This window comes from Marinobacter sp. CA1, assembly GCF_020546665.1.
In the GTDB taxonomy this organism is placed as follows: domain Bacteria; phylum Pseudomonadota; class Gammaproteobacteria; order Pseudomonadales; family Oleiphilaceae; genus Marinobacter; species Marinobacter xestospongiae.
Map to the genome: position 1 here is coordinate 907,451 of NZ_CP071785.1, position 57,671 is coordinate 965,121.

General features: G+C 58.8%; 51 protein-coding genes and 3 pseudogenes (2 of these 54 running past the window's edge). 44 read left to right on the forward strand and 10 right to left on the reverse strand.

What is annotated here, in order from left to right:
* Positions 1-152, forward strand: the final stretch of a protein-coding gene (ubiU, locus tag J2887_RS04195) for a ubiquinone anaerobic biosynthesis protein UbiU (protein ID WP_227174311.1). Its footprint begins 844 nt before the window's first position; 152 of the gene's 996 nt are visible here — the last part of the coding sequence; its start codon lies beyond the left edge, outside the window; it ends in the stop codon at positions 150-152.
* A 9-nt stretch (positions 153-161) separates the two neighbouring features.
* Positions 162-1,049: a U32 family peptidase gene (locus J2887_RS04200; RefSeq protein WP_227174313.1), complete on the forward strand. Its 888-nt coding sequence runs from the start codon at positions 162-164 to the stop codon at positions 1,047-1,049.
* A 60-nt stretch (positions 1,050-1,109) separates the two neighbouring features.
* On the opposite strand, the gene ubiT is transcribed toward J2887_RS04200, so the two are convergent.
* The 3 genes from ubiT to J2887_RS04215 form a co-directional block, all read right to left on the reverse strand.
* Complete coding sequence (gene ubiT, locus J2887_RS04205; protein WP_227174315.1) at positions 1,110-1,661, reverse strand: ubiquinone anaerobic biosynthesis accessory factor UbiT; 552 nt, start codon at positions 1,659-1,661, stop codon at positions 1,110-1,112.
* A gap of 122 nt (positions 1,662-1,783) precedes the next feature.
* Positions 1,784-2,443 (reverse strand): two-component system response regulator NarL, encoded by a 660-nt coding sequence (narL, locus tag J2887_RS04210; RefSeq protein ID WP_227174317.1) that lies wholly within the window; start codon positions 2,441-2,443, stop codon positions 1,784-1,786.
* A 16-nt stretch (positions 2,444-2,459) separates the two neighbouring features.
* Positions 2,460-4,319: an ATP-binding protein gene (locus tag J2887_RS04215; RefSeq protein ID WP_227174318.1), complete on the reverse strand. Its 1,860-nt coding sequence runs from the start codon at positions 4,317-4,319 to the stop codon at positions 2,460-2,462.
* Between the two features lie 274 nt (positions 4,320-4,593).
* Between J2887_RS04215 and J2887_RS04220 the strand changes: the two genes are divergently transcribed.
* The 7 genes from J2887_RS04220 to J2887_RS04250 all read left to right on the forward strand — a co-directional run bounded on the left by J2887_RS04220 (position 4,594) and on the right by J2887_RS04250 (position 14,520).
* Positions 4,594-5,862 carry an MFS transporter gene (locus J2887_RS04220; RefSeq protein ID WP_227174320.1) on the forward strand — a complete coding sequence of 423 codons (1,269 nt, stop codon included), beginning with the start codon at positions 4,594-4,596 and terminating at the stop codon, positions 5,860-5,862.
* 133 nt (positions 5,863-5,995) lie between these two features.
* Complete coding sequence (locus J2887_RS04225; RefSeq protein ID WP_227174322.1) at positions 5,996-9,745, forward strand: nitrate reductase subunit alpha; 3,750 nt, start codon at positions 5,996-5,998, stop codon at positions 9,743-9,745.
* A complete protein-coding gene (gene narH, locus J2887_RS04230; RefSeq protein ID WP_227174324.1) occupies positions 9,742-11,319 on the forward strand; it encodes a nitrate reductase subunit beta in 1,578 nt (525 codons plus the stop codon). Before J2887_RS04225 ends, narH begins: the two co-directional genes overlap by 4 nt.
* Before the next feature lie 11 nt (positions 11,320-11,330).
* On the forward strand, positions 11,331-12,071 hold the full coding sequence (gene narJ / locus J2887_RS04235) for a nitrate reductase molybdenum cofactor assembly chaperone (RefSeq protein ID WP_227174326.1): 741 nt from the start codon (positions 11,331-11,333) through the stop codon (positions 12,069-12,071).
* Positions 12,072-12,091: 20 nt separating this feature from the next.
* The gene (gene narI, locus J2887_RS04240) at positions 12,092-12,769 is read left to right on the forward strand and encodes a respiratory nitrate reductase subunit gamma (protein WP_227174328.1); all 678 of its coding nucleotides are present in this window, start codon (positions 12,092-12,094) and stop codon (positions 12,767-12,769) included.
* Between the two features lie 57 nt (positions 12,770-12,826).
* The gene (locus tag J2887_RS04245; protein ID WP_227174330.1) at positions 12,827-13,630 is read left to right on the forward strand and encodes a peptidylprolyl isomerase; all 804 of its coding nucleotides are present in this window, start codon (positions 12,827-12,829) and stop codon (positions 13,628-13,630) included.
* A gap of 188 nt (positions 13,631-13,818) precedes the next feature.
* On the forward strand, positions 13,819-14,520 hold the full coding sequence (locus J2887_RS04250) for a Crp/Fnr family transcriptional regulator (RefSeq protein ID WP_227176046.1): 702 nt from the start codon (positions 13,819-13,821) through the stop codon (positions 14,518-14,520).
* 88 nt (positions 14,521-14,608) lie between these two features.
* Here J2887_RS04250 and J2887_RS04255 read toward each other — a convergent pair whose 3' ends face one another.
* Complete coding sequence (locus tag J2887_RS04255; protein ID WP_227174332.1) at positions 14,609-15,319, reverse strand: hypothetical protein; 711 nt, start codon at positions 15,317-15,319, stop codon at positions 14,609-14,611.
* Positions 15,320-15,542: 223 nt separating this feature from the next.
* On the opposite strand from J2887_RS04255, the gene J2887_RS04260 reads away from it, so the two are divergent.
* The 9 genes and pseudogenes from J2887_RS04260 to J2887_RS21795 all read left to right on the forward strand — a co-directional run bounded on the left by J2887_RS04260 (position 15,543) and on the right by J2887_RS21795 (position 25,678).
* Positions 15,543-16,847, forward strand: coding sequence for an ATP-binding protein (locus tag J2887_RS04260; protein WP_227174334.1), 1,305 nt, complete (start codon positions 15,543-15,545; stop codon positions 16,845-16,847).
* Positions 16,848-16,988: 141 nt separating this feature from the next.
* Entirely contained in the window at positions 16,989-17,705 is a 717-nt protein-coding gene (locus J2887_RS04265; protein ID WP_227174336.1) for a response regulator, read from the forward strand.
* Positions 17,706-17,798: 93 nt separating this feature from the next.
* The gene (locus tag J2887_RS04270; protein ID WP_227174338.1) at positions 17,799-18,317 is read left to right on the forward strand and encodes a hypothetical protein; all 519 of its coding nucleotides are present in this window, start codon (positions 17,799-17,801) and stop codon (positions 18,315-18,317) included.
* Positions 18,318-18,607: 290 nt separating this feature from the next.
* Positions 18,608-18,958 (forward strand): hypothetical protein, encoded by a 351-nt coding sequence (locus J2887_RS04275; RefSeq protein WP_227174340.1) that lies wholly within the window; start codon positions 18,608-18,610, stop codon positions 18,956-18,958.
* A 138-nt stretch (positions 18,959-19,096) separates the two neighbouring features.
* Positions 19,097-20,679 (forward strand): annotated as a pseudogene (locus J2887_RS04280) (IS1182 family transposase).
* Positions 20,680-21,024: 345 nt separating this feature from the next.
* Positions 21,025-21,963: a hypothetical protein gene (locus J2887_RS04285; protein ID WP_227174342.1), complete on the forward strand. Its 939-nt coding sequence runs from the start codon at positions 21,025-21,027 to the stop codon at positions 21,961-21,963.
* Positions 21,964-22,182: 219 nt separating this feature from the next.
* Positions 22,183-23,211 carry an IS630 family transposase gene (locus J2887_RS04290; protein ID WP_227172648.1) on the forward strand — a complete coding sequence of 343 codons (1,029 nt, stop codon included), beginning with the start codon at positions 22,183-22,185 and terminating at the stop codon, positions 23,209-23,211.
* Between the two features lie 432 nt (positions 23,212-23,643).
* Entirely contained in the window at positions 23,644-24,405 is a 762-nt protein-coding gene (locus J2887_RS04295) for a hypothetical protein (protein ID WP_227174344.1), read from the forward strand.
* A 919-nt stretch (positions 24,406-25,324) separates the two neighbouring features.
* Positions 25,325-25,678: an ankyrin repeat domain-containing protein gene (locus tag J2887_RS21795; protein WP_416381909.1), complete on the forward strand. Its 354-nt coding sequence runs from the start codon at positions 25,325-25,327 to the stop codon at positions 25,676-25,678.
* Between the two features lie 482 nt (positions 25,679-26,160).
* Here the strand turns inward: J2887_RS21795 and J2887_RS04305 are convergent, their stop codons facing one another.
* Positions 26,161-27,204, reverse strand: a complete 1,044-nt coding sequence (locus J2887_RS04305) for an IS110 family transposase (RefSeq protein WP_227171250.1) — start codon at positions 27,202-27,204, stop codon at positions 26,161-26,163.
* Positions 27,205-27,371: 167 nt separating this feature from the next.
* On the opposite strand from J2887_RS04305, the gene J2887_RS04310 reads away from it, so the two are divergent.
* From J2887_RS04310 to J2887_RS04355, 10 genes and pseudogenes are all read left to right on the forward strand, one after another.
* The gene (locus J2887_RS04310) at positions 27,372-27,611 is read left to right on the forward strand and encodes a DUF4288 domain-containing protein (RefSeq protein WP_227174347.1); all 240 of its coding nucleotides are present in this window, start codon (positions 27,372-27,374) and stop codon (positions 27,609-27,611) included.
* A gap of 72 nt (positions 27,612-27,683) precedes the next feature.
* Positions 27,684-28,985, forward strand: coding sequence for an IS1380 family transposase (locus tag J2887_RS04315; RefSeq protein WP_227174348.1), 1,302 nt, complete (start codon positions 27,684-27,686; stop codon positions 28,983-28,985).
* A gap of 171 nt (positions 28,986-29,156) precedes the next feature.
* Entirely contained in the window at positions 29,157-29,444 is a 288-nt protein-coding gene (locus J2887_RS04320; protein WP_227174349.1) for a hypothetical protein, read from the forward strand.
* A gap of 127 nt (positions 29,445-29,571) precedes the next feature.
* Positions 29,572-29,961, forward strand: coding sequence for a hypothetical protein (locus J2887_RS04325; RefSeq protein WP_227174350.1), 390 nt, complete (start codon positions 29,572-29,574; stop codon positions 29,959-29,961).
* Between the two features lie 63 nt (positions 29,962-30,024).
* Complete coding sequence (locus tag J2887_RS04330; protein ID WP_227174351.1) at positions 30,025-30,330, forward strand: hypothetical protein; 306 nt, start codon at positions 30,025-30,027, stop codon at positions 30,328-30,330.
* Between the two features lie 328 nt (positions 30,331-30,658).
* On the forward strand, positions 30,659-31,864 hold the full coding sequence (locus tag J2887_RS04335) for a hypothetical protein (RefSeq protein WP_227174353.1): 1,206 nt from the start codon (positions 30,659-30,661) through the stop codon (positions 31,862-31,864).
* Positions 31,865-31,914: 50 nt separating this feature from the next.
* Positions 31,915-32,568 carry a leucine-rich repeat domain-containing protein gene (locus J2887_RS04340; RefSeq protein ID WP_227174354.1) on the forward strand — a complete coding sequence of 218 codons (654 nt, stop codon included), beginning with the start codon at positions 31,915-31,917 and terminating at the stop codon, positions 32,566-32,568.
* Between the two features lie 589 nt (positions 32,569-33,157).
* Entirely contained in the window at positions 33,158-33,400 is a 243-nt protein-coding gene (locus tag J2887_RS04345) for a type II toxin-antitoxin system Phd/YefM family antitoxin (RefSeq protein ID WP_027831703.1), read from the forward strand.
* The gene (locus tag J2887_RS04350) at positions 33,397-33,660 is read left to right on the forward strand and encodes a Txe/YoeB family addiction module toxin (RefSeq protein ID WP_227174355.1); all 264 of its coding nucleotides are present in this window, start codon (positions 33,397-33,399) and stop codon (positions 33,658-33,660) included. Before J2887_RS04345 ends, J2887_RS04350 begins: the two co-directional genes overlap by 4 nt.
* 145 nt (positions 33,661-33,805) lie before the next feature.
* Positions 33,806-34,276, forward strand: a pseudogene (locus J2887_RS04355) (transposase); the annotation flags it as partial.
* A gap of 70 nt (positions 34,277-34,346) precedes the next feature.
* On the opposite strand, the gene J2887_RS04360 reads toward J2887_RS04355, so the two are convergent.
* Positions 34,347-35,479 (reverse strand): IS3 family transposase gene (locus tag J2887_RS04360; RefSeq protein WP_227174066.1). Its coding sequence is split into 2 segments (ribosomal slippage): positions 34,347-35,209 and positions 35,209-35,479, totalling 1,134 coding nucleotides; the frame shifts between segments, so codons are not numbered across the junction.
* A gap of 120 nt (positions 35,480-35,599) precedes the next feature.
* Between J2887_RS04360 and J2887_RS04365 the strand changes: the two are divergent.
* The 4 genes and pseudogenes from J2887_RS04365 to J2887_RS04380 form a co-directional block, all read left to right on the forward strand.
* A pseudogene (locus J2887_RS04365) lies at positions 35,600-35,935 on the forward strand (transposase); the annotation flags it as partial.
* Between the two features lie 216 nt (positions 35,936-36,151).
* The gene (locus J2887_RS04370) at positions 36,152-36,694 is read left to right on the forward strand and encodes a hypothetical protein (RefSeq protein ID WP_227174356.1); all 543 of its coding nucleotides are present in this window, start codon (positions 36,152-36,154) and stop codon (positions 36,692-36,694) included.
* A 12-nt stretch (positions 36,695-36,706) separates the two neighbouring features.
* Complete coding sequence (locus J2887_RS04375; protein WP_227174357.1) at positions 36,707-36,859, forward strand: hypothetical protein; 153 nt, start codon at positions 36,707-36,709, stop codon at positions 36,857-36,859.
* A 1,645-nt stretch (positions 36,860-38,504) separates the two neighbouring features.
* Positions 38,505-38,843 carry a DUF2750 domain-containing protein gene (locus J2887_RS04380; protein WP_227174359.1) on the forward strand — a complete coding sequence of 113 codons (339 nt, stop codon included), beginning with the start codon at positions 38,505-38,507 and terminating at the stop codon, positions 38,841-38,843.
* A 298-nt stretch (positions 38,844-39,141) separates the two neighbouring features.
* Here J2887_RS04380 and J2887_RS04385 read toward each other — a convergent pair whose 3' ends face one another.
* The 4 genes from J2887_RS04385 to J2887_RS04400 form a co-directional block, all read right to left on the reverse strand.
* On the reverse strand, positions 39,142-40,629 hold the full coding sequence (locus J2887_RS04385; RefSeq protein WP_267461611.1) for a carboxypeptidase regulatory-like domain-containing protein: 1,488 nt from the start codon (positions 40,627-40,629) through the stop codon (positions 39,142-39,144).
* Positions 40,630-40,965: 336 nt separating this feature from the next.
* The gene (locus J2887_RS04390) at positions 40,966-41,778 is read right to left on the reverse strand and encodes an alpha/beta fold hydrolase (protein WP_227174363.1); all 813 of its coding nucleotides are present in this window, start codon (positions 41,776-41,778) and stop codon (positions 40,966-40,968) included.
* Between the two features lie 401 nt (positions 41,779-42,179).
* Complete coding sequence (locus J2887_RS04395; RefSeq protein ID WP_227174365.1) at positions 42,180-43,784, reverse strand: MFS transporter; 1,605 nt, start codon at positions 43,782-43,784, stop codon at positions 42,180-42,182.
* Positions 43,785-43,799: 15 nt separating this feature from the next.
* Positions 43,800-45,194, reverse strand: coding sequence for an MFS transporter (locus tag J2887_RS04400; RefSeq protein ID WP_227174367.1), 1,395 nt, complete (start codon positions 45,192-45,194; stop codon positions 43,800-43,802).
* A gap of 255 nt (positions 45,195-45,449) precedes the next feature.
* Between J2887_RS04400 and J2887_RS04405 the strand changes: the two genes are divergently transcribed.
* From J2887_RS04405 to J2887_RS04460, 12 genes are all read left to right on the forward strand, one after another.
* Complete coding sequence (locus tag J2887_RS04405) at positions 45,450-45,851, forward strand: putative zinc-binding protein (RefSeq protein WP_227174369.1); 402 nt, start codon at positions 45,450-45,452, stop codon at positions 45,849-45,851.
* Positions 45,851-46,255 carry a ribonucleotide reductase subunit alpha gene (locus J2887_RS04410; RefSeq protein WP_227174371.1) on the forward strand — a complete coding sequence of 135 codons (405 nt, stop codon included), beginning with the start codon at positions 45,851-45,853 and terminating at the stop codon, positions 46,253-46,255. The genes J2887_RS04405 and J2887_RS04410 overlap by 1 nt, the downstream gene beginning before the upstream one ends.
* 195 nt (positions 46,256-46,450) lie before the next feature.
* Positions 46,451-48,562 carry a transcriptional regulator NosR gene (gene nosR, locus J2887_RS04415; RefSeq protein ID WP_227176047.1) on the forward strand — a complete coding sequence of 704 codons (2,112 nt, stop codon included), beginning with the start codon at positions 46,451-46,453 and terminating at the stop codon, positions 48,560-48,562.
* A gap of 63 nt (positions 48,563-48,625) precedes the next feature.
* Positions 48,626-50,515 (forward strand): TAT-dependent nitrous-oxide reductase, encoded by a 1,890-nt coding sequence (gene nosZ, locus J2887_RS04420; protein WP_227174373.1) that lies wholly within the window; start codon positions 48,626-48,628, stop codon positions 50,513-50,515.
* An 87-nt stretch (positions 50,516-50,602) separates the two neighbouring features.
* Complete coding sequence (locus J2887_RS04425; protein ID WP_227176048.1) at positions 50,603-51,907, forward strand: nitrous oxide reductase family maturation protein NosD; 1,305 nt, start codon at positions 50,603-50,605, stop codon at positions 51,905-51,907.
* On the forward strand, positions 51,904-52,839 hold the full coding sequence (locus J2887_RS04430) for an ABC transporter ATP-binding protein (protein ID WP_227174375.1): 936 nt from the start codon (positions 51,904-51,906) through the stop codon (positions 52,837-52,839). The genes J2887_RS04425 and J2887_RS04430 overlap by 4 nt, the downstream gene beginning before the upstream one ends.
* A gap of 1 nt (position 52,840) precedes the next feature.
* On the forward strand, positions 52,841-53,671 hold the full coding sequence (locus J2887_RS04435; protein WP_227174377.1) for an ABC transporter permease: 831 nt from the start codon (positions 52,841-52,843) through the stop codon (positions 53,669-53,671).
* A 2-nt stretch (positions 53,672-53,673) separates the two neighbouring features.
* Positions 53,674-54,336, forward strand: coding sequence for a nitrous oxide reductase accessory protein NosL (locus J2887_RS04440; RefSeq protein ID WP_227174379.1), 663 nt, complete (start codon positions 53,674-53,676; stop codon positions 54,334-54,336).
* A gap of 215 nt (positions 54,337-54,551) precedes the next feature.
* Positions 54,552-56,291 (forward strand): nitrite reductase, encoded by a 1,740-nt coding sequence (locus tag J2887_RS04445; protein ID WP_227174381.1) that lies wholly within the window; start codon positions 54,552-54,554, stop codon positions 56,289-56,291.
* Positions 56,292-56,345: 54 nt separating this feature from the next.
* A complete protein-coding gene (locus J2887_RS04450; RefSeq protein ID WP_227174383.1) occupies positions 56,346-56,657 on the forward strand; it encodes a c-type cytochrome in 312 nt (103 codons plus the stop codon).
* Positions 56,657-57,001 (forward strand): c-type cytochrome, encoded by a 345-nt coding sequence (locus tag J2887_RS04455; protein WP_227174385.1) that lies wholly within the window; start codon positions 56,657-56,659, stop codon positions 56,999-57,001. Before J2887_RS04450 ends, J2887_RS04455 begins: the two co-directional genes overlap by 1 nt.
* Positions 56,998-57,671 carry the 5' portion of a cytochrome D1 domain-containing protein gene (locus tag J2887_RS04460; RefSeq protein WP_324197249.1) on the forward strand. Its footprint extends 541 nt past the window's final position, so only the first 674 of its 1,215 coding nucleotides appear in the window; the start codon lies at positions 56,998-57,000; the stop codon falls past the right edge of the window. Before J2887_RS04455 ends, J2887_RS04460 begins: the two co-directional genes overlap by 4 nt.

Below are 57,671 nucleotides of genomic sequence, written 5' to 3' on the forward strand. Positions count from 1 at the left end.
GTGCAGTGGCCGGCACCTGGCGCCAGGCGCTGGACCGGTTGGCCGCCGGCGCTGATCGCTATGCCGTCGAGCCGGGCTGGAGTCATACCCTGTCGGGGCTGTCGGAGGGCGGTCTGACCACCCTCGGCGCCTACCACCGCAACTGGAAATAGGAGCCCATCATGCTCTCTCTGTCCCTTGGACCCATCCTCTGGTTCTGGTCGCGACAATCGGTGTTCGATTTCTACGCCGAGGCGGCGGAGTGGCCGGTGGATCGCATTCACCTGGGGGAAACGGTGTGTTCCCGGCGTCGGGAGCTCAAGCTGGAGGACTGGCTGGCGCTGGCCCGGGAACTGGCCGCCTGCGGCAAGGAAGTGGTGCTGTCGAGCCAGACCCTGATCGAGTCCGAAGCCGATCTGCGCACCCTGCGCCGGCTGTGTGAACAACAGGAATTTCGGGTCGAGGCCAACGATCAGAGCGCCATGCAGCTACTGATCGACCAGGGCGTACCCTTTGTGACCGGGCCGGCAGTGAACATCTACAACAGCGCCACCCTGAAGATCCTGGCGCAACGGGGACTGCAGGGCTGGAACCTGCCGGTGGAACTGTCGCGACAGACCCTGGAGGCACTGTTGGCGGAACTGCAGGAGCAGGGACTGGTGTTGCCGGTGGAGGTGTTTGCCTGGGGCTTCCTGCCACTGGCGTGGTCGTCCCGCTGCTTTACCGCCCGCCACTACAATTTGCCCAAGGACCGGTGTGAGTTCCGCTGCCTGCAGCATCCGGACGGGCTGTCGCTGCGGTCCCGGGAATCCCAGGAGCTGTTTCGTCTCAACGGCGTTTCCACCCTGTCGGGCTACCGCTACGATCTGCTGCGGGAGCTGCCCTCAATGGCCGCCATGGGCGTGGACGCAGTACGTCTCAGTCCGGAGTGGCAGGGCATGGCCGAGGTGGTGCAACGTTTTGACGCCGTCCGCCGCGGCGAACAGCCGGCTACCGATCCCCTGCAACTGGTGGAGGCACCACCGTGCAACGGCTACTGGTACGGTCAGCCGGGCATGGCAAGCGCCTGATCGCAGGCGTTTGCGCTGACGATCCGGATGCAGGCGCCGCAATGGCGCCCGCGCTGGTGTTCAGTTTGTCAGGGCTGGGGGCCGGGTTGGCAGCAGCTGCCACTCCAGGCTGTCCAGCAGGTTCTTCAGGCCCAGACCCAGCTCGGTGTCGCCTTCGATTACCAGACGGCGCTGGAAGAACAGCTGATCCGGGTCCTGCTGCCGTTCTGCCAGGGTGCGAAAGGCGGCCAGGGTGCCGCGAATGGTGGCTTCGCCGGGGCCGTCCACCACCCGGAGCCGGCCACACCAGAACCCCAGGGTGACGCCGGGCTGACCGCCGTGACATTCCAGCCGGATACGGCGACCCTCGAACTCGTCAAACTCGCCGCCGCTAATGGCATCGGTAAACACCCGGTTCAGCGGGGCCTCCAGCAGCAGCTGTTTCAGTGGTACCGGCACGCGGCGGTCCAGCGCCGCCAGCCAGGGCGCCGGCGACGGTGCATAGGCTTTCAGCACACCGGTCAGCTGACGCCCCAACGATGTGGGTGCTGCGGCGCGGTCGGCATGGCTGTGGGCATGACCCGGCAGGGGGGGCAGGGCACGGATAAGCTGGCGGGGGTGGGGCAGGAACATGTGACCTCCAGAACGGTAGCAATCCCGCCAGCCTACCGAAACCGGTGCCCGGACGACTTGATATAAGCCAACGCCCGCCAGGTCAGAGGCTCACTTGATCAGCGAATCAATCGCGCGGGACACTAACGGTGCAACCCTTCTTCCACCGCCCACACCGCCACTTCCACCCGCGATCTCAGTTTGAGCTTCTTCAGCAGGTGTTTGACGTGGACCTTGACGGTACCATCGCTGATGTTGAGCTTGCGGCCGATCATCTTGTTGGACAGGCCTTCGGCGATCAGTTTGAGGATGTCCTTCTCCCGCGGGGTGAGGCTGGCGTAATCGGCCCGCTCGGTTTCCGGCTTCTGTGACCTCAGCGCCTCTGCCAGCAGGGCGGTCAGGCGGTCGCTGATCGCCATCCGCCCCAGCGCGGCCTGGCGCAGTTGGGGTACCAGGTCGTCCGGCTCCATATCCTTGAGCAGGTAGCCGTCAGCACCGGCCCGCAAGGCCGCCACCACATCGTCCTCGTGGTCGGAAACGGTGAAGATGATGATGCGGGAGCCGATCTCATCGGCACGCAGCGCCTTGAGGGTATCGATGCCGTTCATCTCCGGCATGTTCAGGTCCAGCAGGATCAGGTCGGGTTCGATGTCCCGGGCCAGGGCAATGCCGTCGCGGGCGTTGCTGGCTTCGCCAACCACCTCCATGTCATCTTCAAGGTCGACCAGTTGCTTGATGCCCTGGCGCAGCAGGGGATGGTCATCGATCAGCAGAATGCTGGCGGGTGCGTCCGTATCCGGCATGGGCAAAAGTCTCCAGTCAGGCTTCGGTGGTGGATGATTGGGTTGGAATCAGATGTCGGCTCTTGGGGATGAACGCCAGGGTGACGTCCACGCCACCTTCCGGGCGGTTGTCGACCGCCAGTCGGCCGCCCAGGGTTCGGGCGCGGTCCTGCATAATGATCAGGCCGTAGTGCTGGGGCGGTTGATCACCGTCGGGCAGCCCGACACCGTTGTCGCTCACCCGGACCTTGACGGTCGGTGTATCGAAGGCAATGGTGACCTCAACCTCGGTGGCCCGGGCGTGCTTGACGGCATTGGCCAGCGCCTCCCGGACCACCTGCAGAACATGGATTTCCTCGTTGGCGGACAGGGTCTGGGGCGGTAGCCGGAAATCCAGGCTGACGCTGTAATCGAGCCGTTCGCTGAACTCGTTCACAGTCTCCCGCAGGGCGGTGCCGAGGTCCGGTGTATCGAGTTTCAGACGGAAGGTGGTAAGCAGCTCCCGCAATTGCCGGTAGGCGCTGTTCAGGCCGGTGCTGAGTTCTTCCAGGATGTCTTTGTGCAGCTGTTCGTTGTTTGGGTCGAGCCCCACCCGGCGCAATCGGGCCACCTGCATTTTCAGGTAGGACAGGGACTGGGCCAGGGAGTCGTGCAGTTCCCGGGCGATCACCGCCCGTTCTTCCGCCAGGGTCAGTTGCTGCTGCTCGGTGATCTGGTTCTGCAGGAAGATGGCGGTGGCGAGCTGATCGCTGAGGGTTTCCAGCAGGCGACGGGCGGTCGAAGGCAGGCCCTGATCGCGGCGGTACCACACCTCCAGGGTGCCCAATAGAGTGGAGGCGGTACGGATCGGCAGCAGCAGGCGCTGGCCGTCCTCACTGGGGGGCAGCGCGTCATAGGCTTCGGGGGTGACCAGGCAGGCGGTGCAGTGGTGATCACGGCAGTAATAGGGCCGGTCGACGCTGGCGGTGGTCACCGCCTCCACCATTTCGGCGGCATGGCGGTCGTGCAGGTAGAGCCGGATCGGGCCGATGTTGAGCAGTTCTTCCAGTTGTTGCAGCAGGGGAATCGAGCCGCCGCACAGGTCGCGGTTGGCAAACAGCGAACGGCTGGCCCGGTGCAGCAGTTCCAGCGCGGCGTGGCTTTTCTCCAGCTCGCGGGTTTTCTCCCAGGATTCCGATTCCAGTTGCCGGTAGCTCTTGGCGAGGGCGCTGGTCATCTGGTCGAGGGCGCCGCCGAGCTGGCTCAGTTCATCCCGGCCGGGCAGGTTGGCGCGCTGGTCGAAGTCCTTGCGGCCCACGGCCTGGGCGATTTCCAGCAGCCGCCCCAGCGGCCGCAGCACCCGTGCCTTGATGTCGAACACCATCAGTACGATCACCAGCGCGGCGAAAATCAGGCTGATGGTCTGCACCAGGTTCATCAGCCGCACCCTGGCTTCGGTGCGGGCCTCCAGCATGGCCACCAGGCTGTCAATTTTGTGAACCAGCCGATCGATGCGCTCCCGCAGTTCGGTGGCGGTGCTGGCGGTGGGGCGGTCACGAAACAGCGGGCGGATCTGCTGCTGCCAGAGCTCGGTGACCTGCTGGTGCTGGCGGGCCAGGTCATGGTCCACCGCCGACGGCAGGGCATTGATCAGGCCGGGATGTTCCAGGCGCTGGCTGAAGTTCTCCAGTCGTTGCAGTCGCTCGTTTTCAGTCAGCCCGCCGGGGCCGGAGACCTGCAGCCAGTCGCTCAGCAGCACGAAGCTCTGCATCCGCAGCGACCCCGCAAGGTTGATGGCGGTGGCGCTGCCCTGGATGCTGGCGGAAATGGCCATGGAAATGGCGATGTTCATCAGGGCAACGATGCTGATGGCAGCGACAACAGCGCCGAGACGGTGCACCAGGGAGTTGTTCAGCATAGGTCAGTGTGGCCGTATCCGGAGGGCTGTATTCGTTGATTCTAACCCAGCAAGGGTAGCCCAAACACCGCGGGCTGTCGCAGTTTTTGAACCCCGGGCCATCGCTTTTCCATGGCAATAACCCTTTGGAGATAGAAGCTTACCCCGGATGGCATTGCCTCCAATGCGTCTTTGACCGTCGACACTGGCGACACTCACACTGATGGGGCACGGTGGTGGCCCCGGATGGCTCATGCCGCTGCAGTCCATTGCCAAAGAGTCAGACGGGGGAAGCATGCGCGGGCACCGACCCAGCCAATCGGTTGACCAGACCTCGCTGATGGTTGCGCTGCCGCTGACCCTGGCGGCGTTTTTCGTGGCCTTTGCCTGCTGGACCCTGTTCGCGGTGCTGGGGGTGCAGTTACGCCACCAGTTCGCCCTCAGCCATCTGGAGTTTGCTTTACTGTTGGCGATGCCGATGCTGTCCGGCGGTCTGGTGGCGTTCCCGTTGGGGGTGGCCACCCAGCGCTTCGGCGGTCGCCGGGTGATCCTGGCTTGTCTGCTGGCGTTGATGGCGGCACTGCTGTTGCTGTCGTCGGTGCACAGCTACACCGGTTTTCTGGTCGCGGGTCTGGGCTTGGGCGCGGCTGGTGGCCTGTTCAGTGCCGGCCTGCAGTACCTGGTGACCTACCTGCCGCCCTCGCGGGCCGGCCTGGTGCTGGGGGTATTCGGCGTCGGTGTCAGCGGTGCCGGCTTTTCCTACCTGATCGTGCCGGTGGTGGAGCGTGCCTACAGCTGGCAGCTGGCGCCCCTGGCCTATGTGCTGGTACTGGTGGTCATCGCGCTGTTGCTGCTGGTGCTCACCGATCCCGAACCCACCGACCGTAGCCAGCGCCCGCTGGTGTCGCTGGGGGTATCGCTGCGGTTCCTGGCACGATCGCGGGTCTGGCGGTTATGTCTGTATTTCAGTTTTCTGTTCGGTGGCCTGGTGGGCCTGGGCCTGTGGTTGCCGGATTACCTGTCGACGCAATTCCAGCTGTCCCTGGAGGACGGCGCCCGCTGGTCACTGCTGTTTGCGCTTCCGGTGGTGCTGGCGCAGATCGCCGGTGGCATCGGTGCCGATCGTTTCGGTGCGGTCACCCTGCTTCGGCTGGTGCTGTTGCTGTGCCTGGTGCCGCTGTTCCTGCTGTCCTATCCCGACACCGACCTGGCCATCGCCGGTATCGAGCGGACGATCCTGCTGTCGATCCAGCCCTCGCTGGACTGGGTGGTGGTCGGCCTGGTGCTGCTCAGCTTTACCATGGGGCTGGGGCTGGGGGCGCTGTTGCGGCTGCTGTTTGACGAATACCCCCGCCATCTCGGAGTGGTAGGCGGCCTTATGCTGGCCGCGGCCTGCTCCACGGCCTTTCTGTTGCCGCTGATGTTTGGTCTGGCGGTGGCCTGGGTGGGGGTGGCCAGTGCGGTGTTCATGTTGCTGTTCATCTTTGGCCTGTGCACCTGGGTGGTGCTGGAGTGGGCCAGTCGCTCCGACCGGTGTATGGGGCCCCTACCCCCAACGGGTTAGCCACCGGGTCTCTCGGGGTAACCACGCAGATTTCAGGGTTTTTCTTCCTCACAATGATTCCAAACGATACCGGGGCAGGCCCTTTGGAGCGCCGGTTTCCGGGCGTCTGCCCCCCTGTGTCTGGAGAGAGACCATGAGTCACTTGATCGATAAACTGAACTACTTCAGGAAGAAGCGGGAACCCTTCGCCAACGGTCACGGCGAGACCCACGCCGTCAGTCGTGACTGGGAAGACGGCTACCGCCAGCGCTGGCAGCACGACAAGATCGTGCGCTCCACCCATGGGGTGAACTGCACCGGTTCCTGCAGCTGGAAGATCTACGTCAAGAACGGCCTGGTGACCTGGGAAACCCAGCAGACCGACTACCCCCGTACCCGCCCCGACTTACCCAACCACGAGCCCCGTGGCTGCCCCCGGGGCGCCAGCTACTCCTGGTACATGTACAGCGCCAACCGGCTGAAATACCCGCTGGCCCGCAAGCACCTGCTCAAGCTGTGGCGGGCGGCCAAGGCCCAGTACCCGGACCCGGTACAGGCCTGGGCGTCGATCGTCGAAGACCCCAGGAAGAGCACCGAGTACAAGACCCGCCGGGGCATGGGCGGTTTTGTCCGTTCCAGCTGGGACGAACTCAACGAGCTGATTGGCGCCTCCAACGTCTACACCGCCAAGAAGTACGGCCCGGACCGGGTCATCGGCTTCTCGCCGATCCCGGCCATGTCCATGGTGTCCTACGCCGCCGGCAGCCGCTACCTGTCGATGATCGGCGGTGTCTGCATGAGCTTCTACGACTGGTACTGCGACCTGCCGCCGGCCTCGCCCCAGACCTGGGGTGAGCAGACCGACGTGCCGGAATCCGCCGACTGGTACAACTCCGGCTACATCATCGCCTGGGGCTCCAACGTGCCTCAGACCCGGACTCCGGACGCTCACTTCTTCACCGAGGTGCGCTACAAGGGCACCAAGACCGTGGCCATTACGCCGGATTACGCCGAGGTCTCCAAGCTCTCCGACGAATGGCTCAACCCCAAGCAGGGCACCGACGCGGCCCTGGGCATGGCCATGGGCCACGTGATCCTGAAAGAGTTCCACATCGACAACCCAAGCCCGTACTTCACCGACTACGTCCGTCGCTACACCGACATGCCGTACCTGGTGATGCTGGACAAGGGCGAGGACGGCCGCTACGTGCCGGGCCGCTTCCTGCGCGCTAGCGACCTGGTGGATGGACTGGGGGAAGAGAACAACCCCGAGTGGAAGACCATCGCCATCGACGAGGACAGCAACGAGCTGACTGCCCCCAACGGCTCCATCGGTTTCCGCTGGGGCGAGAAAGGCAAGTGGAACCTGAAGCAGAGCCAGGGTGCCGGACAGAACAACACCAAACTCAAGTTGTCGCTGGTGGAAGGGCACGACGAAGTGGTGGACGTGGCGTTCCCGTACTTCGGCGGCATCGAGCACGATCACTACAACCACGTCGAAGTCAGCGACACCCTGACCCACAAGCTGGGCAGCCGCAAGGTCTACCTGGCCAATGGCGAGCAGGCACAGGTGGTCACGGTGTTTGACCTGATGGTGGCCAACTACGGCATCAACCGTGGCCTCGGTGACGACGATGGTGCTACTGCCTACGATCAGGTCAAGCCCTACACCCCGGCCTGGCAGGAACAGATCACTGGCGTACCGGCAGAGAAAGTCATCCGCATCGCCCGTGAGTTTGCCGACAACGCCGACAAGACCCGGGGTAAGTCCATGGTCATTGTGGGAGCCGGGATGAACCACTGGTACCACATGGACATGAACTACCGTGGCCTGATCAACATGCTGATCCTCTGCGGCTGCATCGGCCAGAGCGGCGGTGGTTGGTCCCACTATGTCGGCCAGGAGAAACTGCGGCCGCAGACCGGCTGGCAGCCGCTGGCGTTCGCCCTCGACTGGCAGCGTCCGCCCCGGCACATGAACTCCACCTCGTTCTTCTACGCCCACTCCGGTCAGTGGCGTTACGAGAAAGTGGGTGTGGATGAGATCCTGTCGCCGCTGGCGGACAAGTCCAAATTCTCCGGTAGTCTGATCGACTACAACGTTCGCGCCGAGCGCATGGGCTGGCTGCCGTCGGCGCCGCAGCTCAACCGCAACCCGCTGACCATCGCCGCCGAGGCAGAGAAGGCGGGCATGGAAGTGGCGGACTACGTCGCCCAGTCCCTCAAGGACGGCAGCCTGGCTTTCGCCGCCGAGGACCCGGACGCGGAGCAGAACCATCCCCGCAACCTGTTTGTCTGGCGCTCCAACCTGCTGGGTTCCTCCGGCAAGGGCCACGAGTACATGCTCAAGTACCTGCTGGGTACCACCAACGGCCTGCAGGGCAAAGACCTGGGCGAGGAAGGTGGCGCCAAGCCACAGGAAGTCAAATGGCACGACGAGGCCCAGCAGGGCAAGCTCGACCTGCTGGTGACCCTGGACTTCCGCATGTCCACCACCTGTCTGTACTCCGACATCGTGCTGCCGACGGCCACCTGGTACGAGAAGAACGACCTCAATACCTCGGACATGCACCCGTTCATTCACCCGCTGACTGCGGCCACCGACCCGGCCTGGGAAGCCCGCAGTGATTGGGAGATCTACAAGGGCATCGCCAAGGCCTTCTCCCAGGCCGCCGAAGGCCACCTGGGGGTGGAAAAGGACGTGGTGACCCTGCCGCTGCTTCACGACGCGCCGGCGGAGCTGGGCCAGCCGTTCGACGTGAAAGACTGGAAGAAGGGCGAGTGCGAACTGATCCCCGGCAAGACCGCGCCCAACTTCATCACCGTGGAGCGGGACTACCCCAACACCTACGCCCGTTTCACTTCCCTCGGCCCGCTGATGGAGAAACTGGGCAACGGCGGCAAGGGCATCAACTGGAACACCCAGAAGGAAGTCGATTTCCTGCGGGATCTCAATCACCGCCACAGCGAGGGGGCCAATGCCGGCCTGGCGAAGATCGAAACCGCCATCGATGCCGCCGAGGTGATCCTGTCGCTGGCGCCGGAAACCAACGGCCAGGTGGCGGTGAAAGCCTGGAAGGCGCTGTCGGAGATGACCGGTCTGGACCACACCCACCTGGCCACCAACAAGGAAGAGGAAAAGATCCGCTTCCGCGACATCGTGGCCCAGCCTCGCAAGATCATCTCCAGCCCGACCTGGTCGGGCCTGGAAGACGAGCATGTGTCCTACAACGCCGGTTACACCAACGTCCACGAGCTGATTCCCTGGCGCACCCTCACCGGCCGTCAGCAGTTCTACCAGGACCACGAGTGGATGCGGGCCTTCGGTGAGAGCCTGCTGGTGTACCGCCCGCCCATCAACACCAAGGCGGCGGCACCGATGATCGGCAAGAAATCCAACGGCAACCCGGAGAAGGCGCTGAACTGGATCACCCCACACCAGAAGTGGGGCATCCACAGCACCTACAGCGACAACCTGCTGATGCTGACCCTGTCCCGCGGTGGCCCCATCGTCTGGCTGAGTGAGGACGACGCCAAAGACATCGGCGTAGAAGACAACGACTGGATCGAGCTGTTCAACAGCAACGGTGCCATTGCGGCACGGGCAGTGGTGAGCCAGCGGGTAATGCCGGGCATGGCGATGATGTACCACGCCCAGGAACGGATTGTGAATGTACCTGGCTCCGAGGTGACCGGCACCCGCGGCGGCATCCACAACTCGGTGACCCGGGTGTGCCCGAAACCGACCCACATGATCGGTGGCTACGCCCAGTACTCCTACGGTTTCAATTACTACGGCACCGTCGGCTCCAACCGTGACGAGTTCGTGGTGGTGCGCAAGATGCACCGGGTGGACTGGCTCGATGGCGAAGGCAACGACGATGTACAGGAGGCAGTGAAATGAAAATCCGTTCGCAAGTCGGCATGGTGCTGAACCTGGACAAGTGCATCGGTTGTCACACCTGTTCGGTGACCTGCAAGAACGTCTGGACCAGCCGTGAAGGCATGGAGTACGCCTGGTTCAACAACGTCGAAACCAAGCCGGGTGTTGGCTACCCCAAAGAGTGGGAGAACCAGGACAAATGGAAAGGCGGCTGGCTGCGCGACAGCGCCGGTCGAATCAAACCCCGCATCGGTGGCAAGTTCCGGGTGCTGGCGAACATCTTCGCCAACCCGGACCTGCCCCAGATCGACGACTACTACGAGCCGTTCGATTTCGACTACCAGCATCTGCACACCGCCGGCGACAGCAAGCATCAACCAGTCGCCCGGCCCCGTTCGCTGATCTCCGGCGAGCGCATGAAGAAGGTGGAGTGGGGCCCCAACTGGGAGGAAATCCTCGGCACCGAATTCGCGAAGCGCCGCAAGGACAAGAACTTTGACCAGGTGCAGGCGGACATCTACGGCCAGTTTGAAAACACCTTCATGATGTACCTGCCGCGGCTGTGCGAACACTGCCTCAACCCGGCCTGTGTTGCCAGTTGCCCCAGCGGCGCCATCTACAAGCGGGAAGAAGACGGCATCGTGCTGATCGACCAAGACAAGTGCCGGGGCTGGCGGATGTGCGTGTCCGGTTGCCCGTACAAGAAGATCTACTTCAACTGGAAAACCGGCAAGTCCGAGAAGTGCATCTTCTGCTACCCGCGCATCGAAGCCGGCATGCCCACGGTGTGCTCTGAGACTTGTGTTGGCCGCATCCGCTACCTGGGTGTACTGCTCTACGACGCCGACCGCATTGAAGAAGTGGCCAGCGCGCCAGGGGAGCAGGAACTGTACGAGAAGCAGCTGGAGATCTTCCTCGACCCGTTCGACCCCAAGGTGATCGAGCAAGCGCGGAAAGACGGCGTGCCGATGAACGTCATCGAGGCCGCCCAGCAGAGCCCGGTGTACAAGATGGCGGTGGACTGGAAGCTGGCGCTGCCACTGCATCCGGAGTACCGCACCCTGCCCATGGTCTGGTATGTGCCGCCGCTGTCGCCGATCCAGTCCGCAGCGGAAGCCGGCAAGGTGGCGTTTGACGGCGTGCTGCCGAAGATCGAGAGCCTGCGGATTCCGGTCAAATACCTCGCCAACCTGCTCACCGCCGGTGACGAGAAGCCGGTGGTGACCGCGCTGAAACGTCTCCTCGCCATGCGGCTGTACAAGCGGGCGGAAACCGTGGAAGGCCGGGAAGACCTGCGGGCGCTGGAGGAGGCCGGCCTGAGCAAAGCCCAGGCCGACGAGATGTACCGCTACCTGGCGATTGCCAACTACGAGGACCGTTTTGTCATTCCCACCAGCCACCGCGAACTGGCGAAAGAGGCGTTCCCGGATGCCTCGGCGTACGGCGAGCGCAATGGCTGCGGCTTCAGCTTTGGTAATGGCTGCCACGGTGGTGACAGTGAGTTCAGCCTGTTCGGCGGTCGCAAGCAGACCACCACCATGGTGGAGCAGTTGACCACGGTGAAGCAGGTTGACCCACGGCAACTGCAGGATTGAGGAGACCGACCATGCAGATTATTCGAGTCATTGCCCGCTTGCTGGACTACCCCACCGTGGAACTGCAGAGCGCCAAGGATGCCCTGGTCACCACGGTACTAGAGGATAGCCATCTGGCCACCCCGCACAAACAAGCGTTGCTGCGCTGCGTGGAGGTGTTCTGCGATGAGGACCTGATGGACCTGCAGGAAGCCTACGTCAGCACCTTCGACCGGGGGCGCTCGCTGTCGCTGCTGCTGTTCGAGCATGTGCACGGTGAATCCCGCGACCGCGGCCAGGCGATGGTGGACCTGCTCGGTGAGTACGAGGCCGCCGGCCTGGAGCTGGATGCCCGGGAACTGCCGGACTACCTGCCGCTGTTTCTGGAATTTCTCTCCACCCGGTCACAGGCGGAGGTGCGCCACTGGCTGGAGGACATTCACCACATTCTCGGGCTGCTGGCCGAACGGTTGTACCAGCGTGAGAGCCTGCATCACGCGCTGTTTGACGCCCTGCTGGATCTGGCCGGTCAGGCGCCGGACCGGCGCCAGCTGGCGAGCCTGGTGGCGGACGAGGTGCGGGATGACACCCCCGAGGCGCTGGACAAGGTCTGGGAAGAGGAAATGGTGCGGTTCGTGGATGATCAGGGCGGTTCCTGCGGCAGTTCCGGTGCGGTCGGCCAGCGCCGTCGCGAGCTGGAACAGGTACAGACCATCCACTTGAGCGATCAGCTGATGCCGGCGGCGGATCAGTTGCCGGCAGGGCGCGCCTGAGGGCGCAGGAGGGAATAACCATGTCTTATTTCAACACACTGATTTTCGGGATCTACCCCTACATCGCCCTGGCGGTGCTGTTTATCGGCAGCTGGCTGCGCTACGACCACGGCCAGTTCACCTGGAAGGCCGGCTCCAGCCAGATGCTGCGCAAGAAAAACATGGCGCTGGCCAGTGGTCTGTTCCATGTCGGTATTCTGGTGATCTTCTTCGGCCACCTTGTCGGTCTGCTGACGCCCCACTGGGCCTACGACTGGTTCATGACCGCCGGTACCAAACAGGTGATGGCGATTGTGGTGGGTGGTGTTGCCGGCGTGGCCTGCCTGGTGGGCGCGGTGATGTTGGCGGTGCGTCGCTTTACCGATCCCCGGGTCCGTGCCACCAGTACTGTGGCGGACGACCTCATCATTGTGCTGCTGGCAGCCCAGGTGGCGCTGGGGCTGCTGACCATCCTGCCCACCCTGGGCCATCTTGATGGCAGCACCATGCTGCGATTCTCCGCCTGGGCCCAGGGCATCCTGACGTTCCAGGGTGGCGCGGCGGCGCACATTGCCGGGGTGCACTGGATCTACAAACTGCACATTTTCCTCGGGCTGACCCTGTTCGTGGTGTTTCCGTTCACCCGCCTGGTGCACATGTTCAGCGCGCCGCTGGAATACGTGACACGACGCTATCAGGTGGTGCGTAAACGCGCCTAGTCAGCCATCTCGGGCAATTATTGCAGCCGATCATGACAGCCGACTGGAGGACCGATCATGCAGCTTATTCCCACCGGCGAAGCCGATAAGCCCCGCAACCAGTTTCCACCGGTGAGCGTTGGCGAGACCCTGATCCCGGAGGCGGACATCGCCGCCGAGTTGCAGCACCATCCCGCCACCGAAGTCAGCGAGGCCTGGCACCAGGCCGCCCGCAGTCTGGTGGTGCGGGAGCTGCTGCGCCAGGATGCCCGACGTCAGGGGATCTCTGGTGACAGTGAGGAAGCGGTGACCAGCCGGCTGCTGGAGCAGCAGCTGGCGATCCCGGACCCCGACGACGCCGACTGCCGCCGCTACTACGACGCCAATCCTGAGCGCTTCCGCAGTCCCACCCTGTTGGCCGCCAGCCACATTCTGTTGCCGGCGGCTCCGGACGACGGCGAGGCGCGGCAGCGTCAGCAGCGTCTGGGGGAGGAGCTGCTGGCGCTGCTCAGCCAGGGCGAGGCCAGCTTCGAGGCCCTGGCCCGGGAACACTCCGCCTGTGAATCCCGCCACCAGGGCGGCAGCCTGGGGCAACTGGTGCCGGGACAAACGGTGACCGAGTTTGAACGCCCGCTGTGGCACCTGCCGGAAGGAATCGCATCGACACTGATCGAATCCCGCTATGGCTGGCACCTGGTGCGTATCGACCAGCGCATCGAGGGCCGGATGCTGCCGTTTGAGCAGGCAAAACCCCGGGTACGGCAGTTGCTGCTGGAGGGCAGCACCCGTCGGGCCCTGCGCCAGTACCTGTTGGTGCTGGCGGCGGAGTTGGGGGTGGAGGGCGTCGATCTGGAGGTGTCCGGATCGCCGCTGTTGCAGTAAATTGCCTTTCTGATCCAGATCAAGTCGGTGTCAGAAAGCGGCCCGATACCCCCGATATACCCCCATCGGGGGAGCGCCAATCGGGCGGCAAGGCTCTATGATAAACACACATATCAAATATATGATTAGAGGAGCTGGTCATGGGGTTCGCCGAAGTCGTCAATACCAAGTTCAGTCAACCTGTACCGATGCCGGCGGAGGGCATCGAGACAGTCAGTGACGACCTCCGCGCCCTGCAGCAGCACCCACTGTTCCATGCCTTTGACGCGGTGGACTTTGCCCGGGTGATCCGCCAGGCCCGCCGGGTCCGGCTGGGACATCATCAGGTGCTGTACCGCCAGGACATGCCCGCCAGCCACTTCTACTTTGTGGTGTCCGGCTGCCTGCGACTCTACCGCCTGGATGCCTCCGGCATTGACCGCACCCTGGACAGCCTCGCCCCCGGTGACTGCTTCGCCGAGGTGATGATCTACGCCGATCCGGCACGTTACGCCTGCTACGCCGAGGCACTGAAACAGAGCGAGGTATTAATGATCCCGGTCAAGGCATACCGGGCGCTGTTGGCGGAGAATCCGGACTATGCCCAGCACGCGTTGCGGCACTATGCCAGCCGCGCGGTGTCGCGGTTCCATGATCTGGAGATCATGACCGTGCAGAATGCCCGGGACCGGTTGATCCGATATCTGGTTGACCTGCTGCCCGGTGGTGCCCGGGAGGGTGGCGAGGTGGAATTGCCATTGCCGAAGTGCCTGGTGGCGTCCCGTCTGGCCATGCAGCCGGAAACGTTTTCCCGCATCCTGGCCGAACTCAAGGCCAGTGGGTTGGTGCGGGTGAACAAGAGCCGTCTGTTCATACCCAACCCGACCCGATTGATGACCCTCTCCCAGTGAGTGGCGGCTTCGGCCCAACCACTCCGGCCTGAATGGGGCAGCCGCTGGCTGCCCCTTTTTTTGCCCTTCTGGAAGCCGGTGCGATGGCTCAGAAGTGGTAGGCCACGGTGATCATCGCCAGCCCCTGCACGTCCTCCAGCTTGTCTTCCACTTCCTTGCGCTCCCGAGCCAGGCTGCTGGCGTTGAGCACCTGGTTGGGATCAACCGCTGCCATGGACACATCGGCGTCCCGCATCGGGAAGATCAGCCCCAGTTCCATCATGAAATCGAAGCCGGGTTCGGCCTCCAGGCGGTTGCCCCAGCCCACGCTGAGGTAGGGGTTAACGCCCTGCTGGTTGGCGTCGAGGCTCAGAGACTCAAGGCTGTTGGCCGCCAGGTGCTGTCCCCCTACGTTGAGGACGTCACCGACGTCGGCGTTCCCTTCAATGTCGGTCTTTTGCCAGATCAGACCACCGGAGACGAAGATCTCGTCGGCCCAGCTTTTGAACGGGTACCAGTCCAGGCCGATCTGGGCGCTGTAGGTGCTCAGTTCGCCGTCGTCATAATCGATACCCTTGACGTTGACGCTGTCAAAATCGTCCAGATCGCCGTCCAGGCCGGCGAACTGGGCCCGCAGCTGGAACTGGTCATGGCCCATCAGTTTCCAGGGCAAACGGGTACTGACCATGGCACCGCCACCCTGGGAGCCCAGGGTCAGACCCGCGCTGTAGTCAGCGGCAAATCCCGGTACGGAGGCGGCCATCAGCAGGGCGGCGGCCAGGCCGCGTTGGAAGGAGGAAGGGAGAGTTGGCTGTTGCATGAGGTTTTCCTGTTTGGCAATGGATAAACGACCGACGGTTCCGGTCATGCCAGACAGCTTGCCGGGTCAGGGGCCGGGGTTCCTCAGTGGGTGTGTTGGGGTTTGTCATGGTTCTGTCGCGAAATCGTCACAATTCCCCACCCACTGGGGCTGGTCTCAGGTGATGAGCGGACTATGATTGGCGTTCCATCCGGCACGGGGCCGGGCTGTATCGGAGGCAACCATGATTCGACTGTTCATCAGTCTGTACCTGATCCTGCTGGCGGGTGTCTTCGCCTATAAGGCGATTGGACAATACGCCATCACCCCGATGGTCCACGACTGGATCGAGTTGGATCGTACCAACGACTACATTGGCGGCTTCTACATGTTGGATGCCCTGCACCAGCGCCTGCCCCCGGACGAGTTTGACGCGGTATTGGCGAACTACCCGGATCGATCCAACCTGCCACTGACCATGATGACCAGTACCGATACCGCCATTCCGGCCCCGATCCGGGAGCGGCTCGTCGCCGGAGAGAGCAATGTGCTGGATCTGGAGGCCGACATTATCTACCACCGCCTTTCAGGGCCTGAGTCGGGGCGGGTGGTGGCGCTGGGCCCCGTGGGCACCTATGAGCCGCTGATGGAGGCCTCACGCTGGTACGAACTGTCGATGTTTGTGGTGCTGGCGATGCCGGTGTTCTTCTGGCTGGCCCGGCTGCAGGCCAAGTTGCGGGGGCTGGAGCGGGTGGCGACCCGGTTGGGGGAGGGCGACCTCAGTGCCCGTGCCAGCGAGAAGGGTGGTGATCGGGTGGGCCGGCTCAATCAGGCCTTCAACCGTATGGCGGAGCGGCTGGAGAACCTGATCGCCAGCCATCGCAGTCTCACCAATGCGGTGGCCCATGAGCTGCGCACACCGGTAACCCGGGCCCGCTTCCAGCTCGACATGATGCGCCAGGAATCGGATGAGGCCGAACGTCAGGGGTATATGTACGGTGTCTCTGACGATATCGACGAACTTGCCGACCTGGTGGACGAACTGCTGACGTATGCCCGCTTCGACCGGGCGCCGCTGTCGCCGGCGCTGACGCCCCACAACCTCCACCAGAGTCTGGACAAGGTGGTGGCGTCCTACCGGCACAGCAGCGACATTCGGGTGGAGTATTCCGGGGTTTGGCACGCAGGTGACGAAAACAGGGCGATGGTGCCGTTTGAGCCCCGGCACCTGGAACGGGCCATTGGCAATCTGGTGGGCAACGCCCACAAGTACGCCCACAGCCGTATCCGCATCCTGGTGCGCCAGGACGGCGATCGTTGTGAGGTTGTGGTGGAGGACGATGGGCCTGGTATCCCGGTGGACGAACGACAACGTGTGTTCGAACCCTTCCGCCGGCTCGACAGCAGCCGCACCCGGTCCACCGGTGGGTATGGTCTGGGGTTGGCGATTGTGCGCCAGGTGGCGTTGTGGCACCGGGGCCGGGTCACGGTAACGGACTCTGACCTGGGCGGTGCCTGCTTTTGTGTGTCCTGGCCCACTGTCTGGTAGAACGACACACCGGCCGCTAGAATGCCGTGAGTATCTATCCCGTGAGTGCAATTCACTTGAGTACAGTTCACCTGAGTACAACAGCCCCGCGTTATCCGGGGCTGTTGTTGTTCCTGCCGCAACCCAAGGTTCTCGATCATCATGCCGAAAGTGCTGTTCGTAGAGGATGACGACAAGCTGGCGTCGCTTATTGAAAAGTACCTGTCCCAGCAGGGCTTTGAGGTGGAGGTCATTGCCGATGGCAGCGATGCGCCGGCGGCGGTGTTGGCCTCCCGGCCTGACCTGGTGATGCTGGACCTGATGCTCCCCGGCAAGGACGGCTTTACCATCTGTCGGGAGATCCGCTCTCACTATCCCGGTCGCATTCTGTTCCTTACCGCCAGTGAAGACGATATGGATCATGTGGCCGGCATTGAGCTGGGGGCGGACGATTTCATCACCAAACCGATCCAGCCCCGGGTGCTGCTGGCTCGCATCCGCATGCTGCTGCGCCGACAGGGCAATCAGCCCCATTCAACCGACAGCCAGCCCCGTGATCTGAGCTACGGTGGGCTGACCATCCACGGCGTGCGCCGGGCGGTGGTGCTGGATCAGGAGCCGGTGTCACTGACCGCCAGTGAGTTTGACCTGCTCTGGCTGCTGGCCAGCCACCCGGAGGAAGTGTTGTCCCGGGATTATCTGTACCGGACCCTGCGGGGCATTGAGTATGACGGTATGGACCGCGGTATCGACAGCAAGGTAGCCACCCTGCGCCGCAAGCTGGGAGACAGCGCGTCCATGTCCACCCGCATCATCACGGTTCGTGGCCAGGGCTACCTGTTTGCACCAGACAGCTGGGAAACCCGTAATACCGGCTAAAGACAAACTGGGGACAAATTCAAGACGTTGTGCATTGCAATAATGTGGACAATAGGACTACCCAGCAAGGACTGACTCACAAGGAACCCATTCATGCAAACCCCTGGTGCCTGCCAACACCTTCGTCGTCGCCTGGCACTGCCAGCGGCCCTGATGACCGTGCTGCTGAGTGGCTGTGGCGGCAATGACGACCCGATCTTCCGGGAGATCAACGAAGAGATCAAAGTGGATCTCAAACGCCTCGATATGAACCGGGACGCGCTTTACCCGGGCGAGAGCACCCGTCTGGAGTGGCGCTCGTCCGGCGCCCTGCTGTTCGATGCCCAGCTGTATCTGAGCGACGATGAAACCCTGTCCAGCGACGATCGTCGACTGGTAGACGAGGAATGCGGCGTGGAGCACGACGACCATTGCTCGGCCCTGCGCGAAGTCACCTTCCACTGCCGGTACGAGTCCGACAATGACTTCACCTGCCGCGAAGACGGCGATGTGCTGCAACGCAACAACCTCACCGACTATTTCCCTCAGCTGCCGTTCACCGGCTACCTGATCCTGGAAATCTGCGGCGACCGCAACTGCGACACCCGCCGTGAGCCCATCACGTTTTACTGACCCTGAACCCTCTGCTCTTCCCTAAAGCCTGCCGCCACGTTTGTGGCGGCTTTTTTACTTCCGAAACACGGAAAATAGACCTGTCCCGGCGTCACTGTTCTTTATACAGTAGTATTGGGTGCGCAAAATGTGGAAGCCAAGCGATTACATGGTGACCCAATGAGAAGTGCGCTAAGCTGTTGTTTAATCGAAAACTTGAACCCGTGCTGGGATGTGTGAAATGCGAAGTTATCTAGAATCGGCTTTTTCGCAATATCGCGGAACGCGGTCTAATTGCTGTTATGCACTTAATGAGGCCCGCAGTTATCGCCAAATCGAGCTTTTATAAAATCTGGTTGGTTGCCTTCATTCTGATGATGGGGTATCAGTTGTATTGGGTTCACGGGGAAGGGGTGGCGTTGTCGAGCCACTCGTTCTTCGTAGGGATCTTATCTGGCATTGCGATCTATCTGCTTGGCGTCTACAAGCTCAAAATTGAACCCACTAACGAATGGGGCTATGCAGTTGCCGCGATTTCGGTCGCGCTGGTCATGGCGGTGCTATCTGCTCTAGTGCTTCTTTTTGTTCCAAAGCTGGCTGGGGGCGCAGTTGTAGCAACATGGTTTTGTTCTTTATTCATCGATAGGCCCAGCAATGCATAACCAGCGGCATCACGGCGACCGCTTTTCCGCCGCTTCGCGGCTCCAAACCGGCGCATGTGCCGGGCGTTGAGGCTGTAGAAAAACCCCGAAATCCCCACCGGTTTTGCTAGGATTGAACAAACAGACAAGGAGTGTCCGATGCCAGAAGCCAAGCCCCGATTCCGGCCCTACAACCACGATCAAAACTCGATGGTGGTGATCAATTACCGGGATCAACTCCAGCCAGGCACCTTCGAGCACGCGGTTCACTACCTGGTCCAGCACAAGCTGGACCTGTCGATCTTTTATCCTCGGTACCGCAACGAGAACACCGGTCGTCGGGCCTACGACCCGGCCATCCTGCTGCCGGTCATTCTGTTTGCGTATTCCCGAGGCATCACCTCCAGCCGTGAAATGCAGTGGTGCTGCGAGACCAACATCCTTTTCAAAGCCTTATCCTGCGATACCGTGCCCCACTTCACCACGCTGGCGAAGTTCGTCAGCAGTCATGCGGATGAGATTGAGGAACTGTTCGAGCAGGTGCTGCTGGTGTGCCACGAGCAGGGTCTGCTGGGTAACGAACTCTTCGCCATCGACGGGTGCAAGATGTCGTCCGATGCCAGTAAGGAGTGGTCGGGCACCTTCAAGGAACTGGGCGAGAAGCGGGACAAGCTGCGACGACTGATCCGCCACCACCTGCGTGAACACTACGAGAAGGATGAGGCGGAGACCGAAGCCGAACTGGACCGGGACATCCGGCGGGCGAAGACGATCCTCTCGCTGGATGAATCGTTGAAAAAAGTAGACCGCTTCCTAAAGACGAACCGCCCAAGGATGGGCCGGGGGAAGCGGAGCAAGGAAGTGAAGAGCAACATTACCGATAACGACAGTGCCAAGATGACCACCAGCAAGGGCACGATCCAGGGCTACAACGGCGTGGCCACGGTGGACAAGAAGCACCAGGTCATCATCGACGCCCAGGCTTTTGGGGAAGGTCAGGAACACCACACCCTGCAACCGGTACTGGAAACCGTTGAAGCCCGCTACCGCAAGCTGGGCATTGCCGACAGCATCTACCAAAAAACACCATCATCACCGCCGACACCGGCTTCGCCAACGAAGCCAACATGAAGTACCTGCACAATCGACAGATCAACGGCTATATCCCGGACAACAAATTCCGTAGCCGCGACCCGAAGTTCCAGAATCAGAAAGCCAAATACGGCAAACGCCACCAGAGCCAGACGAATACCGGCTGGAAAAACATCATCCCGGCCAGTGAATTCCAGTTCGATCCGGTGAATCTGACGTGCATCTGCCCGGCGGGTGAATCTCTGACCTACCGGAGCCAGAAGGAAGCCGAGAACGGCAAGACCCGGGTTCACTTCGAAGGCCGTTTGCTGCAATGCCGGCACTGCCCCAAGAAGCACCGATGTATGCAGAACCCGACGTCCGCCGATCACCGCAAAGGCTCGGGAAAGCAGGTCTCGTTCACTATCGAAAACAAACGCCAGCCCAACTACACCGACTGGATGAAGCATCGGGTGGACAGCCCGGAGGGCAAAGCGATCTACAGCCACCGAATGTCGGTGGTGGAACCGGTGTTCGGCAACATCGGCACCACGAAACGATTGAATCGCTTCAGCCTGCGGGGCAAGAAGAAGGTGCAGGGCCAGTGGCAGTTATACTGCCTGGTGCACAATATTGAGAAACTGGCCAATTACGGGCGGTTGGTTGCATGAAGGCCAGAGGGCGGTATAGGTCGGAACCGATGCCACTGACCGCTCTATAGCTGGCTAAGCGACAATGCTTGAGAAAGAGTGGCGGTTGCCGACCAATAAAACAACGTGCCTGCCACCGGTGGGTGAATAAAAGAACAACTGAAAAGGCGGGTGGAAACGGCTCAGATATGGGTTTTTCTACAGCCTCGTTAGAACAAATAGGGCAATATGCAGACACCTCTACTCTCTATCGATAAAAACTACGAAGCACTAGAAGATAGTCAGGTTACCGCAAAGGTAATGGACTGCTATATATGCGCTATGAGCCTAAATCTACTGGAGTTTCCAAAACGGAAAGAGCATATATTGGAACTGGTAACCCACAGGTTTTCATACTGGGAGCGACTCATTAATGGAGCTGACAAGCTCTATTGGCTGAAAGCTGAAGGGCGGGGGTGGGCTGTTTTTTTGCCAAATCAGGACTGCGGTTTTACGAGAATCTACAGGTTCAAGCCTTCGAAAGAGCATGACATTCGCAGGGATTCACCTTGGGATATGGGAGACTGGAAAACAATTCAGTCTGAAGAGCCATTGCTGGATGTCCTGAGCTCAATTGAATACGTTTCAATATTCAAACACTGGAAAGATCACCGGTTGGAAGTGAATAGCGTTCCCACCGAATTTGCTGAGGGGCGTCTTTCAAACACAACTGTGGACAAAGCAATGCTAGTCACTAAAGGAAGTGGTTGCGCCGTTTGTGGTAAATCTGCGGGATCCAGGGCTACAACTACTCTAAGTGAACTCAGTACGGTTATGCTGTCGATTTCTCTTTGTGACATTCACCAAATAGAAGCAAGAGAACATCCCTGTGTTCTGAAATTCTTCGGAACTCTATTTTTTCTGGATCTCGATATACCAGATTTAATTAAATTAGACCATATTCCAGATGGACTTATTGTCCCGATGGCAAATGTTATAGCGTCTAATTTGGAAGCCGAATTTGATGAGCCACAGAAAAGGAAGCGCGGCTGGAATATAAGGTTTTCAATGCAAGACGGCTGGTCGTGGCTTCTTCGTCTTAATACACTAACTGATTATGCATATATGCTGTTTAATCCTAGCAATAAACAAGTTCACCGAATTGATTCTGCAGATGATCATCCCGATGTAGCATTTGGGCCGGATCATCAACATTTTAATCCTAAGACAAAGCGAGAGTCGATTGAGCCTAGCTTCTCTTATGGCATTCCGTTATTCGATTTTCCGTTGCTTGAGAATAGTAAGCAGTACCATGCAATGAAATAATGTTCTAACAAATGCGTCAACGCGACCGCTTTGTTCCGCTTACGCTCCAAAAATCGGCGCGTTACGCTCGCGTTAGCATTTAAAAAGGGAACTTCATGGATCTCATAAAGTATGTAATCAGCGCGGTAATTGGAGCTTTTATACTAATGAGTACGAAAGTAAGCGAACATCATTTATAATGCAGTCCCTATTCGCCAAGCTTATCGGATATCTCCCCTCATGCGCCATGACGACGGTCGTAAACTCGACCACAAGACATTGGAAGCCCTCCGCATTCGCGCCGTTCAACGTGTGATGGATGGAGAGAGTCCTGAAGTGGTCATCAAGGCTCTTGGCATGAGCCGGGCGCGGATCTATGAGTGGCTGGCGGCCTATCGCGAAGGTGGCTTTGACGCCCTCAAGGCGAAGCAGATTTCAGGCCGACCGAAGAAGCTGACCGGAGACCAGATTCGTGAACTCTACACTTGGATCACCTCATTCACGCCGGATCAACTGAAGTTCGAGTTTGCGTTGTGGACCCGGGCTCGCGTGCGTGAACTGATCCGCCGGGAGTTCAATGTACGCCTGAGCGATGTGTCTGTTGGGCGCCTACTCCGGAACCTCGGTTTGACACCTCAGAAACCGCTGCATAGGGCCTACCAGCAAAACCCGAAAGCAGTGGAACAATGGAAGAAAGAAACCTATCCAGAGATTCAAAAAGAGGCCAAGAAGGCAGGAGCCACCATCTTCTTCGGAGATGAGGCCACCATTCGCTCTGATTATCACAGTGGCACAACCTGGGCCCCTGCGGGCGAAACTCCCCTCATACGAGGGACTGGAAGCCGCTTCAGTCTAAACCTGATTTCTGCCATTTCGCCTCGTGGAGAGCTGCGCTTTAAAACGCTGCAGGGCACCATGAATGCCGAGGTGTTTATCGGTTTTCTCAAAGCTTTGGTTCGGGATGCTGACAAACCCGTGTTCCTGATTTTGGACAACCACCCAGTCCATCATGCCCGCAAGGTCAGAGAGTACGTGGACAATCTTGATGGCAGGCTCAGGTTGTTTTTCTTGCCGCCTTACTCCCCCGAACTGAACCCGGACGAGTCTGTCTGGGGCTACATCAAGTATCACCATGTGGGCAAGAAAGTCATCAACAACAAGGAGCAGCTCCGAGCTATCGTTTATCGGCAACTACGGCGATTGCAGAAATTACCAAAGCTCTTGAAGTCATTTTTCGGGCATCCGGAGCTGGCTTATATCTCGGCGTGATGTTCGCTTACTTTGTTTCGGATTAGTATCTGGTGTCGGTGTCGTACAGTTTCTGGACGATCGAATTGACGCCAAATTGGAGAACTTAGAGGACAAATTAGTGGTTTCACAACTGAAGCCACTAGAAAATCGGTTAAATAGTGTCGAGAACAAATCGCTTCCCGAGCTTGAAGTATTGCTCAAGGAAGGGGCGTACCAAGATGTCCAGTCCACATGGGTGCCAGGTGACAGCGCGTGCACCTTGCAGTGCCCGGCGGGCTTCGTTCTAAAGAGCTTTGCCTATGAAAATCCTCAGAGCGCCTCCGATTGTGGAAAGTATCGCTGTGTGTCGTTTACCGCCGAAATCACTCAATAGATGCTAACAAGCGCATGTTACGGATAAATTTCCGCTGCGCTCCAATTTTCCGCAAATGCGGGCGTTAACTACTATATATGGTGAAGAATAAAATGTGGCTGAGGTCTGAAGAGGAAGTAATAAAGCGTATCGTCGCTAATAAGACCTCTTTTGCCAACTCCGTAAGCTTTGCTCTCAATTCCGCATTTCCCTACCCAGAGCATCAGTTTTCTAATGATGTGATGGTATCTGTAAATGTGCCTCGTGCTCACCTAGGATTAGACCCAGAGCAGAAGCCGGGAGATATTGATCTTCTTCTTATCCCACTTGATGATTATCAATATCATTTTGATCTGTCGGTTGCTATTGAAGTAAAAGTAGTGCGGCCAACCATTGCAAAGCCATCTAGAAACGTAAATTCAATGGGCTTCAAGCAGACATCAGGTTTGCTGAGGGATGGATTTCCGTTTGTAGGGTTGCTCCATATTGCTGTGCCGGAGGCAATTCCGACAGAGCTTTTTTGGAATGTTCCTGTGATAGACAACGCTCTAGGGCCCAATGGTGAGTTGGTGGAAACGGGTGAGCGTGTGGCGATGGACCCTTTCCCGATAATTACTGCCCAGAGGCAGGAAGGGCGAATTAATGCATTGGGTTTACCAATGGAGGCCGGGTTTAATTCTATTGGCCTTAATTTGTCACCTGACGGCGAAGGTTTTTCTGGTGGCACGGTGGGTTTCGATAAAATAGGAAAGCCGAACCCCCAAGTTTCTAAGGATCTCCTGGAAGCTATCGAAGCATATTTGATTAATAACAGAGAAAGTTTCAGTGAAGTTCGGTGGTTTGATAAGAGTCGTCGTTAACAAGTCACGGAAGACGGACGCGTTAGACGCGCCGCTTCGTTCAGCGTGTGTGCCGGGCATGGCACAGAACTATGGAGGTGAAAGTCCTCCTGCCAGGTGTTCGCAGAGCCGAAGGCTAGGAGAAGGGCAAGGGCGTCATCGCGAGGTGGGGTCTGGAGGGCCGCAGGCGCCGTGAATACCTGGAGCGGCCGGGATGCCCAATCCAAAGCGGCGGGGTGACGAACAGGAGCCCGATATGAGGTGTGGTACATCCGGGGCGAGCGGGCACGTGACCGCGAAGCCCTCCTTCTGCGACTGGGATGTGCTTTATAAATTGGGCCGGGCCGCGTTCGGATTTACGCCGTGAAAGCTCTGTGCCTTACCCCGGGAGGTCTGTAGCGTGTTGAGGGATCAACTGAAGGGCGAGTGATCGCCCTTGATCGCGTTGCAGAAGTCAGCAGAGGGCATAGTACTGCGGCCTACTCGGCGCGATGTGATATTGCGAAGTGAATAGCGGCAGGAAGGCCTGAACGGTTGAGAGGAGGACAAGTTGTCTTGGTACTGCGGTATAGCACCAGACCCGGTGAAACTGCGGTAGGCTAGGTAACATATAGAAATCCGGTTGGTGCTCTGTCGATTCATCAGTTCTGAGAGGAGTGTCATGGCAGTGAATCACGAAGGCAGGCCACCAAAGTAATCAACCGAACCGCCGTGGTACGTGATCCGTATGCTCGGTGGTGTGGGAGGAGGGGCGCCGTGAGGTGCCTCCCTATCCCGATTAGCTTCAAAGGCAAGAGACGCAATGTCGAGACAACTTCTGAGAGCAATACTTCGCGGTAACAGGCAGGAGTTTGATCGGCTTCGGACCGAGGTCTCAAGCACGGATCTCACGGAGCGAGAGAATTGGAATTACCTTCACCGAGCGCTGGTCAATCCTGCGATGAACGGGCCTCCCGAGATGATTCAGTCGCTTCTATCCTGGGGGGTGGATGCTGACGGTGTGGACATTTACGGCAACACTCCGCTTCACTATGCGGTAAGAGCGACAAATGTGAATGCAATTGAAGTTCTTATTGGAGCAGGTGCAGGTGTAAATCGGGCGAACGAGGAGGGGGTTACGCCTCTCCGCGAGGCTCTTAGTATCCAACCGAGCTCGGTAGAGATCGTTAAACTCCTATTAGATGCCGGGGCACGCTTAGATCAAGAGGGCGCTGGCGGAATTACTGATCGGGAGTTCGCAAACTCTATCCTCGGCGAGCAGCACAATATTCGTCGTCTTCTTGGTCTCGAGTAGCTATGGCGAGCAAAGCTAACACATATGAGCCTTCTCGGATGCAATAGGTAATAGTCATTTTTTTGGCCGCGCCAGCGGCCAACCTAAACCCATGAGCAAGAACGCCTGCTTCGTCAGTCTCGCGGAGCTGTCAGGCACTTACAGCAAACACATATAGGGGCTCTCTTACGTGGCTTTGGACCACAGCCTGACCGGTCGTTCCTTCGGTGGGTCAGGGGCACCAGACATTCATCGGTTAACCGGTCACTGGCGCTATTCAAGTGTCGGGCTGCATGGCTCCAGTTAGTGTCAGGCTCAGGACCGGTGTAAGCGCACTGGCTCATGGTATTAAGGCACGCCCACGGGCTGGCTAATCAAGTCGCCCTGGCTTCAACATCGGTGACAGAAAACCGCTTGGGTATCGGGTACCAGTCAGCGGACTTGCAGTCTTCGGCGTCATCCTTTCTGATCCAGTTAGACGTCATGCTCAGCCCGTGTCGTGACTAACCTCTCAGGAACCGTTGTTCATCGAACACCCTCTTGTCTTTGAGCATGAAGTACACCGCTCGTCCCAGCTTGTGCGCCAGTGCGGACAGGGCCTTGGGTTTATTCATCCGCCTCTGGAGTTTGTCGACGTAGCGTTTGGCCTTGTCGTTGTTACGGATAAACAGCACAGCTGCCTCTGAGAACGCCCACTTCAGATGGGCATTGCCGATCTTGTTGCCCTGAGTGCCATAGACCTTGCCGGCCGATTCGGCTTTGCACTTCACCAGGCGGGCGTAGGATGCAAACTTCTGAACCGATTCGAAGCGCTGGATATCGCCGACTTCATAGAGAATGGTCAGGGCCAGAATGCGACCTACTCCGGGAATGGTTTTCAGCACGTTGAGTGATGCTGGATCGTGTTGTTTGGCCTGCTGTTCCAAATGCCATTCAAGCTTTTTGAGCTCGTGTTGATAACAGTCGACGATGGCCAGGTCCAGATCGATGTTGCGCTGAACGTCTGGATCGCTAAACGCAGCGGTCAGTTGTGACCGGCCGCCAGGGTTGTTGAGGTTGGCTTTACTGGGTGGCAGATTGTATTGGCCCAGAGTGTTCACCGCGTGGGCCTTGAGCATGGCCCCATGACGGACAATGCGAGTCCGGCGGCGCAACAGATCGCGGGTGGCCCGCACCTCCTTGGGATAGACGTAAGCCAGCGGGAAATTACCACCGCGCATGAGCATGGCGATCTTGAAGGAATCAATACGGTCGTTCTTGGTTTTGCCGCCATGGATCGCTTTCATGTAAAGCGCATGGCCCAGAATGAAGTTGATGCCGTGTTCTTCGCACAGGTCTGATATCCAGTACCAGCAGTGCATGCATTCGACACCTACGACGAGATCATCGCGAAAGGGTTCCAGCAGAGCCAGTAGCGGTTCCGGGCGGGCTTTGATTTCCTTGTGCAGCAACACCTCGCCTTGTTGGTTGATGATACAGACATACAGGCTGCGGGCGTGCAGGTCGATTCCACAATAATGGCGGTGGGTGCTATGGTAAAAGTTCATTGAGTCTTCTCCCTTGTAGAGCTTGGTCGCCTTCCAGCTTAGCGGGCAACCGCTGGGCTGGGGAGAAGGCTCAATCAGTATCAATCGGCTGCACAGCGACCGATTTTCCGCCGCTTTGCGGCTTCAAACCGGCGCGTGAGCCGGGCGTTTTAGCTGTACGAGAAACTATGCAGATAGTTAGAGCAGAATGGATGTGGTATATAGCTGAATTTGTAATCGCTATTGATTTAGATGGAGATATTGCTCACGAATATCAGATTCAAACATATTTGCTAAAGGCTGATTCGCCAGAGCAGGCATATGAAAAAGCTATTGAATTGCAAGGGCGTTTAGGTGATTCAATACGAAACGAATTTGGCGAAGTCGTAAATTATAATTGTTTAGCCCGGATTTCTCACGGGGGATAAAAGAAAGCGGCTGAAAGTGCTATGGTTTCAAGAGCCTAACCAATCCACCAAGCACCAACAGCCACTTCCAAAATGGTACCTGAAAAACTGACCTTCTCGCCACTCGCACGCCGCCAGATTGAAGCCGATTTCTCCGGTGGCCATATCACCTCCGATGTCGGATTACTGCTGCTCCGTGAAGTCGACCAGCAGCATCGACTGACTCGTCGCCTGGCCTCAGTACTGCAAGACCCACGAACACCGGAAATGGTCCGCCACAAGCTGGACACCATGGTTCGTCAACGGGTCTTCGGCGTGGCGGCCGGTTACGAAGACCTGAATGATCACGAAGCCCTGCGCTTTGATCAGGCACTTCAAACAGCCGTTGGCCAGGACAATGATCTGGCCGGCAAATCCACGCTATGTCGGATGGAGCAGCGAGTAGACCGGCAGGCGATGGTGAAGGCCCACGAGCTGCTCTGGCACCATTTCATCGAGCAGCATGACGAGCCGCCGAAGGAAATTGTGCTCGACTTTGATGGCACCGACATTCCGGTCCATGGCGAGCAGCCGGGCAAGTTCTTCAACGGTTACTACGACCACCATTGCTACTTTCCGCTGTACGTGTTCTGTGGTCGCCACCTGCTGGTCAGTTACCTGCGCACCAGCAACCGCAGTGACAGCCGCCACAGCTGGGCCATTCTGGCGCTGCTGGTGCGCTTCATTCGCCAGTACTGGCCGGATACCCGCATCGTATTCCGGGGTGACAGCGGTTTTTACCGACCCCGGATACTGAGCTGGTGCGACCACAATGATGTCGATTACATCGTTGGCATCAGCAAGAACAGCCGCCTGCTCAAGGAAGTGGACGTGCCCATGATGCTGGTACGCACGACCCAGTGGCAGGTGAAAGAAAAGGTGGCGGAGACCTTCCGCTTCCAGTATCAGGCGAAGTCCTGGAAATACCCTCGCTGGGTGGTCGCCCGCCTGGAAGAAGGCGAGCTGGGCTCCAATCCCCGGTTCATCATCAGCTCCCGTTACGATGACGGGTTCAAGCTCTACTACGAGCAGTACTGTGCCCGGGGTGACATGGAAAACCGGATCAAGGACCAGCAACTGAGCCTATTTGCTGATCGCACCTCCAGCACCCACTGGTGGACCAACCAGTGGCGATTGATCCTGTCGGGCTTTGCCTACACCTTGTTCGAACGGCTGCGGAGCCACCTGAGGAAGACACCGTTCGAGCGTATGAGTGCCAGCACACTGAGACTCAAGCTGATCAAGGTGGGTGCGGTGATCATCCGCAATACCCGTCGAGTCCGGGTGCTGATGAGTGATACCTACCCGTACAAAGATGAACTCTCAGATCTGGTGCGCCGACTGGTTCCGGGATAGAACCCTGGGCTCCCCCGGCCCGACGCAATGGGGGGAGGGGGTAGTGTGTCCGGAGGACGGCTACCGTTTAAATATTGAGCGGTTAGGGCCTGAGCTGAGCCGGCATGGCGATGGGTCGACCAGTCTGCGAAACTTGTTGGCAGCCTATGAGAAATCCGGGCTAGGTAAAATATGGAATTGCAATCAATCACTTTAAATGTCCCATTTGATTTACCAGATGAAGACTGGGATAAGATTATGGCGGTCTATCGTGAAATGGATGGCTGGATTGAAGGAAAGGATTTCCCCTATTGGTATGGGATAGAAGGAGATGCGCAATTTATTTTAGTTTCAGCTGAGCCCAGCGGTCTTGTATTTTCAGGAAACGTCAATCATGATTTTTGGATAGCTTGGATCACTAAAATATGTGCAAAACTATCCTTAGCGCTTAATCGAGAAGTTCATGATGCTACAGCGTAATTCACCTAACGAGCGGCTCCACGCAGACGCCCAAACCTACGTTCTTTTTGTGGGTTGCGCTTCGCTTACTTTACCACAAAAATATCTCCGGCTTGGGCGCTGGTGAGCCGGGCGTTAGCACTACATTATGATCAACAATATCCATACTCTTAGAGAAAAGAATCCACCGAACTTCGTTAAAGATTACAAATATTATGAATGGTATTTAGACGAAAGCGATCTTTGCTATGACTTCGGTACGGGCGATTGTGAATTTACGATAATATTTGAAGGTAGATCCGAACTGACCAATATGGACAAGCTGATCCTTAGCCAACTACTAGGCAAAGTTGTAGAGCTTGACTCTGAAGTCGCTAGTAAAATTAAGCCGTACGAAGATTATGAATTTGAGTTGTCATATATAACTATTGGTGCGTCAGTCTTATTTAGCTACTGTGGGGTTAACGTTAATTCAACGTGGGAATCCGAGTTCACCATAGAAGACGGTGAAAATTGCACTTTTAGGCGTGTGTTTTAATGCTAGTTCAGGTGTTAACAAAGCCATCAAAAATCGCGCTTTCAGCGATGGACTCGCAACAAGTTGCTCGCCTTTTATGGCGGCATTATATTTTTTTTTGTTAAGGAAGATATGTCGTTAATTCAAGGTTGTTGCTGGATTCTAAATAAATTATTTAATATCTTTGGCTGTCTATGGATGTTCATGATGGTCCTTTTTGCAGGGCTAACTGTTTACACTAATTTAGCCGGGGGCATTAATGGGGCTATATATCCTTGGTCTTTATTTTTGGGGCTCGTTCCTGGATTCTTCTTCGGAAGCTTTTTGAGAAAGTTAGACTTTAAGAAAATTAAGCGCTGGGCTGTAGGGGCTGGCATCATTGGTGAGTAATATAAAAAGTGGCTGTTGTCGGACGCACCTACGCTGGCGCTCCCGGCGTGGATATCGGGGTTACTGACCTATTGGCTCAGATCCCGGAGGAGGTTCATGTATAACCAGCCGCTGTTGTCGGACAATTTTTCCACCGCTTCACCGGGGGGAAATAAATCTGTCCCGGTTTTCACAAAACTTCACGTTACGAATGATTGCGCAGAGAACTCGTAACTTTCTGAACAGTCTGATATTTTTTATTTCTCCGGATTTTTGGGTCATAAATGAGGCATTGCGTCGATTGATAATTTGCTTATAGCCACTACCACGGGATGAGGTTGATTACACCATGAGGGATGTACTCGAGTTGTTTGAAGCGTTGCCTCAAGAGTATCCTCAATTGTTGGAACGCGCTACGAACCGCGGTGAACAGATCGTATTTGCCGGCGCGGACTTCTTTACGCTGCAGCCCTTTGCGGTTGAATTGCTGCACCTGAGCCCCGCTCAGGTGGCCCTGTACCCCACCGTTGAAGAGGTGCCAGGCGATGACCGGTTCCTTCTCGCATTGAGTGACGGGCAACTCGAATACGCCACCCAGGTTTATGGTGAAGACATCCGCTACGATTTCTTTTTCCAACGCGAGAAAAACTCCCAAACCCGCTTGCAGGCTTACCACAACGACGGTCACGTCAACGCTGTGGAGGTTGAACGAATAACCCGCGACGATCAGGGGCTGCCGCTGCTCTACGAGCGCGTTGACACCCACGTGCGCTTAACCCAACGGTACCAGTATCAGCAGTGCGGCACTGCGGACGGCCAACGCTGGATGTGTGACATTACCAGAGAGAGCGTCAATCCGGCGCACGATTACACCTGCCAGCAACGACAGCGGGTCTATTTTGCAGACGACGGCTATACGGTTGACCGCATAGAGTCACTCGACAACGGCGACATACTCTACGACCGGGCAATGAACTCGCTTTCGCTGGAGGAACTGTTGGAACAGGCCAAAGAGGCTATTGAGAGCAGATTGCTGGCGGGGCTGAGCCAGCAATCGCTGGAAAGCGTCGAAGTACGCTGTGTGTTGTTCGAGTATTCGCTCCAGGGCCCCTTCCCCCCTACCCTGGCGCTGATCCAACCGCACGAGGTTGACGATAATCCGGAGTATGCACCGTTAAGCTGGCTGAATGCACCAGACGCGGAGCTTTTCAGCGAAAGAGGCCTGGACGCTGTCGACTTTCATCAAGGCTGCAGTGCGTTGTTCGACCAGCTCAATGCACAGCTGGACGCTTTGGAGTTCCAGAGCCAACAAGAACTGGTAATCACGTTTTACGTCGAGTTTTGCCGCCGCCTAATGAACAACCCTCGACTGGCAACATTAATCAGAACCGACGACGATTTTTTTGTGACCGCTCGGGATTTCGAGGCGGCCAATGAACTGGAATTGCTCGAACGGGTTCTTCCTGCACGCCAGTGGCAATCAATGAAATCGACTATCGAGTCGCACGAGTACGCTTCAGGGCGACAACCATGCCATGGTGATAATCCACAATGATGGCGATTAAGTTCTTTTCAACGCCAAAAAACCAAAAGGATAGCTAAGCAATGTCGAGCTCAGAGGACCTGTTTGAGTGTTATGAAGTTGAAGACGGCGGCGTCGTTATTGGCGACTACCACGGAGACGCCACCGATTTGGTGATCCCCGAAACAATCAAGGGTGAGGTGGTCAGGGGTATATACCGCTATGCCTTTAAGAACAAAGGCCTGAAGTCCGTGGTGTTACCTCCAACTCTGGAAGAAATTCACGCGGAAGCTTTCTCTACAAACCAGCTGACGAGTATCTCCTTCCCCGAAAAGCTGTACTACATAGGCCAGGACGCGTTTTACAACAACCGGTTAAATAGCCTTGTGATCCCAGAGGCAATTACCTACATCGGTCATGGGGCATTTTCCAGAAACGCCTTGGAAGAGTTGAAAATTGAAGCGCCGCTGGAAACTATTCCCGACTATTGCTTCACACGTAATTCGCTGACAGCACTGTCATTGCCAGAATCGGTCGTAGAGATTCGTGTGAGTGGCTTTGCCTATAACAACTTTGTCGATTTGGTGATCCCACACCACATCAAAGAGATCGGCCCCCAAGGCTTTCAAGGCCTCGAGCACATTAAACGCGTGCGCATGCCGGAGCGGTTTATGAATCGCATCAACAACATTTTTCTGGACTCGGCGATAGAACACGCAGAGTTTTCTGCGCTGTAGCCCGGTGACCTGGACCGGCCTGTCTGCAGCGACCACCTACGTCGCTGCAGACAGCTTTAGTCGCCGTTTCCACCAGCTTGGGCGCTCTGGCGCTTCTCCTTTTGGTAATCCATACCTTCATAACCCCATATCAGGATGAACCGTACCTGAGTACTTACATTCTAGATAAAAAGGGAATGGATGAGCTCCTGGAAGGCCCCATGAGAATGCTCAGTATGTAGTTGGGGTTGAGATTTTTGATTCCGGTCGAAATGCCTAACCAAATGGTCAACAGGACGTGCAACTACGCTGCGCTCCGTTGCCGCCCGTTACCACTGGCGTTGAGGCTGTAGAAAAAAACCGAAATCCCCACCTCAATTGATGGCTGCAAGATGCCCTCCAGCGCCGCCAAGGAATGGTCGGGTATCTTCAAAGAACCAGAGAAAAAGGTGCAGTAAGCTGCGACGCCTGATCCGCCACCACCTGCAGGAACACCACGGACGACTCGGAAACGAGTTTTTCTACAGCCTCGTTATGCAAAACGTTCGTCTTGACGTACGTACCTATAGGCGTACACTTGATTAAAAGTTAAACACGCAAGAGGTGCGTCATGACTGGAATAACCGCAACTGAGGCGCGCAGCAACCTTTATCGGTTGATTGACGAGACTGCAGAGTCTCACCAACCCATCGTCATCATGGGTAAGCGGAATAAAGCCGTCTTGGTTTCCGAGGAAGATTGGTCGGCCATTCAGGAAACACTCTACCTGCTCTCCGTGCCAGGTATGCGAGAGTCTATTCGCGAGGGGATGGATACCCCCGTGAAGGAATGCGATGAGGAGCTGGACTGGTGACATGGAAGTTGGTTTACACCAAGCAAGCTCAGAAAGATGCAAAGAAGTTGGCCTCCAGCGGCCTCAAACCAAAAGCCCAGGAACTACTGGCGCTGATAGAAGAGGATCCATACCGCAAACCGCCTCCGTTTGAGAAGCTGGTTGGTGATCTTGCTGGTGCCTATTCACGCCGTATCAATATTCAGCATCGGCTGGTCTACCAAGTGCTCGAGGAAGAGCGTGTGGTGAAAGTCCTCAGGCTCTGGAGTCACTACGAATAATGCATAACCAGCCGCTGTTGCCGGACAATTTTTCCACCGCTTCACGGCTCCAAAATTGCCGCAAATCCAGGCGTTGAGGCTGTAAAAAAAAACCGAAATCCCCACCGGCTTTGCTAGGATTGAACAAACAGACAAGGACTGTCCAATGCCAGAAGCCAAGCCCCGGTTCCGGCCCTACAACCACGATCAAAACTCGATGGTGGTGATCAATTATCGGGATCAACTCCAGCCAGGGACCTTCGAGCACACGGTTCACTACCTGATCCAGCACAAGCTGGACCTGTCGAACTTTTATCCTCGGTACCGCAACAAGGACACCGGTCGTCGGGCCTACGACCCGGCCATCCTGCTGCCGGTCATTCTGTTTGCGTATTCCCGAGGCATCACCTCCAGCCGTGAAATGCAGTGGTGCTGCGAGACCAACATCCTTTTCAAGGCCTTATCCTGCGATACCGTGCCCCACTTCACCACGCTGGCGAAGTTCGTCAGCAGTCATGCGGATGAGATTGAGGAACTGTTCGAGCAGGTGCTGCTGGTGTGTCATGAGCAGGGCCTGCTGGGGAACGAGCTCTTCGCCATTGATGGCTGCAAGATGCCCTCCAACGCCGCCAAGGAATGTGAGGTGGACCCAATCAGTTGGACAACCTGATGGTGTCCCTAAGCTATGATTCGGTTGTTTCCCTGGCTCAGGCTGCCAGAGAGATGGGTTGCCCGTAGTACACCTCATCGGGCGTTTGGTATTCAAGGGTTTGGTGGTACCGGGTCTGATTGTAATGCCGAAAGTACCGGTGGAGCGCCTGTTTCAAGTGGTGTCCATCCTCGAAGGCTGTGAGGTAGACGCACTCGTGTTTGACGCTGCGCCAGAGCCGTTCCACGAAGATGTTGTCATGGTAGCAGCCCTTGCCGTCCATGCTGATCCGGATGTCATGATCTTTGAGAACGCCTGTGAAGGCTTCACTGGTGAACTGGGCACCCTGATCGGTGTTGAAGATCTCCGGCGTTCCATGGCGCTGTAGGGCCTCCTCCAGAGCATCGATGCAGAAGTCTGTGTCCATGGTGTTAGAGACCCGCCAGGACAGCACCTTGCGGCTGTACCAGTCGATGACGGCGACCAGGTGCATGAAGCCCCGGGCCAGCGGAACGTAGCTGATGTCAGTCGCCCACACCTGGTTGGGGCGGTCGATCTTCAGCCCTTTGAGCAGGTACGGATAAACCTTGTGCCCATCACCCGGAATGCTGGTCCTGGGCCTTGGATACACCGCCTGGATGCCCATGGTGCGCATCAGCCGCTGCACCCGCTTGCGGTTTATCCGGTGGCCCTGGCGTTCCAGGTGGACTCGCATCTTACGAGAGCCATAGTACGGCGTTTCCAGATACTGCTGGTCAATCAGGTACATCAGATCCAGATCCTCCTGACATTGCTCACGAGGGACGTAGTACACCGATGAGCGGCTCAGCTTGAGCAACTCACACTGGCGCACAATGCTGACTTGGGGATGACCACGCTCGATCATCGCCAACCGGCGTTGACGGCTTACTGATCGAGCTTGCGCGACAAAAAATCGCGTTCCACTGTCAGTCGGCCGATCTCGCGATAAAGCTCGTCAGAACTGGGCTCGCTGGACTGTTTGCCGGTCTTCTTCTTGCCTTCGAAGAGGTCCGGGGCATTCTCCAGCAGCTCGCGTTTCCAGTTGCTGACCATGGTCGGGTGAATCTCGAACCGGGCAGCGATTTCAGATGTGGTCTGGTCACCCTTGAGCGCGGCCAGAGCGACTTTGGACTTGAATGATGCGCTGTATTGCTTGCGTTTCTTGCTCATGATTCTCCTCCTTGTGGAGATGATGAATCAGAGCTTGGGCACCTGTCCAAAATTTGGGGTCCACCTCAATGGTCGGGCACCTTCAAAGAACTGGAGAAAAAACGCCGTAAGTTATTGTAATGCCGGCACGGCCCCAAGAAGCACTGATGCATGCAGAACCCGGCGTCCGCCGATCATCGCAAAGGCTCGGGAAGGCAGGTCTCGTTCACCATCGAAAACAGACACCAGCCCAACTACACCGACAGGATGAAGCATCGGGTGGGCAGTCCTCAGGGCAAAGCGATCTACAGCCACCGGATGTCGGTGGTGGAACCGGTGTTCGGCAACATCGGCACCACGAAACGATTGAATCGCTTCAGCCTGCGGGGCAAGAAGAAGGTGAAGGGCCAGTGGCATCTGTATCGCCTGGTGCACAAGATTGAGAAATTGGCGAACTATGGGCGCTTGGCGGCATGATGTGAGGGCGAAGGCCCCTCAAAAAAGGCTGCAGGAAGCCAGTCATAGCGTCCCTGAAGGAGCTGATGTTGCTGAATGGCTAAACAAACAGGGGCTGTGAGTTATCGTCCAAGCTGATGCTGGCGACAGAAAAATTGGAGATCAGGTGGTAGGGACTACTCGGAAACGAGTTCTTCTACAGCCTCGTTGTGTACAAGGAAACAAGGAGGAAAGTATGTGGAATCGAGGAAAAGTTACCAGGAATTCAAGAAAAAGTATGAGGAAGTGCGGCTAGATGTGTATAAGGAGGTTCCTTATGCAATCAATATGCCGCTGGTGAAGTTGACACCGATCAATAACCTTGCATTAGCAAAATACAGGGAGTGGAGTGTCGGTACTACCACAAGGAAACCTCCTAATGGTGGATGGGACTGGGCTACATGGTCAGCGGTATATAGAGAAAAGTACCCGAAGCGTATCGAGATTGCCATATGGTACGGGGGAACGCTTTGTGGGCTTGCTCTCGGCAAGATGTCTGAAAAGAATGTGCACGTAAGGCTTGAGGTTTTGGAGGGCTCGACTTCCCCGATCCACCCTTTGAAAGGGCGGGTCGCCTATATTGCACTGACAGCGGTTGAAATGTTTGGTTATGCACTTGGCGCCGAAGAGTCAAGGGTTATAGATCCAGTTGATGGAGCAGTAAGAAGTTACGGGAAGCTTGGGTATAGACTTTTTCCTGCTGCCAAAAAACAACCGAGATATATGAGCAAAGTGTTGTAAGGAGACGGTACGATGAATAGATTTGAGACTAATGAGAAAGATGAGCCAACGACTGATTCAATGCGAAAAAAAGTCAGGGAATATTCGAAAAAGGTCCGTGAGAACAAGCCAGTTCTTGCCCCCAAAGAACCTGAAGGAAAGATTAATAATACCTTCAGAGACTGATTGAAAGTGTAGGGTGGGTTATGAGTGAAAACAGTGAATCTTCGCATGATCCTTCTGTCTCCGAGGCGAGGAAACGAGTCAGAGAGAGAGCTAAGGAGTTAAGAAAGAAAAATCTTGTTCCACCAGTGGATGAGGATGAGCCTTTGGGGCCACTATCTGGTGGACCTGAGCATCTTGATCTCGAGGATGACGAGAATTCTGACAAGTAGTACACAACAAAGCCAGTCACGGCGATGGCTACAACATTGCGGCTTCGCCTCCATTCCGTAGCCGCGCATGCTGGCTGGCGCTAAAAGTTAAGGATGACCATGCAGTATTTTGGCCCGGCTCTTCTCACTATTCTTGGGTTGGTAGTTATTTATTCTGCCGCATTCGTGACGTATCACGTATCGCGATCTGATTCGCTTGAAGTGGGCCAGAAACGAGCCATTGTCTTATTCGTATGGCTGGTTCCATTGATAGGCCCCACTGTGACAGCTGCCGCGCTAGGGGATGAGTTCGTAGGGCAGAATAGGAAGCCAAGCGTCCCATTGCTAAGCTACATTTTCTTGGGCTCAGTGTTTTCATCGGCACAAGACCAGAAGGGTGGGCCCTCACATGCTCAGGGAACTGATTCCTCGGGTGGAAGTGATACAGACTTTTAACAAGTCGCTGTTGTCAAAAAATTTTCTGCCGCTATGCGGCTCCAAGATTGCAGCAAGGTTTCGCGTTAGCCTCAAGAGAAGGATAGTCACCAGTGAGTACGGTGGAAATAGCAAGACATTCAAGAAAGTTACTCCTGCTACGCTTTGCAATCGTGGTAGCACCTTTGTTTTTCTTCATCGTCATACTAGAAGTTGATCGGTATGCGCAAGTTCGAGATCACCTAATAAGCATACTCTCCGGCTATCTTCCTGTATTGTTTGCCATCTTCGGCCTCACGATTCTTCTATTGGCCTATAGAGCACATAGCCTTTCATCAGGAATAAAGGCACTTTTGGTTCGGGGAGAAAGCGTGTCCAACGACGAAATAAAGGAAAGCGCCAAGAACCTGAAAAAGTTATTCACTTCGCTCTTAGGGGCGGCGAAACTGAGTATATATGCTGTTATCCCCTTGTATTTGTCGGGGGCAACATACAACTTAGCCGTTCTGTTAGCTCTTCCGTCGGTTCTTGCGTACGGATATTGCTTAAGGCACCCCTACCTCTTGGCAGTGGGGAGATGCTAAAAAGTGGGTGAAGTCCACTGCTAGAATCGTCGGCTGATTTGGGTGATATGTGGCAGATGACTATTCAGTAAAGAGGATATATGGGTACGGCTACGAAGTTTTTGATCTTATACCTAATTCCAGTGATTTCCTTGGCTGTTACGTTTGTTACGTATCTATTTGTTTATGGAGAGAGTGTTGATCATCCTCTAATAGATTTTTCCTTGGTCTTGGTTATGTCAGGTTTTTTGATTTCATCGAGTCTCAGTATTAAGCTGATTTTTCAGTTTTTAGGTGGCAGTATAAATTACTTGGGTGTAACTTTTGCTGTAGTCGGGTGGCTGGTAGGTTTGATTCCAATAAGTTTATATGCGGTTTTTCTTATACAGTGACTGCAACCAGCAACGCACACATAACGCGGTGTTACGTTTCGTCGTCGACAATGCATCGAGTATTTGAATGAATGTAGAAGTCATCGGTGATCGCGAGTTTATCAGCTCTGTTCAGGAGCAAGGCGGTGTTTGGGTGCTAACGGCTGGCCAAGCGCTTTATGCCCTACAGGCGGATGGTGGCAGGGCTCTTCCTGTTTGGTCATCCGCAGAAAAAGCAGGAGCGTTCGCCGAGAAATTGAGCCAAAAAGGTCTGTCCCCGGTGTTCGTACCGATGAGCAATTTCCTGGGTGCTGCCTGGTTGGGTTCGTCGAGCCTCCAGATCGTTGATGTTTTGGCTTCGCCTCGCTACGGCCAGGAATCTCTCACCTACACAGCAGAGGACCTCCGTGCCAGACTCAAAACGTAACAGTGCGCGGCCTGCGGTCGCCGGACGTCCCTGACGAGCCTTTGCTGTACCCCGTGCTACAGCGAGAATTCCGAGTCATGGCGCCTGATACTCATCCGATTCAAAATTGGATGGTATGAGAACGAAAGGTCTTGGCCGCAGTACTGGCTGGCCAGGCTGTGATGCCTGAAAATCTGCGATGACGCGTAACCGCGAAAACTGGCAGGGACCGCTAACGTTTTATCGATGACCGGGTTTGTCAACGGGAAGAGGCCGGTCAAGTGACCGGCCTCTTCTGTCTGGCTTTTACGACGGCCAGTTAGCGGGCGTAGGATTTGATCGGTTGTTTGGTTTGAGTATTTTGATGGCCTTGGATGCCCAGAAAGCCCACATCGTTATTCCACTCCTGGACAACCTGGGTCGTGACTGACCCATCGGTGTCGACCACGAAGTTCACCACATGCCACCAATAACCCTCAGAGCCCTGGGCATTTGCCGGCGAGAACACCTGGGTTTCACCATCCATAGACAGCTCTACCCTGGCCGGCGAGTCAGAGATCGTTCCAAAGCCGGCGAAAAGCTTGACCATATATCGGTAGGTGCCCGGGTATGGGAACCGCGAGACCGTAGTAACTTCAGGGCCAAAACTGCTGGTGTCGTCAACATCCAGATTGATTGAGGCATCGTCATAGATTTCGGTCTTGTTGGCGTAATAGAGGTGGAACTCTTCGCTGCCGTCGGCATTGGCCGGGCCGTAAAGATGACTGTCCAGGTCACGAGGATTCTGCCCCCAAGTCAACGTCAGGGCAACGGAGGCCTGGAACAGAACCAGGTCTTCAGACAGTGTGGTATCGCTGTTGCCGACGGTAATCTCACGGGTATTCGACAGGGTGAGACGGGTTGCTGAGATCAGCAGTTCGGAATCGGGACGAACCTGAAGGGAAAAGGTCCCGTCAGCGGCGGTACGGGTTGAGGAACCACCAATGTAGTCCTGGCCCTGGGAACGGACAATGGCGTCGGCAATCGGGTTGCCTGCCTCGTCTACCACGCGACCAGAGATGGTGATGGCGTCGTAGAGGACATCCGCATTCCAGCTGGTGAAGTGGTTGACGGTGCCTTCATAGAACCATTCGCCGTTTTGTTCCATCTTCTGGGCGCTGCCTTCTTCACGCCAGATGGTGTCCTGCTGGTCAAAATAGAACAGCGGAATGTTCCAGGGAGATTGGGAAGGTGAGCGGGCATCCGCGATGGGAATGCGGATCGTGGCAGATCGACCTTCGGCCAGTTGCAGGTTGTCGCCGTCTTCACCGTGGAAGGTGGCTGTGATTGCGCCCCAGGATTCCATCAGCCCTTCTTCACCATCTGCTCCGATGGCTTCGTAGCCACCAGGCATGCGGCTGGGATCGCCCGACGGATCGATCACCGTAAGGTGAGCGGTGACATTGCCGCTGTATGGATTGCCGTCGGAATCAACAAAGCTGTTGGCGTCCAGCTCGACCAGGTCAACGCCATCGACACTCAGGGCGACCGCCTGACCGGCATTGAAAGTGTCCATGACATCAGCAGGCAGCAGTGACAGTTCGAGATTTTCATTGTTCCAGCTGAGGTGTTCGCCGGCAATGACGGAGGTATCCCCGAAACCGTTGGCCGACGCGTTGACTGCGATACGTTCCAGCTCTCCGGGGGCATTGAAGGCAAAGCGACCATTGGCGTCGGTGGTAACGGTTTCCAGTGCGCCGCGACCTGCTGTCGTAGCTGTGACGGCGGCATTGGGTACGGGATCGCCGGTGTAGTAATTACGAACCACTCCGGAGAGAGTCTGATTCTCGGGGTTGCCGGTATCGGGTCCACCGGTCGGTGAGTCATCGGAAGAGCCGCCACACCCGCTCAACCCGAGGATTGCGAGAGTGCTGAATGACAACGTTCGGAACGTGGTTGCGCGAACACGCGGGGCAGATGGGTACTTCGAAAGCACAGTTAGCCTCCTTGGCTATTAGGTAATCCTGACGACTCCGGGTGAATCGTCTTCGCCCCTGCAACGGCATTGCAGGAGCTGTCTGAGTGACAACAAAGACGACAGATTGTATCGGCGAGATTTGAGGATTGCCAGCATGGCCTGTTCGGCTTTTAGTCTGATACCCGATCAGTCCGGCATTGCCTCCAGATGCTCTTCTACCAGCGCCACAAACCGCTCCGGCGCCTCCACGGGCAGCATGTGGTTGGCGTCTGCCAGTATCACTTCGCGGCTACGGGGCAGGTAGCTGCGGGCGGCGTTGCAGACCACGTGGAACAGTGGCCGGGTGTTTTCGCCACGGGCGATGGTGGTGGGGATGTCCAGGCCGGCCAGTGTCTCTGCGGTGAGGTTCGGGGTCTCGTTCTGGTGCAGCTGCAGGTCCAGGCTGCCGGCGTTGTCCAGCTGTTGCTGGCGAACGGCGTCCGGCTGGCGGTCGAAATAGCCCGGAGCCCCGCCGGAGCCGTCGATCAGCTGACGCACGGCCTCGGGCCATCGAGCCTCGGCTGCCAGCGGAAACACCGGTTCGAACATGGCCTGGGCATCGGCACCGAACTCCGCCATGGCCTCGTCTGCGAGATAGCCTGGAAAGCCGGGGTCACACAGGCACAGGCTGGCAAAACGCTGCGGTGCCAGGGTGGCGGCATTAAGGGCGACGTCGGCGCCGTAGGACCAGGCCACCAGGTGGACCCGCTCCAGCGCAAGATGATCCAGCAGGGTCAGCAGGTCCCGGGCATGGGTGTTGAGACCGAATGAACCTGGCGCCGGCTGGGTTTCGCCGAAGTGGCGCAGGCAGGGCACGATGACGTCGTAAGACTTGGCCAGCGCCGCCTGGTGAGGCGCCCACAGGCGTGGATCGGCCAGCGCACCATGCAAGAGGATCAGGGTATCGCCCTGTCCCAGGCGCTGGTAGGGCATGAGAAATTCGGAGTTGGACTTGGTCATGTTGAAGGCCTGCGAACTGGACGGTTGGTCGTCGTGGTGAATCAGTGAATCTGTCCGTCGCAGCAGTATCGCCTGTCGGTTCGGGTTGCTCAACATGCTGAATTGTCGCGGATAATCTGGTGAACGCGGGTGATAGAGGATAAAAAAGCCGGCCTCAGTGTCCCGTCCGGTGAGTTCGCTGATCTACTGCGTCGCTCTGGGGCTCTTGGCCAAGGCGCCAGTGCGCAGGTGTGGTGGTTCCACATCAAGCGCTGGCAACACCGGGCAAGAGCCCCAGAGCGGCGCCCTTTGGGAGCCACTGAAAACGTTGATAGACGCGTTTTCAGTGGCTCAGTTGATTAGCGAACTCACCGGACGGGACACCAAGGCCGGCAAAGCACAGTAAGTCGAGGTCGATGAGTTCAGGGGTTGCGGAATTCGGCCTTGGGGCCCAGGTAGTACCACCAGTTCAGCACCAGGCAGCCGGCGTAGAACAGGGCGAAGCCGTACAGTGCCATTTCCGGGGTGGCCGCCTTGATCTGCTCGCCGAACACCTGGGGGATGACAAAGGCGCCGTAGGCCGCCACTGCGGAGGTCCAGCCCAGGGCCGGGCCGGCCTGTTCCTTGTCGAACACCATGGCGATGGTGCGGAAGGTGGAGCCATTGCCAATGCCGGTGGCTGCGAACAGCACCAGGAAGAGCAGCAGGAAGGGCATGAAGAATTCCTGCGGGGTGGCGGAGCTGTACGCCAGCTTCAGGTAGTAGGCGACCCCGAGTGAGCTGGCGATCATCACGATGGCGACAATACCGGTGACCAGGGCGCCGCCGACCTTATCGGCAATCCAGCCGCCGACCGGTCGAATCAGCGCGCCAATGAACGGGCCCATCCAGGCGTACATCAGCGCGGATGGGCCGTCCGGGTTGACGATGTCGTGGGTCATGGCGCCGTCCACCATCACGTGCTGATAGCCGAACACCACCTTGATCGCCAGGGCAAAGCCCGCTGAAAAGCCGATGAAGCTGCCAAAGGTCATGGTGTAGATCACGCTCATGATCCAGGTGTGCTTGTTGGAGAAGATCCGGAACTGGCGCTGCAGGTTGGGTTTGATCTCGCCCGGAATCAGCTTCAGCAGCAACACCGTACCCAGCAGGATGCCGCCAATCACCGGCCATTTCGCCCAGTCCGGTGCACCCAATCCGACCGGCTGTGGCAGGATGATGTAGAGCCCTGCGGCGGCGGTCAGAAAGCCCACCGCCAGCATGCCGCCAATCTTGCCGAAAGCACCGGCCGGGCTGCCAATGTTGGGAGACACCGCCTCGGTACGGATGTTGTTCATGCCGAACCAGCCCGCCAGAGCCAGTGGAATCAGCAGCAGCAGCCAGACAAAGCCGGCGTTGTGAATCCAGGTCTCGCTGCCGGCGGGGATCTTGCCGATCAGGGTGCCGGAGGTGTTTTCCAGGATCATTGGCTCGCCGCCGAAGACGCCGAAGGTCATCACCAGGGGCACCAGAATCTGCATGGTGGTGACCCCGGCATTGCCCAGACCGGCGTTCAGCCCCAGGGCGAGGCCCTGTTGACGCTTGGGAAAGAAAAAGCTGATGTTGGACATCGATGAGGCGAAGTTGCCGCCGCCGATACCCGACAGAAACGCCAGCAACTGGAACACCCACAGCGGTGTGTCGATGCTCTGCAGCGCGAAGCCGGTGCCGATGGCCGGGATCATCAGCAGCGCGGTGGTGAAGAAGATGGTGTTACGACCACCGGCAATGCGGATAAAGAAACTGCTCGGAATCCGCAGGGTGGCACCGGTCAGGCCGGCGATGGCCGTGAGGGTGAACAGCTCTGCCTTGGGAATGGGAAAGCCCAGGTTGAGCATCTGTACGCTGATGATGCCCCAGTACAGCCACACGGCAAAGCCGCACAGCAGGCTGGGAATGGATATCCAGAGGTTGCGGTTGGCAACCTGCTTGCCGGTGGTCTGCCAGAACTGGTCGTTCTCGACATCCCAGGTTTTCAGGTCGGTCATGGTCGGGTCCCCGCGTTAATTGGCATGGGCTGGTGAGTCGGTCGCTTCCGGATGGCTCCGGTGGCGCTTGGAAGGTGCACTGGTATCGGCTTCGCGGCCGTAGTCCGGCTGAATCTCCGGCAGGTAGCGAGCCTGGTCGCCTTCCCGCAGTTCCGGGTGACGGCGGTTCTCCATGCGTACGATGGCACCGTGCATCCACAGGAAAGACACCAGCACGATGGCGAACAGCAGCATGAAACAGCTGGTCCAGACGCCAATCAGGTCGTTCATGGCGCCGAAGGTGATAGGCAGCACAAAGCCGCCAAGGCCGCCGATCATGCCCACCAGACCACCGACGGAACCGACGTGATCCGGGTAGTAAACCGGGATGTGCTTGTACACCGCGGCTTTGCCCAGGGACATCATGAACCCGAGGGTGACGGTGAGCATGACGAACAGGTAGACCGGAACCACGATGGCGAACTCGATGGGGCCCTCAATGCCCCGGACCACGTAGCTGGTCTCCGGGTAGCTGAGGATGAACAGGCAGATCAGTGACACGCCGTAGGTCCAGTACATCACCCGGCGGGCACCAAAACGGTCAGATAGCCAGCCGCCGAAGGCCCGGAACACGGAGGCCGGGGCGGTGTACAGTGCCGCCAGCATGCCGGCCTGCTCCAGGGTCATGTCGTAGGCGCCAACGTAGTAGCGCGGCAGCCAGGAGGCCAGGGCAACGAAGGCGCCAAACACGAAGAAGTAGTACAGCGAGAAGCGCCAGACCTGCAGGTTCTTGAGCGGCGCCAACTGCTGTTTCAGTGGCACCGCACCGCCGCCACTTTGCTGCTCCCGCGTCCGGCGGGGATCATTTTCGGTAAGCAGCCAGAACAGCACGGCAATGGCCACCAGTACGCCAGCGTAGATCTGTGCGGTGCTCTCCCAGCCAAACGCCACCACCAGGAACGGCGCGGCGAAGTTGGTTACCGCAGCGCCGACGTTACCGGCGCCGAATACGCCCAGTGCGGTGCCCTGGTGCCCTTTGTCATACCACTCCGAGATATAGGCCACACCGACGATGAACGAGCCACCGGCCAGCCCGACCCCCAGCGCCGCGAGCAGGAGCAGCTCGTAGGTGCGCACCGTGGACAGCAGGTACACCGCCACCGCCGTGGTGAGCATCAGGACCGTGAACACCAGTCGGCCACCCATGCGTTCGGTCCAGATGCCAAGGAAGATCCGGCTGATTGACCCGGTCAGGATTGGTGTCGCCACCAGCAGCCCGAACTGGGTGTCCGACAGCCCCAGCTCCTGTTTGATCTTCACGCCGATGATGGAAAAGATCGTCCACACCGCGAAGCAGGTGGTGAACGCCAGGGTGGAGAAAAACAGCGCCTTGTGGGCTTTGGGAGGGTTGTACTCCTGTTCGCTCAACATGGTTGTGCCCTCGTTGGTTTGGTTTGCAACTGGAACGATTACGGCACAGCCCCCTGAGCCCGAAATTGACATACATCAAAAACCGCCGGCACCTACCCCATACGCGCCGGCGGGCTATTACCCCCGATGGATCAGGGGGTAAGGCGGGCGCAAACGGGTTATCCACTTTGCCCCTTGCGAGTACCTCCAAAGGGGAAGCGATCCCGGCCGTCAGCTTGCCTAGCATGGTGGGGTAGTCATGTTCAGGAGCCAGCGATGACCTCCCGCAAACAACGACCACTGATCTATGCCTGCTCCGGTTGCTCGGATGTGGCACAGCTGGCCAACAGCGCCGCCGTGCGACTCGATCATCGGGGAGCGTTCGAGATGTCCTGCATCTCTGGCGTTGGGGGCAAGGTGCCGGCACTGGTGAAGACCGCCCGCTCCGGTCGGCCGGTGATGGCGGTGGACGGTTGCCCCCTGCACTGTGCCCGGGCCTGCCTGGAAGGGGTGGGGGTCACGCCTGATGACCATGTCCGGCTCTACGACTTTGGCTTTCGCAAACACTATGGCCGCAGCTATGACGATGACGCGGTTGAAGAGGTCTGCGACGCCATTCTGGTGCGGCGGGAACGTCTGATTCCGCTGTTGCAACTCGACGCTTCTGGAAGCTGCTGATGGTCCACAACTACCAATCCCTGATCGAAACCGCGCTGATCCAGCCGGAGCCCCAGCGCCTGCTGTTCGTGTTCTGCCGTGCCGAACTGCCGGACGACGCCAGTGCCGGTGAGCGGGCGGCGTTCCAGCGGGGGGAGGGCGGTGCTCTGACGCCGGTGATCTGCGTCGACAAGGCGCCGGCGGAGGTGACCCGCTTCCACGACCTGGAGATGGAATCCCGCCAGACCGGGCAGGACTGGGATGTGGTGTTTGTCGCCGCGATGTCGGGGCGCGCCGGGGTGGCGCCGGCATCGGAAGATGCCCAGCAACCGCTGACCATGATGGTCGAGTCCATTCGCCTCGGCCACGTTGCCAGCTACCTGCCGCTGAATCGCCGTGGCCAGGCCATTAACCTGGATCAGTAGTTCTAGATTAATGGTCCTGGATCAATAACCCGTCGCTTTCCCGAACCGGTTGATGGTTATCAATTTATTGGCTGTCGCCGCTGGTTAGGGTGGCAGCCAGGTCGGGACCTTCCCGGCACCAACTAGAAGAACGATAGAACGATGAGAGTGGGAACAACCGTGAAGCTGTCTGTTGTCCTGACGCTGTTGCTGACGATGCTGGGGATGGCGTCTCCGTTGCTGGCCATGCCGGTGGCCGAGTACGAGCCTCTGGCTGCCCGTCAGGTGGTGGCCGACGCCATGCCGGAAGTGGATCGTCTGGAGCCCCGGGAGGACAACCGGGCGATCCTGGCGCTGTACGCCGGCGACACCCTGAAAGGCTATCTCTACCAGACCCTGGACTTTGTTCAGACACCGGCTTACTCCGGCAAGCCGGTGAACGCCGTGGTGGTGATGGACCCGCAGGGGCAACTGCTGGCGACGAAGGTGATTGAGCACCACGAGCCGATCCTGCTGGTGGGCATTCCCGAGCGTCGGCTGCACGAATTCACCGATCAGTACATCGGCCTGGCGGCGGACCAGCGGGTCACCGTGGGTGGCTCCAGTGATGGCAAGCGGGTGGCGGTAGACGGGGTGTCCGGTGCCACGGTGACGGTGATGGTGATCAACGAAGTGATCATGCGTACCGCTCACAAAGTTGCGGTTGAGCTGGGGCTCGTTGACGGTCATGCCAGCAAGCGTCCGCCGGTGGCGGAGATTGATGGCTCGGCGGTGGCGGACAAGAGCTGGTCAACGTTAACCGGCGATGGCTCCATCCGGCGTCTGCTCCTGACTCAGGAGCAGGTGGATGAGGCTTTCCGCGGCACCGCCGCTGACAAGGGCCGGCAGGCCCGGCATGGGCGCCAGGACGGACCGGTGATCGATTTGTACGCCGCGTACCTGAATGCCCCGGGCATTGGTCGCAGCCTCCTCGGAGACCGTCAGTACGACTGGTTGATGTCCGAGTTGCAGGAGGGCGAGCATGCCATCGCGGTGATGGCCAATGGCGAGTATTCCTTCAAGGGCTCCGGCTACGTTCGTGGCGGCATCTTCGATCGCATCCAGATCCGCCAGTTTGGCGACACCTTCAACTTCCGCGACTTGGACTACCATCGTCTCAGCGATGTCTACGCCGAGGGCATGCCGGCGTTCCGGGAAATGGCGATATTCATCGTGCGCCAGCAGTACCGCTTCGACCCCGGCACCGAATGGTCGCTGGAGCTGACGGTCAAACGCCAGACCGGTCCGCTGGACAGCGAGTTCCAGGTTTTCCCGCTCAGCTACCAGTTGCCGTCGCAGTACTTCGTGCGGCCGGAGCCGGTCATCAGCGAAGCCGACCGTCTGGCCGAGCAGCCCCTGTGGGTGCAGGTGTGGTATCAGCGCCAGTTCCAGGTGGGCGTACTGGCTGTGGGCATCGCGGTGCTGTTGTTCATTCTGTTCTTCCAGGACTGGCTGGTGCGCCGGCCCAAACTGATGCGCTACCTGCGTCACGGCTTTCTGGTCTACACCCTGGTGTTCATCGGCTGGTACGCCCTGGGGCAGCTCTCGATAGTGAACGTGCTGACTTTCGTCCACAGCCTGATGGGCAGCTTCAGCTGGGATACCTTCCTGATCGATCCGATCCTGTTTGTGCTGTGGGGCGCGGTGGCCGCCATTGTGCTGCTGTGGGGGCGGGCGGTGTACTGCGGCTGGCTGTGCCCGTTCGGGGCGTTGCAGGAGCTGGTGAACGAGATCGCCCGCAAGCTCAAGGTGCCCCAGTACAACCTGCCGTTTGCCGTCCATGAGCGCTTGTGGGCGCTCAAGTACCTGATCCTGCTGGGGCTGTTCGGGGTGTCCCTGGAATCCATGGCGACCGCCGAACAGCTCGCGGAAGTGGAGCCCTTCAAGACCGCGATCACCCTGCGCTTCGACCGTGAATGGCCGTTCGTCACCTACGCCGTGCTGCTGGTGGTGGTCAACCTGTTCACCCGCAAAGTCTACTGCCGCTACCTCTGTCCACTGGGTGCCGCGCTGACCCTGCCGACCCGCTTCCGGGTGTTCGACTGGCTCAAGCGTCGCAAGGAGTGCGGTAACCCCTGCCGGCTGTGTGAGAAGGAATGTGAGGTCCAGGCGATCCACCCCGACGGCACCATCAATTACATGGAGTGCCACTACTGCCTGGACTGCCAGATGACCTATTTCGATGACCACAAATGCCCGCCGCTGATCGTCAAACGGCGGGGCAAACGCCGTGGACGCAATGCCCCAGGGCGGCCCGAGGAACGCATTCCTGCGGTAGCCGTGGATTGACCAAGCCAACAGGACCCCTGTTTCTGAACCCTTATTCCTGAGTTGAAAACGGAGCACCGAACCATGAAAAAAGAACAGAACGAACAGCAAGAAGCCCCGCAGGGCGGTCTCAGCCGCCGGCGTTTCCTGGGTGCCACCGCCGCTGCTGGTGTGGTGGGTGCCACTGGTCTGGGGACGGCGGTGATGTCCCGGGAAGCCTGGGCCGACGCCGCCATGGAAGCCCGCAACAAGGCGGTGGTACATCCCGGCGAGCTGGATGAGTACTACGGCTTCTGGAGCGGTGGCCACTGTGGTGAGGTCCGGGTGCTCGGGGTGCCGTCCATGCGCGAGCTGATGCGTATTCCGGTGTTCAACGTGGACTCCGCCACCGGTTGGGGCATCACCAACGAAAGCAAGGACGTGCTGGGCCATGACAACACCTATCTCAATGGCGACGCCCACCACCCCCACATATCCATGACCGACGGTCGTTATGACGGCAAGTACCTGTTCATCAACGACAAGGCCAACACCCGGGTGGCCCGTATCCGGCTCGACATCATGAAGACCGACAAGATCACCACGGTGCCCAACGTGCAGGCGATCCACGGTCTGCGGTTGCAGAAAGTGCCCCAGACCAACTACGTGTTCTGCAATGCGGAGTTCGTGATCCCTCAGCCCAACGATGGCTCCGAGTTTGCCCTGGAAAACAGCTACACCATGTTCAACGCCATCGACGCCGAGACCATGGAAGTCGCCTGGCAGGTGATTGTCGACGGCAACCTTGACAACATGGACGCCGACTACACCGGCCGCTACGCCGCCTCCACCTGCTACAACTCCGAGAAAGCTGCCGACCTGGCCGGCACCATGCGGGCTGATCGGGACTGGGTGGTGGTGTTCAATGTTGATCGCATCGAAGCGGCCGTGAAGGCCGGCAACTTCAAGACCATTGGCGACTCCCAGGTGCCGGTGGTGGACGGTCGCCATGGCTCCGAGCTGACCCGTTACGTGCCGGTGCCGAAAAACCCCCACGGCCTCAACACCTCGCCGGATGGCAAGTACTTCATCGCCAACGGCAAGTTGTCACCGACCGCCACCATCATCGCCATCGACCGGCTCGACGACCTGTTCGACGACAAGTTCGATGATCCCCGAGATGTCGTAGTAGGTGAGCCGGAACTGGGCCTGGGGCCCCTGCACACCACCTTCGATGGTCGCGGCAACGCCTACACCACGCTGTTCATCGACAGCCAGGTGGCGAAATGGAACATCGAAGATGCCATCCGTCACTACAACGGCGAGCAGGTGAACTACATCCGCCAGAAGCTGGACGTGCATTATCAGCCGGGCCACAACCATGCCTCCCTCACCGAGTCGCGGGATGCCGACGGCCAGTGGCTGGTGGTGCTGTCCAAGTTCTCCAAGGACCGCTTCCTGCCCGCCGGGCCGCTGCATCCGGAGAACGATCAGTTGATCGACATTTCCGGCGAGGAGATGAAGCTGGTCCACGACGGTCCGACCTATGCCGAACCCCATGACTGCATCCTGGTGCGTCGGGACCAGATCAAGACCCGCAAGATCTATGACCGCGACGACCCCTATTTCGCCAGCGCCCGTGCCCAGGCGGAGAAGGACGGTGTCACCCTGGAGTCGGAGAACAAGGTGATTCGCGACGGCAACAAGGTGCGGGTGTACATGACCTCCGTGGCGCCGACCTATGGCCTGACCGAATTCCGGGTCAAGCAGGGGGATGAGGTCACCGTCTATGTCACCAACCTGGACACCATTGAGGACGTAACCCACGGCTTCTGCATGGTGAACCATGGCGTCAGCATGGAGATCAGCCCACAGCAGACCAGCTCCGTCACCTTCACCGCCCATTCACCCGGGGTGCATTGGTACTACTGCAACTGGTTCTGCCACGCCCTGCACATGGAGATGGGCGGCCGGATGATCGTCGAGAAGGCCTAGGACGGCGAATGGAAGGCCCGTGGCTTTGCTGCGGGTCTTCCTGCCGGGACCGCAGTAACTCACAGGCCACCAAGGTTTTTCATGATGATGAAACGGATTCTGTTGGTCATGACCGTGCTGATTGGCCTGACGGCGTCGCCGGTGTGGTCGCAGGCCGGTCTGCAGCCGCAGCTTGATGCCATGGCCGAGGGCAGTGTGCTGACACTTCCAGCGGGCACCCTGCCATCCCTCCGGGTGACGGTGCCGGAGGTGACCATCCGCTGTCACCAGGACACAGTGATCGACGCCGGTGGCGACGGCCATGCTGTGGTGATCGCCGCGCCTGGCGCCACCCTGTCCGGTTGTCGAATCCGCAACTGGGGAGCCGATCTCAACAATCTGGATGCCGGCGTCTTTGTGACGCGGGCCGCGGAGGGTGCCGTGGTGGCGGACAACGATCTCCATGGCCCCGGTTTCGGCGTCTGGCTGGACGCCACGCCGGATGTGACCGTTCGCCACAACCGTATTCAGGGCAACCCGAACCTGCGCTCCCAGGACCGGGGCAATGGTATCCACCTGTTCAACACCCAGGGCGCCCTGATTGACGGCAACCGTATTCGCCAGACCCGGGATGCCATCTACATCGAAACCGCCAACCACAACCGCATCGTCAACAACGATATGAGCGACCTGCGCTATGGCATTCATTACATGTACTCCCACAGCAATCATCTGGAAGGCAATGTCACCCGCAACACCCGCACCGGTTATGCGCTGATGCAGAGCAAGCGACTGACGGTGGTGAACAACCGCTCCGAGAACGACCGCAATTACGGCATCCTGATGAATTTCATTACCCAGTCCGAGCTTCGTGGCAACCGCATCGTCGGGGTCCACCAGGGCCAGAGCGGCGGCGTCGACATTCAGGGCGCCGAGGGTAAGGCGGTGTTTATCTACAACTCGCTGTACAACACCTTCAGCGACAACGTCTTCCGCGACAGCGATATCGGCATCCACCTGACCGCCGGCTCCGAGGACAACCAGGTCAGCGGTAATGCGTTCATCGATAATCGCCGCCAGGTCAAATACGTCGCCACCCGGGAGCAGGAATGGTCCAGTGAGGGCCGGGGCAATTTCTGGAGTGATTACCTGGGGTGGGATCGCAACCAGGATGGCATCGGCGACGTCGCCTATGAACCCAACGATCAGGTCGACCGCCTGCTGTGGACCTACCCCGAGGCGCGGGTGCTGATGCACAGCCCGGCGGTGGACACTCTGCGCTGGGTGCAGCAGGCGTTCCCGGTCATCAAAGCCGCCGGCGTCAGCGATCACCATCCGCTGATGCGGCCACCCCGATCACACAGTTTGTCAGCGAATTTACCAGAGCAGACACCAGGCCAGGAGGCGCCATGAGCTGTTTTGAACTGACCCAGGTGCACTACCGCTACGATCGCCAGCCGGTGCTCAGGGACCTCTCCCTGGCCCTGGCGCCAGGCCAGATCCTGGGGCTGTTTGGCCACAACGGTGCCGGCAAGACCACCACCATCAAGCTGATCCTGGGTCTGCTGACCCCGGATCAGGGCCGGCTGTCGGTGCTGGGTGGCGAGGCTGGTGATGCCTCCGTTGCCCGACACATCGGCTACCTGCCGGAAAACGTGATGTTCTACCCCCAGCTCAGTGGTCGCGAGATCCTGCGCTACTTTGCCCGCCTCAAGCGGGTGTCTGAAACCCAGGTGCCGGAGCTGCTGGCCCAGGTGGGGCTGACCGACGCCGCCGATCGCCGGGTGCGGACCTACTCCAAGGGCATGCGCCAGCGTCTCGGGCTGGCCCAAGCCCTGCTCGGCTCGCCGCGGCTGCTGATGCTGGACGAACCGACGGTGGGCCTGGACCCGGTTGCCACCGCCGAACTGTACCGGCTGTTGCAGCGACTTCGGGATAACGGCACCGGCATCGTGCTGTGTTCCCACGTGCTGCCCGGCGTGGAGCCCTACATCGACCAGGCCGCGATCCTGTCCGCTGGCCAGCTTCAGGCCTGTGGCGATCTGGCCCAGTTGCGCCGTCAGGCTGATATGCCGGTGCGGTTGAGTCTTCGCAGTGGTCGTGGCGATGGTCTGCTGTCTGCGCTCAATGGCCATATTCCAACGCTGTCGACGCTGCAGCCAGGGCCCGACACCCTGGTGGTGGAGGTGCGGGCCAGCGACAAAATGGCGGCCATCGAGGCGCTGCTGGGCGCCGGCGGCGTGGACGACCTGCAGGTGCATCAGCCCACCCTGGAGGATCTCTACTGTCACTTCATCCAGGCGCCGTCGTCATCGGACGCCGCCGATCACCAGAGAGGGGTGTGACATGACCGCCATCTGGACCATTGCCCGCAAGGAACTCAACGACAGCCTGCGCAATCGCTGGCTGCTGGCCATTGCGGTGGTGTTCGCCACCCTGGCCATGGGGATTGCCTGGTTCGGGGCTGCCGCCTCAGGCAGCGTCGGCTACGTCACCACCCCGGCGACCATCGCCAGCCTGGCCAGCCTGGGCATCTTCCTGATTCCGCTGATCGCCCTGCTGCTGGCCTACGACGCCATCGTCGGCGAAGACGAGGGCGGCACCCTGTTACTGCTGCTGACCTATCCCCTTAGCCGGGGACAACTGCTGTTGGGCAAGTTCCTCGGTCACGGCCTGATTCTGGCGCTGGCCACGTTGCTGGGTTTTGGTCTGGCGGGAGTGGCCATCGTGATGCTGGTGGATGATGTGGCGGTGGTGCCGCTGGCGCTGGCTCTGGGTCGTTTCATTCTGTCATCGGTGCTGCTGGGCTGGGGCTTTGTGGCGCTGGCTTACCTGGTCAGCGTACGGGTCAGCGAAAAACCGGTCGCCGCCGGCCTGGCGCTGGCGGTTTGGTTCCTGTTTGTGCTGGTGTTCGACCTGCTGCTGCTGGGCACACTGGTGGCCGGTGAGGGCGCGATCCGCCCGGACCTGCTGCCCTGGTTGCTGCTGCTCAATCCAACAGACATCTACCGGCTGCTCAACATCGTGGCGTTTGGTGACGCCAGCCAGTTGACCGGGGTGCTGAGCCTGGGGGCGGACCTGCCCTTCGGTGCCGGCGGCCTGTGGCTGGCGCTGCTGGTGTGGGTGGCGGTGCCTTTTACCGGGGCCTGGGCCCTGTTTCGTAACCGGAGAATCTGATCATGGCTGTACTGACATTCTGGACGCCTCGCCAGGGGCGAGCGGCGGGCTCTGTCCCTGGTGCTTCGCAGGCACGTCTGTTGCCACTGTCGTTGCCGTTCTCGATGACGTTGCTGCTGGCACTGCTGCTGGCGCTGGGCGGCTGTTCCAAGGCGCCGGAGGAGGCGGCAGCGCCGCGACAACCGGTGAACTTCCAGTCCGGTGACGAGTGCCACGTCTGCGGCATGGTGATCCAGTCCTTCCCCGGGCCCAAGGGCCAGGCCATTGGCGCTGGCAGCCAGGCGAACGGCCCATCGGTGAAGAAGTTCTGCTCCACCCGCGATCTGCTGGCCTGGAAACTCCAGCCTGAGCATCGACGCCAGGACGACGCCCTGTTTGTTCACGACATGGCCCAGACTGAATGGGCACACCCTGCGGACACCGCGCTGATCCCGGCGGAGACGGCGGTGTTCGTGGTGGGCTCCAGCCGCCAGGGCGCGATGGGCCCGACCCTGGCGTCATTTGCCGAGCCGGCGGCGGCGCGGGCGTTTGCCGAACGCTATGGCGGCGAGGTGCTGGGCTATGACCAGCTCACTCTGGATCACCTGATGCCCGGCCACGGCCATGAAAACGGCCATCAGGGCATGGCCTACGGGGCAAATATGGGAATGGCCGCAGAGCACTGAAAGGTGCTGCTGCCCGGAGCGGATCATGGCAACTTTCCGGTGAGAATGATTGCTGTTATTGAATGCAGAGCTGAGTTGTAAGTGCATGAAAAAAATATTCTTTCCGCCCGGTCAGCGTTGATCAATATCAAAGGGTTCGGGCTATCCGGTTCCTAAGATGACAGAGAGTTCAGGGATGCAGTCCTCAACCAACTACTCTGTCCAAGGAGTTCGTCATGACCCGCAGAGGCACCCCCACCGCCCCCCGAGGGGGCAAACTGTTACTGGCCACATTGATATCCGCCCTGTCCCTGTCCGCGACGGGGTTGCAGGCGGCGGAAAACCCCGAAAACGCCAACGCCGCCTACCAGGGCGAGGCGTCGGCGGTGGACCCGAATGCCGCCCGCATTGTGCATAGCCCCGGCGCGCCGGACCTGACCGAGGCCGAGTTCGAGCAGGCCAAGACGCTCTATTTCCAGCGTTGCGCCGGCTGTCACGGCGTCTTGCGTAAGGGTGCTACCGGTAAGCCGCTGACTCCCGACATCACCCAGGAGCGCGGCCAGGCCTACCTGGAAGCACTGATCACCTACGGTTCTCCCGCGGGGATGCCGAACTGGGGCACCTCCGGCGCCCTCAGTGAGGCGGAGATCACCACCATGGCCAAGTACATCCAGCACGAACCGCCGACTCCGCCGGAGTGGGGCATGTCCGCCATGCAGGAATCCTGGAACCTGATCGTGCCGCCGGAAGAACGGCCCACCCGCCAGATGAACGATCTCAACCTTGGCAACCTGTTCTCCGTCACCCTGCGGGATGACGGCAAGATCGCGCTGATCGACGGTGACACCAAGGAGATCGTCAAGACCATCGAAACCGGCTACGCCGTGCATATTTCCCGCATGTCCGGCTCAGGGCGTTACCTGCTGGTGATCGGTCGTGACGCCAAGATCGACATGATCGATCTGTGGGCCGAGGAGCCCACCAAGGTTGCGGAAATCAAGGTAGGGCTGGAGGCCCGTTCGGTGGAGACCTCCAAGCATGAGGACTACATGGACACCTACGCCATCGCCGGTGCCTACTGGCCACCCCAGTACACCATCATGGACGGTGAAACCCTGGAGCCCTTATCCATCGTGTCCACCCGTGGCATGACGGTAGATACCCAGGAATACCACCCTGAGCCGCGGGTGGCGGCGATCATCGCCTCCCATGAGCACCCCGAGTTCATTGTCAACGTCAAGGAAACCGGCAAGGTGCTGCTGGTGAACTACGAGGACATCGAGAACCTCAAAGTCACCACCATTGGTGCGGCGAAGTACCTGCACGACGGCGGCTGGGACAGCACCCACCGCTACTTCATGACGGCGGCCAACCAGTCCAACAAGATCGCGGTAATCGACTCCCGCGATGGCGAGCTGGAAGCGCTGGTGGACGTTGGCAAGATTCCCCACCCCGGTCGCGGTGCCAACTTTGTGCATCCGCAGTATGGCCCGGTATGGGCTACCAGCCACCTGGGTGATGAAACCATCGCACTGATCGGTACCGATCCCGAAGGTCATCCCGATTACGCCTGGAAGCATGTCGATACGATCCATGGCCAGGGCGGCGGCTCGCTGTTTATCAAGACCCACCCCGAGTCCGAGCACCTGTACGTGGACACCACCTTCAACCCGGACCCGGCGATCAGCCAGTCGGTGGCGGTGTTCAACGTCAACGACCTGCAGGCCGGTTATCAGGTGCTGCCCATCGCCGAGTGGGCCGATGTGGGTGAGGGCGCCAAGCGGGTGGTGCAGCCAGAGTACAACGAGGCCGGTAACGAAGTCTGGTTCTCGGTGTGGAGCGGCAGCGAGGAGGAATCCGCGCTGGTGGTGGTCGACGATGAAACCCTGGAGCTGAAGACCGTGATCAAGGACGACCGGCTGATCACCCCGACCGGCAAGTTCAATGTTCACAACACTCAGTACGACGTGTACTGAGCCCAGGCCGGGCAGGTCAGGCCTGCCCGGTCACAAACCGATGGAGACCCAACCATGAAACCCAATCTGATCCCGATATTGGCGGTCTTGCCCTTGCTGGCCGCCCCAGTTGCCCAGGCCAGCGACGGTGAGGCGCTGTTCAAGAGCAAACCGTGCGCGGCCTGCCACGCCGTGGACACCAAAATGGTAGGCCCGGCACTGACCGAGATTGCTGCCAAGTACAGCGACCAGGAAGGCGCGGTGGACACCCTCGCCGACCACATCAAGAACGGCACCCAGGGTAACTGGGGCCCGGTGCCCATGCCGCCGAACCCGGTGACGGAAGAAGAAGCCCGGACCCTGGCGGAATGGGTGCTGGAACACTGATGGCACGGCGCATTGCGAGTGTCGCGGCCGGCGCCTGGCTGTTGCTGGCGCTGCCGGCCACGACCCTGGCGGCGCCGCCACCGCAGGCACTGACACCGGAGCACCGTCAGCGCCTGCACGACCTGTTGGTGCAGGACTGCGGTTCCTGCCATGGCCTGCGGATGACCGGTGGCCTGGGCCCACGCCTCACCCCCGAGGCGCTGGCCGGCAAGGACCGGGAAAGTCTTGAGGCCACGGTGCTCCATGGCCGCCCCGGCACCGCCATGCCGCCCTGGCAGGGCTTGCTGGATCAACGCGAGGTGGCCTGGATGATCGACCAATTGCTGCAAGGAGTGGAACCATGAAACCCCGCCTGGTGCCGTTATTGCCGGCGTTGCCGCTGGCGTTATTGCTGGCGCTGATGTTGAGTGCCTGCGCCCAGTCGCCGGCGCTGCGTGCCACCGGTGACCTAGGGGTCATCGTCGAACGTGGCAGCGGCAGCCTGCTGCTGGTGGAACACAGCCATCAACGCCGGCTGGCAAGAATTGAGGGGCTGGGGGACCTGTCCCACGCCTCGGTGGTGTTTTCCCGCGACCAGCGCTACGCCTACGTGTTCGGGCGCGATGGTGGCCTGACCAAGGTGGACCTGCTACGCCAACGCATCGACCGCCGGGTGGTGCAGGGGGGCAACAGTATTGGTGGCGCCATCAGCCAGGATGGTCGCCTGATTGCCGTGGGCAACTACGAGCCCGGCGGCCTGCGGGTGTTTGACAGTGACACTCTGGAACCGGTGGCGGATATTCCCGCGCCCCTGCTGGACCCGGCGGCCGGTGTCGACAGCAAGCGGTCCCGGGCGGTGGGGGTGGTGGACGCCCCGGGCCAGCGGTTCCTGTTCAGCCTGTTCGACACCGGCGAAATCTGGTCGGTGGACATGACCGAGCCGGCGTCCCCGGAGATCAGCCGTTACCGCGACATCGGCCGCCAGCCCTACGATGCCCTGCTGACCTCTGACGGCCGTTACTACCTGGCCGGGCT

What these genes read in the sequence shown, in the direction of transcription:
- J2887_RS04200 (WP_227174313.1), top strand. Translation starts at nt 162, where the DNA reads ATGCTCTCTCTGTCCCTTGGACCCATCCTCTGGTTCTGGTCGCGACAA.
- J2887_RS04335 (WP_227174353.1), top strand. Translation starts at nt 30,659, where the DNA reads ATGAGGGATGTACTCGAGTTGTTTGAAGCGTTGCCTCAAGAGTATCCT.
- J2887_RS04345 (WP_027831703.1), top strand. Translation starts at nt 33,158, where the DNA reads ATGACTGGAATAACCGCAACTGAGGCGCGCAGCAACCTTTATCGGTTG.
- J2887_RS04220 (WP_227174320.1), top strand. Translation starts at nt 4,594, where the DNA reads ATGCGCGGGCACCGACCCAGCCAATCGGTTGACCAGACCTCGCTGATG.
- J2887_RS04440 (WP_227174379.1), top strand. Translation starts at nt 53,674, where the DNA reads ATGGCTGTACTGACATTCTGGACGCCTCGCCAGGGGCGAGCGGCGGGC.
- J2887_RS04320 (WP_227174349.1), top strand. Translation starts at nt 29,157, where the DNA reads ATGGAATTGCAATCAATCACTTTAAATGTCCCATTTGATTTACCAGAT.
- J2887_RS04325 (WP_227174350.1), top strand. Translation starts at nt 29,572, where the DNA reads ATGATCAACAATATCCATACTCTTAGAGAAAAGAATCCACCGAACTTC.
- J2887_RS04310 (WP_227174347.1), top strand. Translation starts at nt 27,372, where the DNA reads ATGCAGATAGTTAGAGCAGAATGGATGTGGTATATAGCTGAATTTGTA.
- J2887_RS04380 (WP_227174359.1), top strand. Translation starts at nt 38,505, where the DNA reads ATGAATGTAGAAGTCATCGGTGATCGCGAGTTTATCAGCTCTGTTCAG.
- J2887_RS04245 (WP_227174330.1), top strand. Translation starts at nt 12,827, where the DNA reads ATGCAGCTTATTCCCACCGGCGAAGCCGATAAGCCCCGCAACCAGTTT.
- J2887_RS04395 (WP_227174365.1), bottom strand. Translation starts at nt 43,784, where the DNA reads ATGACCGACCTGAAAACCTGGGATGTCGAGAACGACCAGTTCTGGCAG.
- J2887_RS04340 (WP_227174354.1), top strand. Translation starts at nt 31,915, where the DNA reads ATGTCGAGCTCAGAGGACCTGTTTGAGTGTTATGAAGTTGAAGACGGC.
- J2887_RS04265 (WP_227174336.1), top strand. Translation starts at nt 16,989, where the DNA reads ATGCCGAAAGTGCTGTTCGTAGAGGATGACGACAAGCTGGCGTCGCTT.
- J2887_RS04400 (WP_227174367.1), bottom strand. Translation starts at nt 45,194, where the DNA reads ATGTTGAGCGAACAGGAGTACAACCCTCCCAAAGCCCACAAGGCGCTG.
- narH (WP_227174324.1), top strand. Translation starts at nt 9,742, where the DNA reads ATGAAAATCCGTTCGCAAGTCGGCATGGTGCTGAACCTGGACAAGTGC.
- J2887_RS04275 (WP_227174340.1), top strand. Translation starts at nt 18,608, where the DNA reads ATGAGGCCCGCAGTTATCGCCAAATCGAGCTTTTATAAAATCTGGTTG.
- J2887_RS04270 (WP_227174338.1), top strand. Translation starts at nt 17,799, where the DNA reads ATGCAAACCCCTGGTGCCTGCCAACACCTTCGTCGTCGCCTGGCACTG.
- nosZ (WP_227174373.1), top strand. Translation starts at nt 48,626, where the DNA reads ATGAAAAAAGAACAGAACGAACAGCAAGAAGCCCCGCAGGGCGGTCTC.
- J2887_RS04315 (WP_227174348.1), top strand. Translation starts at nt 27,684, where the DNA reads ATGGTACCTGAAAAACTGACCTTCTCGCCACTCGCACGCCGCCAGATT.
- J2887_RS04425 (WP_227176048.1), top strand. Translation starts at nt 50,603, where the DNA reads ATGAAACGGATTCTGTTGGTCATGACCGTGCTGATTGGCCTGACGGCG.
- narL (WP_227174317.1), bottom strand. Translation starts at nt 2,443, where the DNA reads ATGCCGGATACGGACGCACCCGCCAGCATTCTGCTGATCGATGACCAT.
- J2887_RS04250 (WP_227176046.1), top strand. Translation starts at nt 13,819, where the DNA reads ATGCCGGCGGAGGGCATCGAGACAGTCAGTGACGACCTCCGCGCCCTG.
- J2887_RS04445 (WP_227174381.1), top strand. Translation starts at nt 54,552, where the DNA reads ATGACCCGCAGAGGCACCCCCACCGCCCCCCGAGGGGGCAAACTGTTA.
- J2887_RS04450 (WP_227174383.1), top strand. Translation starts at nt 56,346, where the DNA reads ATGAAACCCAATCTGATCCCGATATTGGCGGTCTTGCCCTTGCTGGCC.
- J2887_RS04305 (WP_227171250.1), bottom strand. Translation starts at nt 27,204, where the DNA reads ATGAACTTTTACCATAGCACCCACCGCCATTATTGTGGAATCGACCTG.
- J2887_RS04215 (WP_227174318.1), bottom strand. Translation starts at nt 4,319, where the DNA reads ATGCTGAACAACTCCCTGGTGCACCGTCTCGGCGCTGTTGTCGCTGCC.
- J2887_RS04435 (WP_227174377.1), top strand. Translation starts at nt 52,841, where the DNA reads ATGACCGCCATCTGGACCATTGCCCGCAAGGAACTCAACGACAGCCTG.
- J2887_RS04430 (WP_227174375.1), top strand. Translation starts at nt 51,904, where the DNA reads ATGAGCTGTTTTGAACTGACCCAGGTGCACTACCGCTACGATCGCCAG.
- J2887_RS04405 (WP_227174369.1), top strand. Translation starts at nt 45,450, where the DNA reads ATGACCTCCCGCAAACAACGACCACTGATCTATGCCTGCTCCGGTTGC.
- J2887_RS04225 (WP_227174322.1), top strand. Translation starts at nt 5,996, where the DNA reads ATGAGTCACTTGATCGATAAACTGAACTACTTCAGGAAGAAGCGGGAA.
- J2887_RS04410 (WP_227174371.1), top strand. Translation starts at nt 45,851, where the DNA reads ATGGTCCACAACTACCAATCCCTGATCGAAACCGCGCTGATCCAGCCG.
- J2887_RS04260 (WP_227174334.1), top strand. Translation starts at nt 15,543, where the DNA reads ATGATTCGACTGTTCATCAGTCTGTACCTGATCCTGCTGGCGGGTGTC.
- J2887_RS04295 (WP_227174344.1), top strand. Translation starts at nt 23,644, where the DNA reads ATGGTGAAGAATAAAATGTGGCTGAGGTCTGAAGAGGAAGTAATAAAG.
- J2887_RS04255 (WP_227174332.1), bottom strand. Translation starts at nt 15,319, where the DNA reads ATGCAACAGCCAACTCTCCCTTCCTCCTTCCAACGCGGCCTGGCCGCC.
- J2887_RS21795 (WP_416381909.1), top strand. Translation starts at nt 25,325, where the DNA reads ATGAACGGGCCTCCCGAGATGATTCAGTCGCTTCTATCCTGGGGGGTG.
- J2887_RS04390 (WP_227174363.1), bottom strand. Translation starts at nt 41,778, where the DNA reads ATGACCAAGTCCAACTCCGAATTTCTCATGCCCTACCAGCGCCTGGGA.
- J2887_RS04375 (WP_227174357.1), top strand. Translation starts at nt 36,707, where the DNA reads ATGAATAGATTTGAGACTAATGAGAAAGATGAGCCAACGACTGATTCA.
- ubiT (WP_227174315.1), bottom strand. Translation starts at nt 1,661, where the DNA reads ATGTTCCTGCCCCACCCCCGCCAGCTTATCCGTGCCCTGCCCCCCCTG.
- J2887_RS04290 (WP_227172648.1), top strand. Translation starts at nt 22,183, where the DNA reads ATGCGCCATGACGACGGTCGTAAACTCGACCACAAGACATTGGAAGCC.
- J2887_RS04455 (WP_227174385.1), top strand. Translation starts at nt 56,657, where the DNA reads ATGGCACGGCGCATTGCGAGTGTCGCGGCCGGCGCCTGGCTGTTGCTG.
- narJ (WP_227174326.1), top strand. Translation starts at nt 11,331, where the DNA reads ATGCAGATTATTCGAGTCATTGCCCGCTTGCTGGACTACCCCACCGTG.
- narI (WP_227174328.1), top strand. Translation starts at nt 12,092, where the DNA reads ATGTCTTATTTCAACACACTGATTTTCGGGATCTACCCCTACATCGCC.
- nosR (WP_227176047.1), top strand. Translation starts at nt 46,451, where the DNA reads ATGCTGGGGATGGCGTCTCCGTTGCTGGCCATGCCGGTGGCCGAGTAC.